General features: G+C 70.3%; 32 protein-coding genes and 1 pseudogene. 5 read left to right on the top strand and 28 right to left on the bottom strand.

Annotated elements, in window-relative coordinates; translation table 11 throughout:
- Positions 1–178, top strand: a pseudogene (locus AB0I53_RS38365) (transposase); the annotation flags it as partial.
- A gap of 108 nt (positions 179–286) precedes the next feature.
- On the opposite strand, the gene AB0I53_RS38360 reads toward AB0I53_RS38365, so the two are convergent.
- From AB0I53_RS38360 to AB0I53_RS38300, 13 genes are all read right to left on the bottom strand, one after another.
- Entirely contained in the window at positions 287–718 is a 432-nt protein-coding gene (locus AB0I53_RS38360; protein WP_358613953.1) for an AMP-binding protein, read from the bottom strand.
- Between the two features lie 305 nt (positions 719–1,023).
- Positions 1,024–2,424 carry an FAD-linked oxidase C-terminal domain-containing protein gene (locus AB0I53_RS38355; protein ID WP_358613952.1) on the bottom strand — a complete coding sequence of 467 codons (1,401 nt, stop codon included), beginning with the start codon at positions 2,422–2,424 and terminating at the stop codon, positions 1,024–1,026.
- 71 nt (positions 2,425–2,495) lie between these two features.
- Entirely contained in the window at positions 2,496–3,284 is a 789-nt protein-coding gene (locus AB0I53_RS38350) for an MBL fold metallo-hydrolase (protein WP_358613951.1), read from the bottom strand.
- 221 nt (positions 3,285–3,505) lie between these two features.
- Entirely contained in the window at positions 3,506–4,447 is a 942-nt protein-coding gene (locus AB0I53_RS38345) for a phosphatidylinositol-specific phospholipase C (RefSeq protein ID WP_358613950.1), read from the bottom strand.
- Positions 4,448–4,560: 113 nt separating this feature from the next.
- Positions 4,561–6,018, bottom strand: a complete 1,458-nt coding sequence (locus AB0I53_RS38340; protein ID WP_358613949.1) for a carboxylesterase family protein — start codon at positions 6,016–6,018, stop codon at positions 4,561–4,563.
- Between the two features lie 44 nt (positions 6,019–6,062).
- Complete coding sequence (locus tag AB0I53_RS38335) at positions 6,063–7,382, bottom strand: wax ester/triacylglycerol synthase family O-acyltransferase (RefSeq protein WP_358613954.1); 1,320 nt, start codon at positions 7,380–7,382, stop codon at positions 6,063–6,065.
- A gap of 692 nt (positions 7,383–8,074) precedes the next feature.
- On the bottom strand, positions 8,075–8,968 hold the full coding sequence (locus tag AB0I53_RS38330) for a methylenetetrahydrofolate reductase (protein ID WP_358613948.1): 894 nt from the start codon (positions 8,966–8,968) through the stop codon (positions 8,075–8,077).
- A 31-nt stretch (positions 8,969–8,999) separates the two neighbouring features.
- Positions 9,000–10,460 (bottom strand): adenosylhomocysteinase, encoded by a 1,461-nt coding sequence (gene ahcY, locus AB0I53_RS38325; protein ID WP_358613947.1) that lies wholly within the window; start codon positions 10,458–10,460, stop codon positions 9,000–9,002.
- Between the two features lie 49 nt (positions 10,461–10,509).
- Positions 10,510–14,076: a methionine synthase gene (gene metH / locus AB0I53_RS38320; RefSeq protein ID WP_358613946.1), complete on the bottom strand. Its 3,567-nt coding sequence runs from the start codon at positions 14,074–14,076 to the stop codon at positions 10,510–10,512.
- 20 nt (positions 14,077–14,096) lie between these two features.
- A complete protein-coding gene (locus AB0I53_RS38315) occupies positions 14,097–15,071 on the bottom strand; it encodes a carbohydrate kinase family protein (RefSeq protein WP_358613945.1) in 975 nt (324 codons plus the stop codon).
- 141 nt (positions 15,072–15,212) lie between these two features.
- Positions 15,213–16,415, bottom strand: a complete 1,203-nt coding sequence (gene metK, locus AB0I53_RS38310) for a methionine adenosyltransferase (RefSeq protein WP_358613944.1) — start codon at positions 16,413–16,415, stop codon at positions 15,213–15,215.
- 216 nt (positions 16,416–16,631) lie between these two features.
- Positions 16,632–18,335 carry a methyltransferase domain-containing protein gene (locus tag AB0I53_RS38305; RefSeq protein WP_358613943.1) on the bottom strand — a complete coding sequence of 568 codons (1,704 nt, stop codon included), beginning with the start codon at positions 18,333–18,335 and terminating at the stop codon, positions 16,632–16,634.
- A 753-nt stretch (positions 18,336–19,088) separates the two neighbouring features.
- Positions 19,089–20,837 (bottom strand): AMP-binding protein, encoded by a 1,749-nt coding sequence (locus AB0I53_RS38300; RefSeq protein ID WP_358613942.1) that lies wholly within the window; start codon positions 20,835–20,837, stop codon positions 19,089–19,091.
- A 201-nt stretch (positions 20,838–21,038) separates the two neighbouring features.
- Here AB0I53_RS38300 and AB0I53_RS38295 point away from each other — a divergent pair, with 201 nt between their 5' ends.
- The gene (locus AB0I53_RS38295) at positions 21,039–22,856 is read left to right on the top strand and encodes a sugar-binding domain-containing protein (protein ID WP_358613941.1); all 1,818 of its coding nucleotides are present in this window, start codon (positions 21,039–21,041) and stop codon (positions 22,854–22,856) included.
- Positions 22,857–22,995: 139 nt separating this feature from the next.
- Positions 22,996–24,015, top strand: a complete 1,020-nt coding sequence (locus AB0I53_RS38290; RefSeq protein WP_358613940.1) for an aldose 1-epimerase family protein — start codon at positions 22,996–22,998, stop codon at positions 24,013–24,015.
- A gap of 45 nt (positions 24,016–24,060) precedes the next feature.
- Here AB0I53_RS38290 and AB0I53_RS38285 read toward each other — a convergent pair whose 3' ends face one another.
- Entirely contained in the window at positions 24,061–25,041 is a 981-nt protein-coding gene (locus AB0I53_RS38285) for an iron-siderophore ABC transporter substrate-binding protein (protein ID WP_358613939.1), read from the bottom strand.
- A 167-nt stretch (positions 25,042–25,208) separates the two neighbouring features.
- On the opposite strand from AB0I53_RS38285, the gene AB0I53_RS38280 reads away from it, so the two are divergent.
- On the top strand, positions 25,209–26,048 hold the full coding sequence (locus AB0I53_RS38280) for an alpha/beta hydrolase (protein ID WP_358613938.1): 840 nt from the start codon (positions 25,209–25,211) through the stop codon (positions 26,046–26,048).
- A 14-nt stretch (positions 26,049–26,062) separates the two neighbouring features.
- Here AB0I53_RS38280 and AB0I53_RS38275 read toward each other — a convergent pair whose 3' ends face one another.
- Entirely contained in the window at positions 26,063–26,947 is an 885-nt protein-coding gene (locus AB0I53_RS38275) for an alpha/beta hydrolase-fold protein (RefSeq protein ID WP_358613937.1), read from the bottom strand.
- 135 nt (positions 26,948–27,082) lie between these two features.
- On the opposite strand from AB0I53_RS38275, the gene AB0I53_RS38270 reads away from it, so the two are divergent.
- Positions 27,083–28,627: an acetolactate synthase large subunit gene (locus AB0I53_RS38270; protein WP_358613936.1), complete on the top strand. Its 1,545-nt coding sequence runs from the start codon at positions 27,083–27,085 to the stop codon at positions 28,625–28,627.
- 92 nt (positions 28,628–28,719) lie between these two features.
- Here AB0I53_RS38270 and AB0I53_RS38265 read toward each other — a convergent pair whose 3' ends face one another.
- The 13 genes from AB0I53_RS38265 to AB0I53_RS38205 all read right to left on the bottom strand — a co-directional run.
- Positions 28,720–29,370: a response regulator transcription factor gene (locus AB0I53_RS38265; protein WP_358613935.1), complete on the bottom strand. Its 651-nt coding sequence runs from the start codon at positions 29,368–29,370 to the stop codon at positions 28,720–28,722.
- 16 nt (positions 29,371–29,386) lie between these two features.
- Positions 29,387–29,965, bottom strand: a complete 579-nt coding sequence (locus AB0I53_RS38260; protein WP_358613934.1) for an ATP-binding protein — start codon at positions 29,963–29,965, stop codon at positions 29,387–29,389.
- 236 nt (positions 29,966–30,201) lie between these two features.
- Positions 30,202–31,326 (bottom strand): glycosyltransferase, encoded by a 1,125-nt coding sequence (locus AB0I53_RS38255; protein WP_358613933.1) that lies wholly within the window; start codon positions 31,324–31,326, stop codon positions 30,202–30,204.
- Complete coding sequence (locus AB0I53_RS38250; protein WP_358613932.1) at positions 31,323–31,991, bottom strand: response regulator transcription factor; 669 nt, start codon at positions 31,989–31,991, stop codon at positions 31,323–31,325. The genes AB0I53_RS38255 and AB0I53_RS38250 overlap by 4 nt, the downstream gene beginning before the upstream one ends.
- Positions 31,992–32,126: 135 nt before the next feature.
- Positions 32,127–33,482, bottom strand: coding sequence for a glycosyltransferase family 2 protein (locus AB0I53_RS38245; protein WP_358613931.1), 1,356 nt, complete (start codon positions 33,480–33,482; stop codon positions 32,127–32,129).
- Between the two features lie 27 nt (positions 33,483–33,509).
- The gene (locus AB0I53_RS38240) at positions 33,510–34,718 is read right to left on the bottom strand and encodes a glycosyl hydrolase family 18 protein (protein ID WP_358613930.1); all 1,209 of its coding nucleotides are present in this window, start codon (positions 34,716–34,718) and stop codon (positions 33,510–33,512) included.
- A gap of 12 nt (positions 34,719–34,730) precedes the next feature.
- Positions 34,731–35,705, bottom strand: a complete 975-nt coding sequence (locus tag AB0I53_RS38235) for an NAD-dependent epimerase/dehydratase family protein (RefSeq protein ID WP_358613929.1) — start codon at positions 35,703–35,705, stop codon at positions 34,731–34,733.
- On the bottom strand, positions 35,705–36,817 hold the full coding sequence (locus AB0I53_RS38230; RefSeq protein ID WP_358613928.1) for a glycosyltransferase: 1,113 nt from the start codon (positions 36,815–36,817) through the stop codon (positions 35,705–35,707). Before AB0I53_RS38230 ends, AB0I53_RS38235 begins: the two co-directional genes overlap by 1 nt.
- A gap of 26 nt (positions 36,818–36,843) precedes the next feature.
- Positions 36,844–38,181: a sugar transferase gene (locus tag AB0I53_RS38225; RefSeq protein ID WP_358613927.1), complete on the bottom strand. Its 1,338-nt coding sequence runs from the start codon at positions 38,179–38,181 to the stop codon at positions 36,844–36,846.
- Positions 38,178–39,401: an NAD(P)-binding domain-containing protein gene (locus tag AB0I53_RS38220; RefSeq protein WP_358613926.1), complete on the bottom strand. Its 1,224-nt coding sequence runs from the start codon at positions 39,399–39,401 to the stop codon at positions 38,178–38,180. The genes AB0I53_RS38225 and AB0I53_RS38220 overlap by 4 nt, the downstream gene beginning before the upstream one ends.
- Positions 39,398–40,708 (bottom strand): carboxylate--amine ligase, encoded by a 1,311-nt coding sequence (locus AB0I53_RS38215; protein WP_358613925.1) that lies wholly within the window; start codon positions 40,706–40,708, stop codon positions 39,398–39,400. The genes AB0I53_RS38220 and AB0I53_RS38215 overlap by 4 nt, the downstream gene beginning before the upstream one ends.
- A gap of 14 nt (positions 40,709–40,722) precedes the next feature.
- On the bottom strand, positions 40,723–42,069 hold the full coding sequence (locus tag AB0I53_RS38210) for a nucleotide sugar dehydrogenase (protein ID WP_358613924.1): 1,347 nt from the start codon (positions 42,067–42,069) through the stop codon (positions 40,723–40,725).
- Positions 42,066–42,352, bottom strand: a 287-nt coding sequence (locus tag AB0I53_RS38205; protein ID WP_358613955.1) for a hypothetical protein, incomplete at its 5' end; no start/stop codon positions are given. The genes AB0I53_RS38205 and AB0I53_RS38210, both read right to left, overlap by 4 nt.

Here is a 42,352-nt window from a genome sequence, read left to right as displayed (position 1 = left end):
TCCTGCCCCGACGCTGGGTCATCGAACGCACCCTCGCCTGGATCAGCCGACGCCGACGCTGCGCCCGCGACTACGAACGCCTCCCCGAACACCACGCCACCATGGTCCGCTGGGCCGCCATCATCCACATGACCCGCCGCCTCGCACGCCTACCACAACACCAACCACAAGATCCAAAACAGCCTCTATAGCAGCCCAAAAGACTCACGGCCCCGTGCCTGCCGGAACGCCGCTGCTCGTGGCTTGGCGAGCTATGGCTTTTCGAAGTCGGCGGGGAGGACGTGCTTCAGGGCCTTTCCGGTGGGGTTGCGGGGAATGCTCCGACGGGGCCCAGCGCGATCGGCCCGCCGATCAGCGAGGGTTGTTCGCCCAGCTTCCCGACGACCTCCTCCGCGCCCGCGCCGAACACCAGCAGCGAGGCCTCGGAGTCGGCCAGCACGTACCGCACCTCCGGCGCCACCGAGGCCGGGTCGACCGGCACGACCAGCGCCCCGAGCCGCAGCGCGGCGTAGCAGGCGATGCCGAATCCGTCGCTGTTGCCGGACATCAGCGCGATGCGGTCGCCCTTGCCGAGCCCCGCGGCGGCGAGCGCGTGCGCGGCCCGGTTCACGGCGCGGTCGAGCTCACCGTAGGTGTAGCGGCGCTCGCCGAAGATCAACGCGACGCGGTCCGGGCAGCGCCGTGCGCTCGTCGCGAGCATCCCAGCGATGGTTGCCATCGACCCTCCCGCAGGCTGACTGCCGACTCGCCGAGAAGGCTGACCAGCTCGCGCCGCTGTCCTCGGGAACGAGCACACGCGAACCCGTTCGGAGTAGCAGTCCTCGGATTGGGGCGGGGGTGGCGTTTTCGCGAAACCGTCGCCCGGCAGGCGTGGAGAACGCCGTTTTCGCGTGAAGACGGCGCTTCCCGAAGCCGAGGCGAGGTACCAATCCACGCAGCTCCAAGCGCGAAGCCACTTTCCCGCAGCAATTGGGAAATGGGCCCTCTCGCGGGTGTTCCTCGACGTGGTCGCGCGCGGGGCTCTCAGCTGTCCGGGTCGCCGAAGACCTTGCCGGGGTTGAAGATCCCGGCGGGGTCGAGGGCGTTCTTGACCGCGTGGTGCATGCCGATCACCGCCGGGCTGAGCTCGGCGTGCAGGCCCTTGCGCTTGAGCAGGCCCACGCCGTGCTCGCCGGTCACCGTGCCGCCCATGGCGATGGCATCGGCGACGATGTCGTCGAAGGCCCGCTGCGCGCGCAGCCGCGCCGCCTCGTCGCCGGGCTGCGTGATGATCAGCGGGTGCAGGTTGCCGTCGCCGGCGTGCGCGATGTTGGCGATCTGCGTGTCGTGCCGCTGCGCCGCCGCCTCGATGCGGCCCAGCATCTCCGGCACCTTCGCCCGCGGCACGCAGACGTCCTCGGTCAGCACCGGGCCGAGGCGCTCCAGCGCCGGATACGCCAGCCGGCGCGCGGCGAACAACGCGTCCGCTTCGTGCTGGTCGGTGGAACGGGCGCTCCAGGTCGCACCGGCCTCGTCGAAGCAGCGCAGCAGCGCGTCGACCTCCTGCTCCCCCGCCGCGCCTGGCGTGTCGGAACGGCCGAGCAGCAGCACGTTCGCCTCGGCGCTGAGGCCCATGTTCTTCCACTCGTCAACGGCCTTCAGGCAGTGCTGGTCGAGCAGTTCCAGCGCCGACGGCACGATCCCGGCCGCGGCGACCGCGGCCACCGCTTCGCCCGCCGCCACCAGCGAATCGAAGTACCCGACCACGGTGCGCTCCGGGGCGCGCAGGCCGGGCAGCAGCTTGACGGTGATCTCGGTGATCACGCCGAGCGTGCCTTCCGAGCCCACGAACAGCCCGCACAGGTCGTAGCCGGCGACGCCCTTGGCGGTGCGCCGCCCCAGCCGCACCACCTCGCCGTCGCCGACGACGGCTTCCAGGCCGAGCACGTAGTCGCGGGTCACGCCGTACTTCACGCAGCACACGCCGCCGGCGTTGGTGGCGACGTTGCCGCCGATGGTCGACCACGGCGAGCTGGCCGGGTCCGGCGGATACCAGGCGCCCTGCTCGCGGCAGGCGGCGCGCAGATCGTCGTTGACCACGCCGGGTTGCACCACGGCGAGCTGCTCGCGCGGGTTGATCTCCAGGATCTCGTTCATGCCCTCGAAGGAGATCAGCACGCAGCCGTCGATCGCGTTCGCGCCGCCCGACAGGCCGGTCCCGGCGCCTCGCGGCACCACCGGAACGCCCAGCTCGGCGCAGATCCGCACCGCGGCGACGACGTCATCGGTGCTGGTCGCGCGCACCACCGCCAGCGGCTCGCCGTGCGGGGCCCACTCGGCCTCGTCGTGCGCGAAGCGGGCGACGGAGTCGGGGTCGGTCAGCAGCACCGGCTCGGGCAGTTCCGCGCGCAGCGCCGCGAGCGCCTTCTCCGCCGTGCCTGACATGCCGTCCTCCGTTTCGCCGCGATCCTTACTCACGTTAACCAACGCGGACGCCGCCCCCTGCGGTGAGGTCGTCAGCGCGACAGGGCGTCCAGCGTGAACTTCTCGGGGAAGGGCGAGCGCGTCACCGCCTGCTCCGCGGTGAGCTCTCCTTCCGCCACCGCCCGGCACAGCTCGGCCACGGCCGCCAGCTCGGCGCGCTGGCGCCGCACGAACTCACGGTCTACCGGCTCACCGTGCCCGGGCAGCACCACCGGCGCGTCCAGCGCGAGGATGCCGTCCAGCGCGGCGGGCCACCCCTGCGGGTACGCGTCACCGAACTGCGGCGGCGCGCCTTGCTCGACCAGATCGCCCGCGAACACGACGCCCGCATCCGGCACGTGCACGACCAGGTCGTGGTCGGAGTGCGCCGGTCCGAAGTGGAGCAGCGCCACGTCGCGCCCGCCGAGGTCGAGCACCGCCCGGTCGCCGACGAGGTTGTCGGGCAGCGCGATCCGCACCGCGGTGATGCGATCGGCGACCTCGTGCTCGCCCCGCTCGCGGTAGTTCCGAGCCCACTTCTCGCGCTGAACCGCACCCGTGGCCACGAGTTGGGTGCGGCACCGGTCGTGCGCCCAGACCTGGCACGGCAGGAACGCCTCGGTGCCGAAGCTGTGGTCGAAGTGCGCGTGGGTCAGGACCACCGACCAGGGCAGCGGCGTGACCTCGCGGACCGCCGCGGCGAGCTCGGCACCCTGTCCGGCGTCGCCACCGGTGTCGATGACGAGGCAGCGTTCACCGCCCACGACGAGGCCGACCGAGAGGTCCAGCTCCTCGTACCGACGGACCAGCACGCCGTCGGCCACGTCGATCCAGCGTCCCACTGCCCACCCACCTTGAAGTCACCACAGATCCCGACGACCAGCGCCACCCTGCCCCAGGACCAAGAGCGCCGTCGCTGCCTCGAAGACAGGTCATCCGCCGCGATTCTCCCCCAAGCCAGCCGATGCGCCCCAACGCCGTCCCCCACGCCCGGGCGCCAGTGCCCAGGTGAGTCCCCCAGGAAGCGCCCGATTTTGCCTGAAATCGGGAACTTCCGGCTCGGTCAGTGGTTCGCCGTGATGATGGCGTTCACCAGGTCCGCGCCCGGGAAGTCCATCATGATCACTCCGGTTCGCGGCAGGTCGTTGCCGGTCAGGTGTTCCAGGGCGTAGTCGTTGACGCCGCGGAAGCCGGAGGCGCCGCAGGCGACCGCGTTCGGGAACGCCGCCGGGCTGGAACCGCTGGAGAAGTTCAGGAACATCCGGCCGGAGTCGGCGGCCACGGTCTTGTCCAGGTGGTCGCGGACCTTGAACCACTTGTCGTCGATGTCGAACAGGGTCGGCACGTCGTAGGCGTCCTGGACGTACTCGCCCCACGTGTCGTTGTTGAACTGCCCGAGCCCGCGGCCCTCGTACAGTCCGCCGCCCGCGCCCTGCAGCGTCGCCAGCACGATCTTGCCGCGCGCCTGCCCCAGCGTCGGCATCTCGCCGCCCGCCGGGTCGAGCAGGTAGCCGCCGTTGGGATCGTTGTCGCGGTACCAGTCGAGGATCTGCGCCGTGTCGAGCTGGCTGTTCTCGTCTGTGCACGAGGTCATCTCGCCGGTGCACTCGGCTTTCAGCCGCATGAGTACCGTTTCGCCGGGATGCGCGGCCAGGAACTCGCCCGCCTCGCGCAGCACGTCGGAGAAGTTGGCGTTCTGGTAGAACGGCCCGTGGTGCAGGGTGAACCGGTCGTCATAGCGCCGCACGCGGATGTCGATGGCCCGGATGCCCGACTGCAGTTGCACGGACAGCGTTTCCGCGCTGTCGCCATGGTTCTCCTGCGTCTGGGTCAGCGAACCGCCGTGCAGCGACAGGGTTTGGTGGGTGCCTGGGATCGACAGCTTCGCGAGGCTGGCGTCGTCCGGCAGGCCCGCCATCCAGTCCGGGTTCGACGTCTCCGTGATGCTCTGGCAGTACGGCGCTGCGGCCGCGGTTCCCGGCAGGACCGCGACGGCCAGCGCCATCGTGAGAACCGCTGCCGCACGAGCCGATCTTCCTGGCATGCGCAAGAGAATCGCGTGCCAGCCGCGGCAACGGCCGGAATGGCGGGAAGTCGCCACCCGGCCGCGTGCCGGTCTCACGCCGCGAAGCGGTGCTGCCAGATCTCCCTGGACGGCTTGATCGGGTCGGCCACCACCGTCGGCGGCGCGTTCCAGATCCGGGCCGAGCGGTCGGCGGCGGTGTAGGCGGGCCAGCCCGGGTCTCCGATGGTGGCGAAGGAAACCCACGCCTTGCGCAGCTCGCCCGACAGTTCCTCGAAGTCCGGCGGAACCACGTCGCCGAACATCGACGCGGTGATCTCGCTTTCCGCTACGCCGAAGGTGAACGGCACGTCCAGCCCGTGGCATGCGCCGAGCACACCGCCGAGGCTCGGGGCGGGCCAGGAGAACTCGTACAGGTAGCTCCGGCCACCGGCGGCGGCCTGGCCCTCGGCCAGCCACGTCGACGGCATGCGGAACAGCTGGTCGCTGAGCATCGCGGTGAACAGCTCCGCGTCCTCGATGCCTGGGTACCCGACGCGGTACTCGTCCACCACCGATGGCGCCAGCCGCAGGCCCTGCGCCATCGCGGCCGGGTCCTTCGCCTCCGCGGGGAGCCCGATCGTGAACATCTTGGCCTCGTCGGTGTTGTACCCGCTGATCAGGTCCACGTCGCGAGCCGCGCCGGAACGCAGCGCCACCCACGGCAGCTCCGACAGGACCTCCCCGTCCAGGACCACCGCGTAGGCCGTGGAGTTCGTCCAGGCCGCACGGTCGGCGTCCATCTCCCGCATCACCGGGGTCTGCGCCGCGTGGATCGCCTCGGACGGCACCGCGCCCAGCGCCTCGGCGGTGGCCGGCACGCCCAGCCCGCCGGTGATCAGCTCGCCGATCTTGCGGGCCTCGTCCTCGCCGCAGAACAGCGAGCCCAGGCTCTGCGCGATGCCGCGGCGGAAGAGCCCCTGCCCGGCCGAACCGGCCACCAGCGCCGCCACCGAGGTCGCCCCGGCCGATTCGCCGAAGATCGTCACGTTACCCGGGTCGCCGCCGAACGCCGCGATGTTCTCCCGCACCCAGCGCAACGCCGCGAGCTGGTCCAGGATGCCGCGGTTGGCCGGGGCATCCGCGACCCAGCCGAAGCCCTCGTAGCCGACGCGGTAGTTCACCGTCACCACGACCACGCCGCCGCTCGCCAGCCGCGTCCCGTCGTAAGCCGGGCTGTCGGTCGCCCCGCCCAGGTACGCCCCGCCGTGGATCCAGACCATGACCGGCAGGCCCCCGCCGAGATCCGGGGTCCAGATGTTCAGGCTGAGGCAATCCGTGCCGTCGCCGGGATTCCACAGCGGCGGCACGCCCGGCATGATCGCGGGCTGCGGCACCGAGGCACTGAACGCCGAGGCATCGCGCACGCCGACCCAGCGCTCGGGCGCGACCGGAGCCTGGAACCGGCGCGGGCCGTCCAACGGCGCCGCGTACGGGATTCCCTTGAACGCGCTGATTTCACCATCGACGGTGCCGCGCACGGCGCCGTGCTCGGTCCGCACCACAAGATCCATACCACCATATAACCAGGAAAACCGTGGCGGTGCGGGCGGATTGCTCATGACCGGTCGCCGAGTTCGGCCACCGCGAGCGGCAGCGCGCCGCTGAACTTCTCCAGGTCCGGCAGCGCGGCGCGGTTGGCCTGCACGCCGACGTGCACGGTGTCGCGGTACTGCGAGACCGCGATGGTCAGCGCCTGCCCGGCCGCCAGCGGGGCCACCGGATACAGCTCCGCCAACGCCGCCCCGCCCAAGGTCGCCGGGAAGTCCGGCAGCGGCACGTTGGTGATCACGGTGTCGAACAGCAGCGCGGCGCCCTGCCCGGCCAACGGGGCGGCCACCTGGTGCACGATCTGCGGCACCCGCCCGGCCAGCACCGGGAACGCGCCCGGCCCGCGCAGCGGACCCGCGCTCTTGTTGCGCCTCATCGCGTCCCGGATCGCCTGCAGCCGCGCCACCGGATCCGGCTCTCCCACCGGCAGATCGCACAGGTAGCCGGACAGCCGGTTGTTCCCGCGCGCGTCGTCGCCGCGCCGGCGGCAGACCGGGATCAGCGCCCGCACCGGCAGTTCGCCGACCGGATGCCCGCGCGTGGCCAGCCACCGGCGAAACGCCCCGGCGAGCACCGCGAGCACCACGTCGTTGGTGGTGCCGCCGTGCCGCGCGCGGATGCGCCGCAGGTCGGCGAGGTCGATCGGGATCAGCGCCACCCGCCGAGCCGTCGAAGGCGAAGCGCGCAACGGGGAATCCGGGACCGGCACCCGCATGTTGCGCACCACCGACGAGGCGATGCCCAGCGTTTCGCCGGATTTCGACAGGGTTCCGCGCACCGCCCCGATCAGTTGCCGCGGCCGCCGGAGCAGCTCCAACGGGCCGCCGCCGGGGCCGGGCGGTTCCTGCTCGGCGGGTGCGAAGCCGTCCAGCAGCGCCAGGCCCGTTTCGACGGCCTCGCGGCCATCGGCCAGGGCGTGGTGGAACTTCACCAGCACCGCGAACCGGTCCCCGTCCAGGCCGGTGATCAGGTGCAGCTCCCACAGCGGACGACGCCGGTCCAGCGGATCCGCGAGGAGCTCCGCGACCAGCCCGGCCAGCTCCGCCCGCCCGCCGGGCGAGGGCAGCTGGTGGCTGTGCACGTGCTCGGACGCGTCGAATTCCGGGGCTTCCGCCCAGTGGGCCTGGCCGGGCAGCCAGGACTGCCCGATCCGCAGCCGCAGCCGCGCGATCCGCTGCGCCCGCTCTGCCAGCAGCGCCACCAGCCGCAACCGGTCCGCCGGCTCCGGCGGCCGGAACACCGCGACCGCGCCGAGGTGCATAGGTGCGCTTTCCTGCTCCAGGCAGAGGAACGCCCAGTCGAGCGCGCTGACCTCGCTCGTCGTCATCATCGCCGCACCTCACCGCGCAATCCGAAAAGGGGTTTCGCAAACAATTCGAACTCGGCAATTCAGTCGGGCGGGTTACGGAACCGTTTCCGTTCCCGAAACACCGAGCGAGCGGCAGATCCGCGCGGCGAGCTGATCCGCGAGAGCGCCCGATGATCTTTCGAAAGGCGCGGGAAAAGATTCGTTCTCGAACGGTTCGGCGGCCTCGGAGCCGAGCGCACCACCGGGGCGGGCAGGGCCGGAAGACACTGGCGACAACGGCACTGACCTGCTCCTTCCTGTCTTGCGGACAGCGCTCGACGATGCCGAATGCCGACGCTTTCCGGTGCGTCGTTGCACTTCGGTCCGAATTGGACTGATCAATTACCCGGTTTCGGCCGAATTCGGCCGACCGGACCGCGAATGCGTCAACTCTAGCGAAAAACCGGATCGGATCAAAAAGATCGCAGCCTGGGCCGGTGAGTTCGGGACCCTTGATCGCTCCGTTGCGTGCCGAGCGCCCGCCACCGGTCACCCACATGCGGGTACGGCGACCGTGCGCGACGGCCCTGCCGACCGGCTTCGATGACACCGCGCACCGGGTCGGCCCGGATGCGCGTCCCGGGCCCGTGACCGACCTCACCCGGATTCCTGGCCACGACGAGGAGAAGCCCGCCGTCCCGATGGGACGGCGGGCTTCGACGGCGCAGGCGTCAGGCGGCTTTCAGGACGCCGTCGACCAGTCCGAGGTTGGCCACGACCTCACGGGTGGCCTTGGCCCGGTTGAGGCTGTAGAAGTGCAGCGCCGGCACGCCTTCGGCGATCAGCTTCTCGCACAGCCGGGTGGTGATCTCCAGCCCGGCCGCCCGGAAACCGGCCGCGTCGTCGCGCAGCGGATCCAGCACCGCCGACACCTCGTCCGGGATCGTCATGTTGCTCAGCTGCGTGGTCATGCCCAGCACCCGCGGGGTGGTGATCGGCATGACGCCCGGCAGCAGCGGCTGGTCGCAGCCGCGCTGCGCCAGCCGGTCCCGCAGCCGCAGGAAGTACTCCGGCTCCAGGAACATCTGCGCCACCGAGAAGTCCGCCCCGGCACGCAGCTTGTTGACCATGTGCAGGGTGTCGGACTCCAGGTCCGCCGAGCGCGGGTGCAGGTGCGGGAACGCCGCGACGCCCACGCTGAAGTCACCGCACTCGCGCACCAGCCGCACGAGCTCGTCGGCGTAGGTGATGCCCTCCGGATGCGGGATCCACTCGCCCATCGGGTCGCCCGGCGGGTCGCCGCGGATCGCCAGCACGTTGGTGATGCCCTCGGCCGCGTACGAACCGATGGCGTGCCGGAGTTCGGCGATCGAGTGGTTCACGCCGGTCAGGTGCGCCACCGGCAACAGGGTGGTGTCGCTGGCGATCCGGCCGGTGGTGCGCACGGTGCGGTCCCGACTGGACCCGCCCGCGCCGTAGGTCACCGACACGTACGCGGGGTCCAGCGGCTCCAGTTCCCGGATGGCCCGCCACAGCTGGCGTTCCTCCTCGTCGGTCTTCGCGGGGAAGAACTCCACCGAGAACACCGTCTTGCCGGGGCGCAGCCGGTCTATGACCCGAGTCATGGCCTGGTCTCCTTCTCAGCCGAGAAATCGATCAGTAGCGGTAGTGGTCGGGCTTGTAAGGGCCGTTGACGTCGACACCGATGTAAGCGGCCTGCTCCTTGGTCAGCTCGGTCAGCTTCACACCCAGAGCGTCCAGGTGCAGCCGCGCGACCTTCTCGTCCAGGTGCTTGGGCAGCACGTACACCTGCTTGTCGTACTCACCCGGCTTGGTGAACAGCTCGATCTGCGCGATCGTCTGGTTGGTGAACGAGTTCGACATGACGAAGCTCGGGTGCCCGGTGGCGTTGCCCAGGTTCAGCAGGCGGCCTTCGGAAAGCACGATGATCGAGTGCCCGTCTTCGAAGACGTACTCGTGGACCTGCGGCTTGATCTCCTGCTTGCGGATGCCGGGCACCTTCTCCAGGCCGGCCATGTCGATCTCGTTGTCGAAGTGACCGATGTTGCCCACGATCGCCTGGTGCTTCATCGCCGCCATGTGCTCCGCGGTGATGATGTTGAAGTTCCCCGTCGTGGTCACGAAGATGTCCGCGATCCCCACGACGTCTTCCAGGGTGGTGACCTGGTAGCCGTCCATCGCCGCCTGCAGAGCGCAGATCGGGTCGATCTCGGTGACGATCACCCGGGCGCCCTGAGCGCGCAGCGACTCCGCCGAACCCTTGCCGACGTCGCCGTAGCCGCAGACGACCGCGACCTTGCCGCCGATGAGCACGTCCGTGGCCCGGTTGATGCCGTCGACCAGCGAGTGGCGGCAGCCGTACTTGTTGTCGAACTTCGACTTCGTCACCGAGTCGTTGACGTTGATCGCCGGGAACAGCAGCTCGCCGGCCTTCGCCAGCTCGTACAGCCGGTGCACGCCGGTGGTGGTCTCCTCGGTGACACCCTTGATCTCGCCAGCGATCTTCGTGAACCGCTGCCCGTCCTGGGCGAGGCTGGCGCGCAGGGTCTCCAGGATGACCTTGTACTCGTCCGGGTCGTCCGCGCTCGGCTGCGGCACCACGCCCGCGGCCTCGAACTCCACACCCTTGTGCACCAACAACGTGGCGTCGCCACCGTCGTCGAGGATCATGTTCGGGCCCTGGCCGTCACCGAACTGGAACAGCTGGTCGGTGCACCACCAGTACTTCTCCAGCGTCTCGCCCTTCCACGCGAACACCGGCACACCCTCAGGCTTCTCCGGCGTCCCGTTCGGGCCCACCACGATCGCGGCAGCAGCCTCGTCCTGAGTGGAGAAGATGTTGCACGACACCCACCGGACCTCGGCACCCAGCGCGACCAGCGTCTCGATCAGGACCGCGGTCTGCACCGTCATGTGCAACGAACCCGCGACCCGCGCACCCTTCAACGGCTGAGAGGCCGCGTACTCCTCACGAGTCGACATCAGGCCCGGCATCTCGTGCTCGGCCAGCCGAATCTGGTGCCGCCCGGCCTCGGCCAACGCCAGATCCCGGACAGCGAACTCAAGGCCGTTGACCTTCTGCAACTTGACGCTCATGGTTTCCTTTCTCGATTTCCCATGCGGTTGCGGGTGTCTTGCGGGTGGATCAGGTGTTGAAGTACTTCGCCTCGGGGTGGTGGGCGATGATCGCGTCGGTGGACTGCTCCGGGTGCAGCTGGAACTCCTCGGAGAGCACCACGCCGATGCGCTCGGCCTCCAGCAGGTCGACGAGCTTGGCCCGGTCCTCGATGTCCGGACAGGCGCCGTAGCCGAAGGAGTACCGCGCGCCGCGGTAGCCGAGCTTGAAGAACTCCTGCACGTCGGCCGGGTCCTCCTCGGCCACCGAACCGCCGGAGGCCCACAGCAGCTCCCGCCGGACGCGGCGGTGCCAGTACTCGGCCAGCGCCTCGGTGAGCTGCACGCCCATGCCGTGCACCTCCAGGTAGTCCCGGTAGGCGTTCTTGGCGAACAGCTCGTTGGCGTAGTCGGCGATCGGCTGGCCCATGGTGACCAGCTGCACCGGCAGCACGTCCACCTGGCCGGTCCGCTCGGCCTGCTCGCGCGTCCGGAAGAAGTCCGCCAGGCACAGCCGCCGGTCCCGCTTCTGCCGCGGGAAGAAGAACCGGTGCCGCTCCTGGGCGTCCGGCTCGTCCTTGTCCAGCACCACGAGGTGGTTTCCCTCGGTCACGCAAGGGAAGTAGCCGTAGACGACGGCCGCGTGCTGCAGGATGCCCGCGGTGGACAGCTCGTCGATCCAGTGCCGCAGCCGCGGCCGGCCCTCGGACTCGACGAGTTCCTCGTAGGACGGTCCCTCGCCCTTCTTCGCGCCGCGCAGCCCCCACTGGCCGAAGAACGTGGCCCGCTCGTCCAGCAGCGCCAGGTAGTCGGCGATCGCGACGCCCTTGACCACCTTCGAGCCCCAGAACGGCGGCGTCGGCACCGGCGAGTCGGCGTCCACATCGGACCGCGTGGTGTCGGTGTACTCCGGCTCGGGCCCCTGCTCCGCCTTGCGCTTCTCGGCGATCCGCAGCGACCGCTCGCGGCGGGCCTTGCGCTCGGCCTTCTTCTCCTGCTCGGCCGCATCGTCAGCAGGCGCGTCACCGCGCTTGACGGACATGATGCGGTCCATCAGGTGCAGGCCTTCGAAGGCGTCCTTCGCATAGCGCACGTCGCCCTGGTAGACCTCGTCCAGGTCGTTCTCCACGTAGGACCTGGTGAGCGCCGCCCCACCCAGCATCACCGGGTACTTCTCGGACATCCCCCGGGAGTTGAGCTCCTCCAGGTTCTCCTTCATGATCACCGTGGACTTCACCAGCAGCCCGGACATGCCGATGGCGTCGACCTTGTGCTCCTCGGCGGCGTCCAGGATGGCGTTTATCGGCTGCTTGATGCCGATGTTGACCACGTCGTAGCCGTTGTTGGACACGATGATGTCGACGAGGTTCTTGCCGATGTCGTGCACATCGCCCTTGACGGTGGCCAGCAGCAGCTTGCCCTTGCCGCCGGAGTCGTCCTTCTCCATGTGCGGTTCGAGGCAGGCGACCGCGGCCTTCATGACCTCGGCGGACTGCAGCACGAACGGCAGCTGCATCTGCCCGGAACCGAACAGCTCGCCGACGACCTTCATGCCGGCCAGCAGGTTCTCGTTGACGATGTCGAGCGGCTTCTTCTCCTTCATCGCCTCGTCGAGGTCGGCCTCCAGGCCGTTGCGCTCGCCATCGACGATCCGCCGCTCCAGCCGCTCGAACAGCGGCAGCTTGGCCAGTTCCTCGGCCCGCGAGGCGCTGCTGGACTTCGCGGTCTTGCCTTCGAAGAGCTCCATCAGCTTCTGCAGCGGGTCGTATCCCTCGCTGCGCCGGTCGTAGACCAGGTCGAGCGCGACCTCCCGCTGCTCGTCCTGGATCTTGTTCATCGGCAGGATCTTCGAAGCGTTCAGGATCGCGGTGTCCAGGCCGGCTTCCCGGCATTCGTTGAGGAACACCGAGTTCAGCACCTGACGTGCCGCCGGGTTGAGCCCGAACGAGACGTTGGACAGGCCGAGCGTGGTCTGGACGTCCGGATGGCGCTTCTTGAGCTCCCGGATCGCGTTGATCGTCTCGATGGCGTCCTTGCGGACCTCTTCCTGGCCGGTGGTGATCGGGAAGACCAGGCAGTCGATGATGATCGCGGACTCGTCCAGACCCCAGTTGGTGGTCATGTCCTCGATCAGCCGCTCGGCGACCCGCAGCTTCCACTCGGCGGTGCGCGCCTGGCCTTCCTCGTCGATGCAGGTCACCACGACGGTGGCACCGTGCTCGACGACGAGCTTCATCACGCGCTCGTACCGCGAGCCGGGCTCGTGACCGTCCTCGTAGTTCACCGAGTTGACCGCGCACCGGCCGCCCAGGTGATCCAGACCGGCCTCGATCACGTCCGGCTCCGTGGAGTCCACCATGATCGGCAGGGTCGAGGAGGTGGCCAGGCGCGACGCCAGTTCCCGCATGTCGACCGTGCCGTCGCGACCGACGTAGTCCACGCACAGGTCCAGCATGTGCGCGCCTTCGCGCGTCTGGGACTTGGCGATCTCGACGCAGTCGTCGTAACGGCCTTCCAGCATCGCCTCGCGGAACGCCTTGGAACCGTTGGTGTTCGTGCGCTCACCGATGTTGAGGATCGACGCGTCCTGTTCGAACGGCACCGCCTGGTACATCGACGAGATCGACGGGATGTGCTCCGGCTCGCGCACCTGCGGCGTCAGCGAGCCGACCGCCTCGGCCACGGCGCGCACGTGCTCGGTCGTGGTGCCGCAGCAGCCGCCGACCAGCCGGGCGCCGAAGTCGTTGACGAACCCGACCAGCGCCTCGGCCAGCTCGTCGGGCTGCAGCGGGTACACCGCGCCGTTGGGGCCGAGCTGGGGCAGACCGGCGTTGGGCATCACCGAGATCGGGATCCGGGAGTTCTGCGCCAGCACCCGCAGGTGCTCGCTCATCTCCGCCGGGCCGGTCGCGCAGTTCATCCCGATCAGGTCGATGCCCAGCGGCTCCAGCGCGGTCAGCGCCGCGCCGATCTCCGAGCCGACCAGCATCGTGCCGGTGGTCTCCACCGTGACCTGCGCGATGATCGGCAGCCGCCGGCCGGCCTGCTCCATCGCCCGCTTCGCCGCCACGATCGCGGCCTTGGTCTGCAGCAGGTCCTGCGAGGTCTCCACCAGCACCACGTCGATGCCGCCGTCGAGCATGCCCAGCACCTGCTCGACGTAGGCGTCGCGCAGCACCGGGTAGGGCGCGTGGCCCAGCGTCGGCAGCTTCGTGCCCGGCCCGACCGAGCCGAGCACGTACCGCGGCCGCTCCGGCGTCGAGTACTCGTCGGCGGCCTCGCGGGCCAGCACCGTGCCCGTTTCCGCCAGCTCCCGGATCCGCTCCGGGATGTCGTACTCGCCGAGGTTGGCCAGGTTCGCGCCGAAGGTGTTGGTCTCGATCGCGTCCGAGCCCGCCTCCAGGTAGCTGCGGTAGATCGACGACACCACGTCGGGCCGGGTGACGTTCAGGATCTCGTTGCAGCCCTCCAGGTTGGCGAAGTCGTCCAACGTCAGGTCGAACGCCTGCAACGCGGTGCCCATGCCGCCATCGGCGACGAGAACGCGCTCGCCGATGGCGGTCAGGAACCCGCTCGGATCGTTCTGCCGGTCTGCCATGCCCCTGCTACTCCCCGTTCTCAGCCGAGCTTCGGCTGGACCTCGGCCGCGGCGGCGTCACCGTACGCCTCGGCGATGCGTGCGACGAACGAGTCGCGCTCCACCTGGTACTCCTGCGGCCCGTCGGTCTCCAGCGAGACGGTCGCCAGCGTGCAGCCCAGCTGCAGCGAACGCTCCAGGCCGAGATCGTGGTTCAGCCCCGCCAGGAACCCGCTGCGCAGCGCGTCGCCGACGCCCGTCGGGTCGCCCTTGCGCAACTCCTTGGGCGGCGCGACCTCGATGGTCGGCTCCGACTTGGACTCCACCTGCACGCCCTTCGGGCCCAGCGAGGTCACCCAGAGGCCGACGCGCTCCAGCACGTCGCCGTGCGTCCAGCCGGTGCTCTGCAGCAGCAGGCCGTGCTCGTACTCGTTGGTGAACAGGTACTCCGCGCCCTCGACGAGCTGGCGGATCTCGTCGCCCTCCATCCGGGCCAGCTGCTGGCCGGGGTCGGCGACGAACCGGTAACCGCGGTCCCGGCACTCCTGGGTGTGCCGCACCATCGCCGCCGGATCGTTGGGCGAGATCACCACCACGTCGAGGCCGCCCAGCCGGTCGGCGACCGGCTTGAGCTCGATCTCGCGGGCCTCGGCCATCGCCCCGGCGTAGAACGAGGCGAACTGGTTGTGGTCGAGGTCGGTGGTGCAGATGAACCGCGCGGTGTGCTTGGTGCCCGAGACGTACACCGACGCGGTGTCCACCCCGTGCCGCTCCAGCCACCCGCGGTACTCGTCGAAGTCCTGGCCGACGGCGCCGACGAGGGCCGAGCTGACGCCCAACTGGCCGAGACCGAAGGTGATGTTGGCCGCGATGCCGCCGCGCCGCACCTCCAGGTCGTCGACCAGGAACGACAGCGACACCTGGTGGAGCCGATCGGCGACGAGCTGATCGGTGAACCTACCGGGATAGGACATCAGGTGGTCGGTGGCGATCGAACCGGTCACCGCAATCCGCACTGCTTTACTCCTTCACCAGGGCCGGCTGCCGCTGCGGCACCGGCCTTTGAAGCTCCATTGGACCCCGTCGCCGCCACGACGGACTGCGGGGCGCGGTCAGCACGCCCCGCAGTCTGCCGCCACGGCTACCGCAGGTCGACGTCAGATACCGGCGACGCTCTTCAGCGCCTCGGCCCGGTCGGTGCGCTCCCAGGGCAGGTCGACGTCACTGCGCCCGAAGTGACCGTACGCTGCCGTCTGGGCGTAGATCGGCCGCAAGAGGTCCAGGTCACGCACGATGGCGGCGGGCCGCAGGTCGAAGACCTCGTTGACCGCGGCCTGGATCTTGACCGGGTCGACGTTCTCGGTGCCGAAGGTCTCGACGAACAGGCCCACCGGCGCGGCCTTGCCGATCGCGTAGGCGACCTGCACCTCGATGCGGCTGGCCAGGCCCGCCGCAACCGCGTTCTTGGCGACCCAGCGCATCGCGTAGGCGGCCGAGCGGTCCACCTTCGACGGGTCCTTGCCGGAGAACGCGCCGCCGCCGTGACGGGCCATGCCGCCGTAGGTGTCGACGATGATCTTCCGGCCGGTCAGGCCCGCGTCGCCCATCGGGCCGCCCACCACGAACCGGCCGGTCGGGTTGACCAGCAGCCGGGTGTCGGCGGAGTCCAGGCCGACCCGCTCGATCTCCGGGTCGATGACCTTCTCCTTGATGTCGCCGGCCAGCATGCCCTCGAGGTCGATGTCGGCGGCGTGCTGCGTGGACAGCACCACGGTGTCCAGGCGAACCGGCTGGTCACCGGCGTACTCGATGGTCACCTGCGTCTTGCCGTCCGGCCGCAGGTACGGCAGCACGCCGTCCTTGCGGACCCGGGTCAGCCGGCGCGACAACCGGTGCGCCAGAGCGATCGGCAGCGGCATCAGCTCGTCGGTGTCGGTGCAGGCGTAGCCGAACATGAGGCCCTGGTCACCGGCGCCCTGCTTGGCGATCTCGTCGATCACGCCCTCGACGCGGGATTCGTGCGCGACGTCCACGCCCTGGGCGATGTCCGGCGACTGGGAGCCGATCGCCACGTTCACACCACAGGAGGCACCGTCGAAGCCCTTGGCAGAGGAGTCGTAACCGATCTCCAGGATCTTCTCCCGCACGATCGTCGGGATGTCCGCGTAAGCGTCGGTGGTCACCTCGCCGGCCACGTGCACCTGACCGGTGGTCACCAGCGTCTCCACCGCGACCCGCGACCGCGGGTCCTGGGACAACAACGCGTCCAACACGGCGTCGCTGATCGCATCGCAGATCTTGTCCGGGTGCCCCTCGGTCACCGATTCACTGGTGAACAACCTGCGGTTGATCTCACTCACGACTGCTCCTCACCTCACAGCTGATGCAGCACTGATCCTTGCGTACGGTAGTGACGATTTCCGGAAGGGGGTCTGAGACTGTTTCAGACTCGTCTTGGGCACGGTGCCGGTAGCGGCCCCCTGCGGGAGTTACGACCGCCGCCTGCGGCTGCGTACGTGGGCTAAGCGGCTGCGCCGCTTCGAAGACAACCACCGAACCCATCCCCCACATCGTTCTCAGGCGCGGGCGTGGATGATGCCCCAGGCGAGGCTGCCCGCCTTGCCACCGGCGACCCAGTTCTTCAGACCGGTCTTCATCTTGGTGCGGTATTCGTCGCTGATCCGGTCCGCCAGCTCCGCTTCCCGGCCCTCCAGTACTTGTAGAACGCGCCCATAGTGCACGGCTAGGAACTCGGTCAGGTCTTCGAAGTCGAAGTTCTGCAGACCGAGGCGGGCGAGTTCGCGGCGGTAGAAACCGGGCGAGCCCATCGTGTCCAGGTTCAGCCGGTCCAGGATCGGCCCGAGATCCTTCGGCTTGGCGCCGTCGGCGGCCATCGGGTCGGTGAAGATGAAGGAGCCCCCGCCCATGAGCACGCGGGACACCTCCTCCAGGACCCGCTCCCGGTCGCCGCTGTGCAGGATCGCGTCCTGCGACCAGACGATGTCGAAGGCGTTGTCCTGGAACGGGATGTCCTCGAAGGAACCGTCCTTGACCTCGATCAGCTCGTCCAGCCCGGCGGCCCGGTTGAACTCGAGGTTCCGGGCGTTCTCGACCTCGCTGAGGTTCAGGCAGGACACCTTGCAGCCGTAGGTCGCGGCCAGGTAGCGGGCCGCGCCGCCGTAGCCGGAGCCGATGTCCAGGATGCGGGTGTCCGGAGTGATCTCGACCTTGGCGGCCATCCGCTCCACGGTGCGCCGCGAGGCGCTGTCGATGTCCTCGTCCGGCGTCTCGTAGAGGCCGATGTGAATGTCGTTGCCGCCCCAGACGTGGTAGTAGAAGTTGTCCGCGTCCTCGGAATTGTAGTAATCCCGCGCGGTGTGCACCGCGGTGGAGTACACATCGGAGAGTTCTTCGTCCGGCCGGTACTTCTTCTCGGCGACGTGGATGAAGAAGTCCGGTTCGGCGTCGTGGTAGGTCTCCTGGAAATCACCGTAGGTGTCGATCCGCTGGAAACCGACCTCGCGCATGAGCCGCCGCATGTAGTTCTTCCGCAGCGGGTACATGTTCAGGAAGAATTCAGATTTGTCCGGGAACGTGTACTTGAACCGCGCCAGGCCCTCGTCGACGTAATCGGGCTCCGCGGAGACGTCCTCGCCGGCGTAGTAGTAGGTGTGCTTCGACGAGAATCCGTTGTCCAGAATCGAGTCGTAATTGCGCTGGTCGATGATCAGCACGCCGTCGTGCTTGAGCATCGCGTAGAACTCGGCGAGCGCTTTGCGCCGATCGCGTTCGGAGAACAGGTGGGTGAAGGAGTTGCCGAGGCAGATGATTGCGTCGTATTCGCCGTGGACGTCACGATTCAGCCAGCGCCAGTCGGCGTGCACCACTCTCAGGATGTGTCCGCCGTAGGTCAGGCCGTTGCTGAACGCCTTGGCGAGCATCTGCGGGCTGCCGTCCGCGCTGACCGCCTCGAAGCCCTCCTCCAGCAACCGCACGGAGTGGAACCCGGTGCCGGTGGCCACGTCGAGCACCGAGCGGACGCCGCGGGCTTTGAGCTGGTCGACGAAGAACGAGCCCTCGCTCTGGTAGCGCTTCTTCCAGTCGATCAGCTCATCCCACTTCTCGACGAAACCGCCGACGTATTCGTACGTGTAGTGGTCCGATTCACGGACTTCCAGCGGGTTCTCGCCGAACACCTGCTCCTCGCGCGCCACCAGATCAGCGGTGTCCTGAGATCCGGGATGCTCGCTCGAGGCAAGGTCGTCCACGCTCTTCGCCATTCTTCACTCCCACCACTCACGTTGGTCATGCGCCACCACGGAACTCGGGTACGCGCAAATCCGTGCCCCGAGCTCGTCTCGTGGCCGTGTCGGGTCGCCACTGCGAAAAAAGGCAACGCCCTGTACCGGCGTGGGCGGCCGAGAAAAGCTCAAGGCCGCGACACCTACGCCGATCACCTTCCAGTCGGCATCTTTGCCAACTGGCGCTGACGCGATATTTGTGCGTCGGTTAACTAACCTAGGCGAAGTAGATCGCAAAGCAAGCGTACAAACGTGTGACGCTAATCACCGGAATGCGATGATTGCGTGATTTCCACTGTCACCCTGGGTGAATAAATGCACCGCTACCTGCGCCGATTCGGCGCATTTTCAGGGGGTGCAACGATCACGCAAGTGCAGAACGTCAGCAAACTGTGTATACTGACGCGCACTTTGCCGTACCACAACAACTGCAAATTACACAACCGCGGTTCCCGCCAAATTTCTGAAGACTGGGCAACGCGGCGGTTGACTTTTTCTCTTTTCATCGAGTTCATCGCGGCGCGGAGCACAGATGTTACGGTGCCCGCCTCACGCATGCGAGCCATTTTTCCGCGCCGGATCCGGCCCACCGGCCGCCGGCCACCGCCCTCCCCCATCAGGCCTGCTTCACGCTCCCCCGTCGGGACGATCGGCGGAAAACTTCCTCGCCGCATCGGCCCTGGGGAAGTGTGGCACGCGCCCCCGGCGCGTGCCACCGCAGCAACGCCCTGCTCAGCCCTTCAGCTCGGGGAAGTCCTCTTCGCGGTATTCGCGATTTTCACCGCCGGATCCGTCACCGGGTGCTCCCCCGGACCGGTGCAGTTCATCCTCCCGGCCGCGCAGTTCGACGCGGCGGATCTTGCCGGAGATCGTCTTCGGCAGCTCGTAGAACTCCAGCCGCCGCACCCGCTTGTACGGGGCCAGGTGCTCGCGCGCGAAGTGCAGGATGGACAGCGCCGTCTCCCGCGTCGGCTGGTGCTGCCCGGCCAGCACCACGTACGCCTTGGGCACCGCGAGCCGGATCGGGTCCGGCGACGGAACCACCGCCGCCTCTGCCACCGCCTCGTGCTCCAGCAGGACGCTCTCCAGCTCGAACGGCGAGATCCGGTAGTCGGAGGCCTTGAACACGTCGTCGGTGCGGCCGACGTAGGTGATGTAGCCGTCGGCGTCCCGCGATCCGACGTCGCCGGTGTGGTAGTGACCGCCGCGGGTCACCTCGGCGGTGCGCTCGGTGTCGTCGGCGTAGCCGGTCATCAGGCCCACCGGCCGCGGTTGCAGCGCCAGGCAGATCTCGCCCTCCTCGGCGGGCTCCCCGGTGACCGGGTCGAGCAGGGTCACCTCGAAGCCGGGCAGCGGGCGGCCCATCGAGCCGGGCCGGACCGGTTGGCCGGGTGTGTTGGCGACCTGCACGCTGGTCTCGGTCTGGCCGAAGCCGTCCCTGATGGTCACCGACCACGCGCGCCGCACCTGCTCGATGATCTCCGGGTTCAGCGGCTCACCCGCACCGACCACTTTGGACGGTGGCGTGGCCAGGGTGCCGAGGTCGGCCTGGATGAGCATCCGCCAGACCGTCGGCGGAGCGCAGAAGCTGGTGATGCCGCAGCGCTGCATCTGCGCCATCAGCCCGGCCGCGTCGAACCGGGTGTAGTTGTAGATGAACACCGTCGCCTCGGCGTTCCACGGCGCGAAGACGTTGCTCCACGCGTGCTTCGCCCACCCCGGCGAGGAGATGTTCAGGTGCACGTCGCCCGGCTCCAGCCCGATCCAGTACATGGTCGAGAGGTGGCCGATCGGGTAGGACACGTGGGTGTGCTCAACGAGTTTCGGCTTCGCCGTGGTGCCGGAGGTGAAGTAGAGCAGCATCGGTTCGTCGGCGCGGGTGGGGCCGTCCGGGGTGAACTCCGCACCGGCCGCCGAACTGTCCGCATAGGACTCCCAGTCCGGCACCGGGTCGCCGACCGCGATGCGGGTGTAGTCGCCGGGCACGTCGTCGAACTTCGCCGCGTCGGCGGCGGTGGTGACCACGTGCCGGGCCCGGCCGCGGTCGATCCGGTCGCGCAGGTCGGCCGGCCCGAGCAGCGGGGTCGCCGGGATGATCACCGCGCCCAGCTTCATCGCGGCCAGGATCGTCTCCCACAGCTCGACCTGGTTGCCGAGCATCAGCACCAGCCGGTCGCCGCGGGACACGCCGAGCCCGCGCAGCCAGTTGGCGACCTGGTTGGAGCGGCGCGTCATGGCGCGGAAAGTCACCTGGTGTTCGCTGCCGTCGGCGTCGACGATCCACAGCGCGATTCCGTCCCGCCGCTCGCCGATCGTGTCGAACCAGTCCAGCGCCCAGTTGAACTCGGCCGGTTTCGGCCATTCGAAATCGCGGCGCGCGGTTTCGTAGTCCTCGCGGTGCCGCAGCAGGAAGTCCCGGGCGGTGCGGAACACCTCCGTCGCGGTGCCTTGCTGGGCTGAGGAATAACCGGTCACGTGCACACCCTCCTGGACTCGGCAGCTTCGCCCGATCGCTTGAGCGGGCCAATAACGTAACCTCATGGGCCCTACCGATCCACGCCGCTTGCTCCGATTTGCGGGCGCTCTTTCGGCCGCGTTGACTGTGCGTGCGTTCATGGTCATTGTTGTCGGTTGATGGTGATTGCTTTTCGCCTTCTTCGGCAAGTCGGTCTGGAGGCAATCGTGCTGCTGCGCGCCCTGCTGCTCACCACGCTGTTGGCCACCGTCTCCGGGATTCCCGCGACCGCCGCCGTGGCCGCCGACCCGTGGCGCCCGAAACCACCACCGCTGGCCACGCCGTGGACCGACGAGGCCGGCCCGGACAACGCCCTCCCCGAATACCCGCGCCCGCAGCTGACCCGCGAGCGCTGGCTGAACCTCAACGGATTGTGGTCCTACGGCGGCGGATCGACCCCGCCGGCGGCGGCGACCGAGCAGATCCTGGTGCCCTTCCCGCCGGAATCCGGGCTTTCCGGCATCCAGCGCCACGACGACCACATGCTGTACCGGCGGACCTTCGCGGTGCCGCCGGACTGGTCGGGGCAGCGGCTGCTGCTGCACTTCGGCGCGGTGGACCAGAAGGCCGAGGTGTCGGTCAACGGCCGGACCGTGGCGGTGCACGAGGGCGGCTACACCGGGTTCAGCGCCGACATCACCGACGCGCTGCGCCCCGGCGCCGACCAGGAGCTCGCGGTGGCCGTCGAGGACCGCAACGACGCCAACCCGTACCCGGTGGGCAAGCAGCGCAACGAGGCGGGCGGCATCCTCTACACCGGCGCGTCCGGGATCTGGCAGACGGTCTGGCTCGAACCGGTGCCCGATGCGCACATCGCCAAGCTCGACATCACCCCGGATCTGCGCGGTTTCGACCTGACCGCCCGCACTTCGGCGCGCGCCGGGGAACGGGTCGAGGCGGTCGTCTTCGACGCCGATGGCCGTGAGGTCGGGCGCGCCGACGGCCCGGCCGACACGGCGCTGCGGCTGCCGGTGGCCGATCCGCACCTGTGGACGCCCGACGATCCCTACCTCTACGACATCGCGGTCCGGCTGGTCGGCGGCGACGGGCGCACCGTGGACGCGGTCGGCAGCTACGGCGGGTTGCGCACCGTCGAGCTGATCGACGACTCGCAGGGGCGGCCGCGGATGGCGCTCAACGGCCGGATCCTGTTCCAGCACGGGCCGCTGGACCAGGGCTACTGGCCGGACGGGATCTACACTGCGCCCACCGACGAGGCGCTGCGGTTCGACCTCGCCGAGACGAAGCGGCTCGGGTTCAACATGGTGCGCAAGCACGTGAAGGTCGAGCCGGCCCGCTGGTACTACTGGACGGACCGGTTGGGTTTGCTGGTGTGGCAGGACATGCCGTCGCTGCCGATCGACCTCGCCGACCCGCCCGGCAGCAACCCGCCGCCGGGCGAGGAGGCCCGCGCGCACTACCGCGACGAGCTCACCGCCATGATCGACCAGCTGCGCAGCGTCCCGTCCATCGTGGCCTGGGTGCCGTTCAACGAGGGCTGGGGCGAGTTCGAGACCGCCGAGATCTCTGACCTGGTCCGGCGCGCCGACCCGACCCGGCTGGTCAACGCCAACAGCGGGGTGAACTGCTGCTACTCGCTGCCGGACAGCGGCGCGGGCGACATCTACGACGACCACACCTACGTCGGCCCGGGCAGCCCGGAGGTGCGCGGCGAGCGCGCGTCGGTGGACGGCGAGTACGGCGGGCTGGGGCTCATCGAGGAGGGCCACCTGTGGCCCGGCGAGCCGGGTGCGTACGAGATGACCAACAGCCGCGCCGCGCTGACCGACCGCTACGCCGAGGTCAGCCGCGATCTGGCCCGCATCGTCGAGACCAACGGGCTGTCCGCGGCGATCTACACCCAGACCACGGACGTGGAGAACGAGGTCAACGGCTTCTTCACCTACGACCGCCGGATCCTCAAGCCCTACCTGGACGTCGTCCGCGCCCACAACCAGGCGGTGATCGACGCGGGCACGCCCTGACGACTGGCGACCCGGTCACCCACCGGCCACAGTGGATGGCGATCACGACCGGTCAACGCTCGGCCGGCGCGATTTCGCGAGAAGTCGCGCCGGGTGAACGTCGATTCTCGCGAAATTGCCACTCCCCAGGAGGTCCAGGATGCGACGTTTCAGCCGGCGGGCCGCGCTCGCCACCGCTGCCGGTGCGACCACCACCGCCGCTCTCGTCGGCGGCGCCGCCGCGCAGCCCGCCGATCCGGGCGGTCGGCGGACGGCGAACGGGCGGCTGTACGAGATCCGCTCCGGGCGGCAGCGGGCCGTGATCGCCGGGGTGTCGGCGACGCTGCTGTCCTGGCAGGTCGACGGCGTGGAAATGCTGCTGACGCATCCGGCCGACGACGTCGGCGAGGGCTACCAGGGCAAGACGATCCTGCCGTGGCCCAACCGGATCGACCACGGCCGCTACTCCTTCGGCGGCGAGGAGTTGCAGGTCGCGATCAACGAGCCGGAGCGGGACGCGGCGCTGCACGGGCTGATGAGCTTCGTGGAGTGGCAGCCCGCGCGGCACCGCGCCGACGGCGTCGTCCTGGAGTACGTGCTGCCGCCGGACTACGGCTACCCGTTCCGGCTGGCGTTCCGGATCGAGTACTCAGTGGACGCCGCCGGGGTGCGCAGCACGTTGAGCGCCAAGAACATCGGCGACACCGCCGCCCCGTTCGGCACCGCCAACCACACCTATCTCGGCGCCGGCGGGGACCGCATCGACGACATCGTCTTCGAGCTGCCTGCCGACACCTACTTCGTCGTCAACGATCGGTTGATCCCCACCGGCACGGCCCCGGTCGAGGGCACCGACTACGACTTCCGGTCGCCGCGCCCGATCGGACCGACCGAAATGGACACCGCGTTCACCGGGCTGAGCCGCGGCGCCGACGGCAGCGCGGTGGTGCGGTTCGCCCGCCCGGACGGCGTGACCGCCGAGCTCTGGGTCGACCGCACGCACCGCTACCTGCAGGTCTACACCGACGACAGCCCGGCGACCGACCGCCCGGCGCGGGCCGGGATCACCGTGGAGCCGATGACGTGCGCGCCCAACGCGTTCGTCACCGGCGACGGCCTGATCACCCTGCGGCCGGGCGAAACCCACCGCGGCACCTGGGGTTACCGCGTCGCGGACTGAAATCCGCTCGTGACCGTTCGTTCCGGTAAGAACCGGCGTGAACGCTCACGAGCCGTCCACGTCGTAGGCCTTGGCCAGGTCGTCGAGCACCAGGTTGGCGGCCTGCACGCCGATGCCCGACATCCAGGTCTCGTCGGGAACCGTGAACACCCGGTTGTTGCGGACCGAGTTCATCCGGGTCCACAGCGCGCTGGACTCCACAGCCTTCTGCTGGGTCTTCTCCGGGGACACCGCGGTGGTGACGAAAACGGTGTCCGCGTCGGCCATGTCGATGAGTTCGGGGCTGATCTCGTTGTCGAACTCGTCGGCGTTCTGCGACGGCGGCCGGGACATCCCGGCGTCGGCGAGGACCACGCCCGAGAAGTTCGACTTCTGGTAGAGCCGGATCTTGCCCGCCATGAAGCGGGTCACCGACACGGTCGGCGTCGTGCCGCCGTTCTTCGCGATGATCGCGTCGCCGATCCGCTTCGCCCGCGCCTCGTAGGCCTGCAGCGCGGCCTGCGCCTCGGTCTCCTTGCCGAGCGCCGCGGCGTGCACGGCGAGGTTCTGCTTCCACGGGAAGCCGGTCGTCTCGGTCATCACCGTCGGCGCGATCAGGGACAGCTGGTCGTAGAGGGCGTCGTGGCGCACCTTGTTGGTGAGGATCAGGTCCGGCTTGAGCGAGGCGATCAGCTCCAGCTTCGGCGCGTCGGACGGGCCGACCAGAGCGGTGTCGCCCAGCTTGTCCCGCAGGTAGGCCGGGAACGCCTCGCCGCCGGAGAGGTGCGGCGGGATCGCCCCGACCGGCGCGACGCCGAGCAGCGTCACCGAGTCCAGTTCGGCGGTGTCGAGGACGACCACCCGCTCCGGCTTCTTCGGGATGGTCACGTCGCCCTTGGCGGTGGCGATGGTCCGCGGGAAACCCGCTCCCGGCTCGGCTGCCGGCTCGGCACCGTTCGGCACGGCACCGCCGCAGGCCGCGGTCAGCGCCACCAGCCCGGCGGCGACCAGTGCGCCCATGGTGCGCGCGATCCGTCGTTGGATCATCGGGTTTCCTCTCGATCGGGGGTTGAACGTCGACGCCGCCGACGCACCCCCCGCGACCGGCGAAACCGCACGAACCCTAATTAGGCAAGCCTTCCCTGTTCAAGAGGCTGTGTTCTGGGTCCCACCGCTCGATGATCGTCCGGTTGGCGGGCCAGTAGAGTGACCGAGTGGCCGAGTACATCCAGATTCCGACTCCTGCCGGGAAGTTCGACGCCCTCACCGCCGGCCCCGAGGACGGCCGCCCGGTGCTCCTGCTGCACGGCTTCCCGGAAGCCGCGGTGCAGTGGAGCGAGCAGCTGTCGGTGCTCGGCGGCGCGGAATGCTTCGCGGTCGCGCCGGATCAGCGCGGCTACTCCCCCGACGTGCGCCCGGAGAAGGTCTCCGACTACCGGCTGGAGGAGCTCGTCGACGACGTGCTGGCCATCGCCGAGCACTTCGGCTGGCAGCGCTTCGACCTGGTCGGCCACGACTGGGGCGCGATCGTCGCCTGGGCGACCGCGGCGGAGCACCTGGACCGCATCCGCACCCTGACGGCGGTGTCGGTGCCGCACCTGGACCCGTTCGGCGAGGCGATGCGCACCGACGAGGACCAGCACCAGCGCTCGGCGTACATGCAGCTGTACCGGTCCTCCACCGCGGAGAAGACCATGCTCGCCGACAGCGCCAAGAAGCTGCGGCAGATCTACTACCCGGGCGTGCCCCAGCACCACGTCGACGACTACGTGCAGCGATTCACCGAACCGGGCGCGTTGACGGCGGCGCTGAACTGGTACCGCGCGCACCGCTTCGAGAACCACAAGATCGGCCCGGTCACCGTGCCGACGCTGTACGTGTGGAGCACCGAAGACGTCGCGATCGGTTCGACGGCGGCGCTCGCCACGGGCGACCACGTCACCGGCCCCTACCGGTTCGAGATGCTGGAGGACGTCTCGCACTGGATCCCGGAGGAAGCCCCGGACACCCTCACCCGCCTCCTGCTGCAGCACCTGGTGGCCCACCCGGAGTGACGGGCCTCGGGCGCTCAGTCCGCGCCGGGCAGGGCGTCGGCGAGGAACTGGACGAACTCGGCGCCGACCGCCTCGAACACCGCGCCCTCGTGGCCGCCGGGCAGGGAGGTGACCACCGGGGTGTTCGGGTACCGCTCGATCAGCTCGTTGATGCCGTCCAGGAACGGGTCCGAGTCGCCGGTCCACACGCCGACCGGCACGTCGCCGAGGTCGTCGAGGCGGCTCAGCGGGTCCACGGCCAGCCAGTCCTCCTCGGTGGCGAAGGCCTCCTTCTCCCGCATGCCTTCCCAGCTCACCTGCAGCGCGGGCGCGACCTCGCCGACCGCCGCGACCGGGTGACCGGCCAGGTTGCGGTCCGCCGCGTAGTTCAGCGCGCCGAAGCCGCCGGTGGAGATGCCCGCCACCGCGAACGGCCGGCCGTGGGCGTCGCCCATGCCGCGCTCGCGCAGCCAGCGCGGCAGCTCGTCCTGGAGCATGGCGGCGAGGTCGCCGTTGGCCGATCCGTCGTTCCAGTACGGGTTGTAGCCCCCGTCGAGGACGGCGAAGCCGAACGCCGGGATCGAGCCTTCGCGGTGCAGCCGTTCCAGCGAGGCCAGCGTGTCGTACGGGATCGGCGTGGGCCGGATACCGTCGCGGCCGTGCAGGTAGAGCACGATCGGCAGGTCCTCGGTGGATTCGAGCCCGTCCGGGTAGGCGAGGTAGAGCTCCACCGGGACGCCGCGGTGCTCGGAGTGCACGTACTCGGTTCGGATGACCGGCATGTCCTGTTCGGACAGCGCGGGCTCGACGACCGGCGCCGGTGACGGCGCGTCCGGGGCCGGTGGTGCTGCGCAACCGGCCAGGCCCGCGACCAGCAGCACTGACATCAGCAAGCGCCGGGAGATCCGTTCGCGCGCCACGTCACCTCCACCCGTCCGATTGGTCCGGTTCACCAGCCTAGCCACGCTCGTCGCTTGCTCGGACCGCGGGTGACGGAGAGCATGGCAGCCAAGATCCGTCCACGCGGACGGCAGCGAGATGCTTAGGAGTGGCACGTGAAGGGTTCCGAGAGCCTGCTGGCCACGGCGACCGCGGCCGGTGTCCAGGTCTGCTTCGCCAACCCCGGCACCACCGAGATCCCACTCGTCGAGGCGTTCGACCAAGTTCCCGGCGTGCGCGCGGTGCTCGCGCTTTCCGAAGGCGTGGTGACGGGCGCCGCCGACGGCTACGCGCGCATGACGGGCATCCCGGCGATGACCCTGCTGCACCTCGGGCCGGGATTCGCCAACGGGATCGCGAACCTGCACAACGCGCGCCGCGCCCGCACGCCCATGATCAACATCATCGGCGAGCACGCCACCTGGCACCAGCCCGCCGACGCTCCGCTGAACAGCGACATCGAGTCGCTGGCCGGGCCGGTGTCGGGCTGGGTCGGCCGCACCACCTCGCCGGCCGTGGCCGCCGCCGAGTTCGCCGAGGCCTACCGGGCGACGCTCGGGCAGCGCCTGCCCGCCACCCTCATCGCCGCCGCCGACCACATGTGGAGCCAGGGCGGCACGCCCGCCGCCGTCCCGGCCGCGCCGGCGAGGCCCGCGGTCGACGACCAGCAGATCGCCGCGATCGCGAAGCTGCTCACCGGCGGGCGCGGCCGAACCGCGCTGCTGCTGGGCGGGCATGCGCTGGGCGCCGAAGGCATCCGCACCGCGGCGCGAATCGTGGCGACCACGGGCGGTGAGGTCCTGGTCGAGCGCTCCCCGGCGCGCATCGAGCGCGGCCCGGACATCCCGTCCGTGCGGTCGCTGCCGTACTTCCCGGAGGACGTTCTCCGTTCCCTAGAAGGGTTTTCGCACCTGGTGCTGGTCGGCGCGCGGACGCCGGTGGCGTTCTTCGGCTACCGGGGCATGCCGAGCTTCCCGCTGCCCAACGACCTCAAGGTGCGCACCCTGGCCGACACCGACCAGGACGCCGTCGAAGCGCTGCGCGCGCTGGCGGACGCGACCGGCAGCGCGGCGGCCGAGCTGCCGAACGCGGAGCGTCCGCAGGTGCAGGCGCCGGAGGGGCCGTTGACGGCGGCGAGCATCGCGGCGGCGATCGTGCTCACCCAGCCCGAGCAGGCGATCGTGGTGAACGAAGGCATTTCCTCGGGGGCTGCATACCCGGCGATTGCCGCCTCCGCGCCGCCGCACACCGAGCTCACCAACACCGGCGGCGCGATCGGCATGGGCATGCCGGTGGCCACCGGAGCCGCGGTGGCCTGCCCGGACCGACCGGTGATCAACTTCCAGGCGGACGGCAGCGCCGCCTACACCGTCCAGGCACTGTGGACGCAGGCCCGCGAGGGTCTCAACGTCACCACGGTGATCTGCGCGAACTCCCGCTACGGGATCCTGGAGGCCGAGCTGCGGCGCGCGGGCGTCGCCGAGCCCGGTGCGGCGGCGGCGAGCATGACCAGCCTGGCGGAGCCCACAGTGGACTGGACGGCGGTGGCGCGCGGTTTCGGCGTGCCCAGCACCCGAGCGGCCACCGGCGAGGAACTGCTCGCCGCGCTCCGCAAGGCGCACGCCGAGCCGGGCCCCCACCTGATCGAAGCCGTGCTGTAGGGCCGAACCCCGGCCGTTCCAAACGCACCAGCCAGAACTGACCGTGAGTCCCTTTGGCCCCCAACCCAAAGGGACTCACGGACCCCCAGTGATCAGCCCGCGACGGGCATCCGCTCGTCGTCGAGCAAGCCGTGGCGCATCGCGAACGATGCCGCCTCCAGCCGGGAATGCACTCCCAGCTTCGTCAGCACCGACTGCACGTGCGTGCGCACCGTCGTCGGCGCCACCCCCAGCTGCTTCGCCATCGCCGTCGTGTGCGCGCCGCCGACGAGCATTCGCAGGCATTGCCGTTCCCGCTCGGTCAGGTGCGATGCGAGCCGCCGGGCGTCCGTGGTGCCCGCCAGGCGCGGTGCCCGCGAGGCCGCCAGTTCGACGACGACCTCGCCGTCCATGACCCCGCGGATCGCCCCGGCCAGCACCGACAGCCCGCACATCTTGTTCACGTATCCCGCCGCGCCCTTGGCCAGGGCGTCGCGCATGCCCTGCACGTCGCCGTCCGCGGTGAGCACCAGGATCTTGGTGCGCTCGCTCGCGTTGCGGATCTCGCCGATGGCTTCCAACGCGTCGCCGTCGCCGAAGTACCGGTCCAGCAGGCAGATGTCCGGCCGGTGCTCCCGGACCACCCCGGCGACGCCGGTCACGTTGTCGGCGGTTCCGACGATGCGGCAGCCGTGCCGCGGCAGCGTCGCTGCCAGCGCGTCGACGAAGATCGTGTGATCGTCGCCGAGTACCAGATCGACCATGTTCCCGTTCCCCCGCTCAGGCCGTGCAGCCGGTCGGGAACACCAGCAGCGCGCGAGTGCCGCCGCCCGGTGCCGGCTCGATCCGCAGGTCGGCCCCGCAGCGCTGCGCCAGCGCCAGCACGATGCCGAGCCCGAGCGATGACGATCCGCGCGGCCCGCGGCCGAACCCCGGCCCGTCGTCGGTGATCTCGATCCGCACCTCGCCGGGCTCGGCGCGGCGCACCGCCACCGCGACCCGGCCGCCGCTCCCGGCGGCGCGCACCGCGTTGTCCAGCAGGTTCGACGCCATCCGCCACAGCAGCGTCTGATCGGTGCGCAGCCGGACGCCCTCGTCGGCGTGCAGCGTGATCTCGGCCTTCCCGGACAGCGATTTCACCGCGACGAGCTGGGTCAGCAGTTCGCGCGGGGCGAAGGTCTCCTCGCTGGGCTGCGCGGCTCGCAGGTCCACCAGTTCCAGCAGCCGGTCCAGCTCCAGTTCCATCAGCTGCAGCCGGTGCGCCGCGTCGCCGGGCAGCGCCGGGTCGCCGCGCAACCCGTCCGCGAGATAGGACAGCGTCGCAAGACCGTGCCCGAGATCGTGCAGCAGGCTGTGCAACTCCGCGCCACCTCGCGAACTCCGCGTCCGTCCAGGCGATATCGCCGAATCGGTAATCGTGTGCACCTCGACTCCTCTCCCCCATCGGCAGTCTCGTGCTATCCGGCAAATCGGATGCCGTGCGCGCGGTGTTGCAGCTGCTGCGAAAAGAGGAGGACGACTACTCCACGTGCAGCAGGTGTCTGGGAGTCAGGCACGCGGAAGTGCTGTTCCCGCGGTAACCCGGCTACCGTCGGTCACCGGGCTCCGTACGCCTCGACGAGCGCCTCGGCCAGCGCCTCGGTGCGGTGGCGGCCGTCCACCCGGGTGCGCGCCGTCGCGGCGAGCCGGTCGGCGACGCCGGGCGAGTCCAGCAGGTGCGCGATCGCCGTGGCCAGCAGCTCGGGCCGCCGGGGCGGCACCAGCAGCCCGGTCTCGCCGGGCGCCACCACGTCGCCGACGGCGTTGACGGCGGTGGCCACCACCGGGACGCCGCACACCATCGCCTCGACGATCGCCAAGGGCAGGCCCTCGTACCGGCTGGGCAGCGCGAACACGTCGAACGCGGGCAGCAGCTCCGCGACGTCGTCGCGCTCGCCCGCCAGCACCACGCGGGCTCCGCTCGCGGCGATGCACGCGCGCATCCGCTCGGCCAGCTCGCCGTCGCCGATCCACACGCCGACCACACCGGGCCGGTTCAGCGCGCGCAGCGCCGTGACGAAGTCCTCCGGCGCCTTCTGGTAGGTCAGTCGGCCCACCGCGCCGACCACGACGTCGGTCGGCGCCAGCCCGAGCCGCTGCCGGGCACGCCGCCGGGCCTGTGCGGTGCGCGTCGGCGCGTCGTGGTCGACGGCCACTCCGATGGTGCGGATGCGGTCCGGCGCGAGCAGCCCGCGCCGCAGCGCCTCGACCGCCACGCCGCTGCCCACGCACAACGCGAGGTCGGTGATCCGGCCTAGGCCGCGTTCGATCTCGACGTAGCCGCGCCGCCGGAATCCGCTCTGGAACTCGTGGAACCCGAACCCGTGGTAGGTGTGCACGATCCGGCCGACAGCTGCGCGGTGCGCAGCGACGCGGCCCAGCGCACCGGCCTTCGAACAGTGGGTGTGCACGACGTCGAAGCGGCGCTGCCTCAGCAGCGTCGTCAGGCGGTGCAGGGCGAGCAGGTCGTGGCCCGGTGAGATCGGCGCGCGCAGCGCGGGCTCGACGATCACCTCCAGTCCGGCGGCCTCCGCGTCGGGCAGCAGCCCGCCGGACCCGGTGATCACTGCGATCCGGTGGGTGGCCGGGTCCAGCGCCTTCGCCCCGCGCAGGGCCAGCACTCCGGCGCCGCCCGCCAAGCGGGTGATCACCGTGGCCACCCGCAGCGGGCCGGCGCTCACGGCTCGCCGTCCGGCTCGCCGCGCAGGCCCGCGGCGCGGGCGACGCTGACCGCCTCCAGCTGGCTGTGCACCCGGAGTTTGGCCAGGATGCTGCGGGTGTGGGTGCGGACGGTTTCGGTGGAGATCAGCAGTTCTCCGGCGATCTGGGTGCCCCGCTTGCCGGCGACCATGCCGGCGAGCACGTCCCGCTCGCGGTCGCTGAGCGCGTCCAGCGGGCCGTTGCGCTGCCCCGCCCGCACGACGTCCTCGCGCAGTTCGCGCAGCACCACGCCGAGCAGCTCCGGTGGGTACCAGCTGTGCCCGCGGGGCACGCCGCGCAGCACCTCGGTCAAGCGTTCGATCCCGCGTTCCTTCGGCACCCACGCGGCCGCTCCGGCCCGCGCGGCGTCGACGGCCTGCCGGACGTCGCGAATCCCGGTCAGCACGACCACTTCCGCTGCGGGCCGGATCTCCTGCAGGCGTCGCACCAGGCGCCCGGCGCCGGCCGGCTCCACGTCGAGCGTGATCACGTCCGGCCGGGACTGCCGCACCAGATCGGGCAGCCTCGGGTCACCGGCCGGGCAGTGCCCCACGACCCACAGGTCGGGCACCTCGGCCAGCCGGGCGCTGAGCGCCTCGGCCAGCATGAGGTGGTCATCCACCATGAGCACCCGTACCACGTCCACGCCCCCCAGCCTGAACTCCCCGGACCGGCCGGGCCTCCTCCAACCGCATGAAAGCACCCTCCCGCGCCCGCATGGCGGTCTGATGGGTGATGGCCACCTTTTGCCGACATAGCCGGAGAAAATGCCCTTCACGTCTCACCTGGTCGGGGCCGTGCTCGGCTCGGCCGGGCTGACGGCGCGGCGGTCCGGGCTGCGCCACCGGCCGGACGAGCTGGACAGCCAGGCCGCCGGAATCGCGTACAGCGCGATGCCCGCGTCCAGCACCCGCAGCGCCAGGAAGAAGCAGGCGAACAGCAGGAACCTCGGCTGCCGCTGCAGCACGGCGACGATGCAGGTGAGCGCCAGATCCGGGATCACCACGCCGAAAAGCAGCGTCGGCAGCGACGCGAATCCGGCGACGAACTCGTGCACGTCGTGCACCACCGGTATCGCGAGCACGCCATCGAAGACGGCAGGCACGACGAGCACCAGCGCCACGAACGGCAGCAGCACCAGCATGATGCTGCTCGCCAGCATCTCCAACAGCAGCAACGCCAGCATCAAGGTGAACAGGTTGGCCCTCGGCGGGTGCCGCCGGACCGTCTGCCACAGGCCCAGCGCCCAGCGCTTGCACTGCTTCACGTAGTCCCCGAAGGCTCCCGGGTCCTGCGTGGTCGCCACCGCCAACGGCGTGAAACCGACCTTGCCGAGCCGCTTCTGGTACACCTCGAAGGTCATGTTGAAGTCCTCGATGACCAGACCCGGCGGGTTGACCTCGATGCGCGGCAGCACGTCCGCGCGGTACATGCTGGCGAAGCCGGGCACGATGTGGGTCGCGTTGGCCCGCCGCCAGGTCTGGCCGAACTTCAGCAGGTACTGCGTCATGGTGTAGATCCGCTGCCGGTGGAAGGCCACCAGCTTGCCGACCGGCCCGAGCGCGCGATCCCGCCACGACGTCCGGACGCAGCCCGCCACCGCGACCACCGCGGGATCGTCGAACAGCGGCAGCGCCGCCCGGAAGTACCCGGGCTCGACGTGCGTGTCGGCGTCCAGCAGCATCACGACCTCGAAGCGGTCGACCAGCTCGAACCGGCGGATCGCCTCCTGCAGCGCGCCGGCCTTGCCGACGTTGTGGGCCGTGCTGATCACGTTCACCCCGCCCGCTTCCGCGAGTTCCACCGTGCGGTCCGTCGAGCCGTCGGAGACCACGTGCACGTTCTCCGGCGGCACGAGGGCGGTGATCGCCCGGATGCTGTCGACGATGACGCGCTCCTCGTTGTGCGCGGCCATCAGCACGGCCACTTCCGCCACGCCCAGCCGCGTCGGGCGGCTGCGCCGGCGGTGGTAGCGGTGGCGGCCCACCAGGAAGTCCTGCTCCGGCGAAGCCACCCCGCCCCGGTGCCGCCACCAGCGCCGCGTCGAAGTCTCGAACAGGCGCATCAACCCGATCAGGCCCCACAGCGTGAAGTTGGTCCCGAACACCGCGATGGCCAGCACCCACCAGGGAATCATCCGAATCCTCCAAAGTGGATCGACCGCTCAGCTGTCCAGCGGGAGGCTCTGCTGCAGCTCCCGCCACGTCTCGGTGTCCTCGTAGCCGAACATCCACAGGTAGACCCCGCGGATGCCGGAGCCGCGCGCCGCCTCGAACTTCGCCTTGGAGCTGGCGGCGTTCTCGAACCACACCTCGTGCTCCCGGCCCTGCCCGTCGGTGTAGCGGAACCACGGCGACTGCGTCGGTGCGTCGTAGTTGACCTGCGCCCGGTGCTCGGTGGCCAGCTGGAACGCCTTCAGCCAGGTCACCGCCGTGCCGTGGCCGTCCACCCAGTCGTAGCCGTAGAGCGGCACGCCGAGCACGACGCGCTCCGGTGGGATCTGGCTCTTGGCGTAGTCCAGCGTTTCCCGGACCCAGGCGATAGGCGCCACCGGCCCCGGCGGCGAGGTCGCCCAGTGGAAGTCGTAGCCCATCAGCCTGACCTCGTGCGCGGACCGGCCGATCGCGGCGTAGTCCTGGGCGACGTTGCGCTCGTCGTAGCCGGCGTCGGTGGCCTTCGCGAAGACCGCCACCGACAGCGTCTTGCCCTCGTCGTCCATGGCCTTGCCCAGCTCGGCGACGAAGTCGCTGAACACCTGCCGGTCGCCGGGGCGCAGGTTCTCGTAGTCGATGTCGATGCCCGCGTAGTCCTCGCGCTTGACCAGCTCGACGATCTCGGCGATGTGGTCGTGCCGCTTCGCCGGGTCGTGCAGCATCCGGGCGACCGGTTCGTAGGCCCAGATGCCGTCGGTGATGTTGGCGACCGACGGCACGATCGGGACGCCCGCCTCGCGCAGCTGCTCGATCCGCTTGGCGACCTCGGCGGTCTGCTCCGGCGGGTACTGGTTGGTCAGCCCGCCGTCCTGGCCCACCCCGTACATCCAGGGCGAGACCTCGTTGACCGACTTCTGGTTCTGCACCACCATCGACGTGCCGTTCTCGAAGTTCCAGAACGGCAGCGACGCGACGACCAGCGAGCCGGCCGGTGGCGGCGCACCGCGCGGCGTCACGGTCACCACGACCACCAGCACCGCCACCGCGATCAGTGCCAGGAACCAGATGGATCCGCCGAGGCTGCCGAAAGTCCGGGTGCGGCGCACCGCGGTCGGATGGTCCGAAGTGGACGATTGGCGCTCGTCGCCGCGCTGCCGCGCGTTCGCCGCGGGCCGGGCCCACTCGACGAGCCAGTGCTTCTTCTCAGCGCTCTGTTTCATCTCGTTCTCGCCTCAAGCCGTCACGGCCTGGCCGGCGCGCATCTGCTCGTCGATCACGTCGCGGACGATGTCGTCCAGCGTGCGCTCGGGCCGGAAGCCGATCAGTTCTCGCGCGTGGGAGCAGTCCGGCACGCGTCGCTGCATGTCCTCGTAGTCCGGCCCGTACGCCACTTCGTAGGGAACCTGGACGGTGCCGCTGGACGAACCGGTCATCGCGATGATCCGGCTCGCGAGCTCCTCGATGGTCACCTGCTCGGTGCTGCCGAGGTTGATCGCCATGCCTTCCGCCCCGTCCAACAGCGCCAACTTCACCAGTGCGGGCACCACGTCGGCGACGTGGCAGAAGCAGCGGATCTGCTTGCCGGTGCCGAAGATCGTCACCGGCCGCCCCTGCAGCGCCTGCCCGACCAGCCGCGGGATGACCATGCCGTAGCGGCCGCTCTGCCGCGGCCCGACGGTGTTGAACAGCCGCACGATCACCGCCCGCAGCCCGAGCTCCCGCACGTAGTTGTAGGTGATGCTCTCGTCGATGGCCTTGGCCTCGGAGTAGGTCCAGCGGGACTTCAGCGGCGAGCCGATGATCCGGTCGTCGCCCTCGGTCAGCCCGATCTTGCTGTTCTTGCCGTAGATCTCGCTGGTGGAGGCGACCAGCACCCGCGCGCCGTGCCGCAGGGCGGCGTCCAGCACGTTCTCGGTGCCGTGGATGTTGGTCAGCAGTCCCTGCAGGGTGCGTTCCTGGATGACGAACGCGCCGACCGCGGCGGCCAGGTGGAACACCACGTCCGCGCCGGCCATGGCCTCGTCGACCAGGGAGGCGTCCAGGATGGTGCCTGGGATCATCCGCAGGTTCGGGTCGCCGACCGGCAGGTTCGCGGTCTGGCCGGTGCTCAGGTCGTCGAGCCCGACCACCTCGTGACCGTCCGCGAGCAGCCGCTCGACCAGGTGCGATCCGATGAAACCGGCGGCGCCGGTGACCAGTGCGCGCATCACAGCCTCCCCGCGGGTACGGCGTTGCCGCGCCGCTGCCACAGCCGGGTGTACAGGTCGTCGATGCGGTCGGTGACGGCCTCGATGCCGTAGGCCCGGCGGATCGCCGGTTCGTCGGCGCGCGGCCGGGCGGCCAGGATCTCGGAGGCGATCTCCGCACGCATCCGCTCCGCGTTGCCGGGCACCTGGCGGGCACGGTCGGTCTCGATGCCGATCAGCGCCGGGCAGGTGGTGTAGAGCACCGGGATGCCGTTGGCCATCGCTTCCAGCACCGACAGGCCGAAGGTCTCCTGCTCGGAGGAGGCGATGAACAGGTCCAGCGAGGACAGCATCGCGGCGACGTCGTGCCGCTGCCCGGCGAAGATCACGTGCTCGGCGACGCCGTGCTCGCGGGCCAGCGCCTCCAGCCGCGGCCGGTCCGGGCCGTCGCCGACGATCAGCAGCTTGGTCTCCTGGCCCAGCATCGGGGCCATCGCGTCGATCACCAGGTTGAAGCGCTTGTTCGGGTCCAGGCGGCCGAGCACGCCGACCACGTAGGCGCCGTCGCCGATCCCGTGCTCGCGGCGCACCCGGGCGCGCGCGGCCCCGTCGAACTCGACCCGGCCGAAGTCGACGCCGTTGGGAATGACGGTGATCTTGCGCGCCTGCATGCCCCAGTTCCGCAGCCGCTCGGCGACGGTCTCGGACACCGCGATGGTGGCGTCCGAGCACAGGTCGGTGCCCAGGTAGAGCGCCCGCACTCCGAGGGACATGCGGCGGCGTTCCAGGTGGGTCTCGCCGATGGAGTGCTCGGTGGAGACCACCACCTTGGTGCCGGCCAGCCTGGCCGCGAGCCGCCCGTACACGCACGCCCGGTACAGGTGGGTGTGCACCACGTCGTAGCCGCCGTCGCGGATCACCTCGCGCAGCCGCAGCACGGCTCCGATCTGCGTGTTGCGGGTCATGCCCAGATCGCGCACCCGAACCCCGTCGCCGGTGATCATCCGGGCCACGTCGCCCGGGTTGTACAGCGAGACCACGTCGGCGTCGTGCTTGGTGTGCTGCAGGATCGACCGCAGCTGCAGCTCGGCTCCGCCGACGCCCAGCCCGGTGATCACGTGCAATACCTTCATCACGTTCCCCTCTTCGGATTTCCAGGTCATTTCCCGCACCGGCGGTGTCGCCGGAGGCCGGTCGACGCGGCGGCTCGGAGGACGATCCCGACCGTCCGGGCCACGATCACCGCGTCCCACCACGGCGACCAGTACTCGACGTACTGGTTGTCGAACCTCGCCCGGTCCGGGATGGAGGTGTCCCCGTGCAGGCCCTGCACCTGCGCCCAGCCGGTCATGCCGCCGCGCATCCGGTGCCGGTCCGCGTAGCGCGGGATCTCGCGGCCGAAGCGCACCGCGTAGTACGGCCGCTCCGGGCGCGGCCCGACCAGCGACATGTCGCCGCGCAGGACGTTGATCAGCTGCGGCAGCTCGTCGAGGTGCGTGCCGCGCAGCCAGCGGCCGAGCGAGGTGCACTGGTCGGCGGCCACCGCCCAGGTCTGCTCCAAATCGCCGTTCACGGTGCGGAGCTTGATGACTTCGCTGATCTGACCGGCCCGCGTCACCCGGAACTGGCGGAAGAACGTCCCGCCCTGTCCGCTGAGCGCGACCACCGCGGACAGCACCAGCAGCAGCGGCCCGAGCGCCAGCAACATCAGTCCACTGAGGACGACGTCGGTGCCGCGCTTGACCAGCTCGCCCGTCCGGCCATGGCCGAAGCGGCGCAACGGGATCAGCGGCACGCCCCAGATCTCGTCCAGGCCGGCGCGCGGCAGCGCCATGCCCAGTTCGTGCAGCCGCGGCACGACGCACACGTCCGCCGGCAGCGGACGGCTGGCCCGGATCGCGGTGACCAGATCCGCACCGTCGCCGCACACGAGCACCCGCGTGATGCGGTGCGCGGCAACGGCTTCCGCCAGTTCTCCGGGCCGCTCCAGCAGCCGCGGCCGCAGCCCCAACTCGGGATGCTCGGCGGCCATCTCGGCGAGTTCCCCGGCCACCGCGTCCGATCCGACGATCAGCGTCGGCTCGTTCAGGACTCCGCGCCGATACCCGCCGCGCAGCACCGCGTACAAGCCGCCGCGTGCCACGGCCAAGCCCACGAACACCGAGGCGCCGGTCAAGAGCAGGGCGCCACCGGAGAACCACGGCAGCAGCGCCACCAACGGCGCACCAGCCGCGACCGCGAGCTGCGGCAGCTGGTCCGACACCCGCAGGCAGATCCGCAGCCGGTGCTGGCCCTGCGCGGCCAGAACCGCGAACGCCACCAGCGCGTATCCCGCGTCGAGCGGCAAGTTCACCCCGGCGACCGGGATCAGCAGCACCAGCGCGACGAGATCGACCGCGGGCAACAACCAGCCCCCGACCTGCCACCGCACCCGCAGCCCGGGATTGCCGGCCGCGAGCGGCCACGGCTGCGCCACGGCGGGGTCGGTCACGCTCATCCAGCACCTCCGACGGCGATCGGGCGAGCCGTCGTCGCGACGATCCGGTCGGTGATCATCCGCACCGCGTAGTCCGCGCCGTAGACGAACCGCATGACCGGCCCGTGGCTCGGCGCCACCAGCGGCCCGGCGAAGTACAGGCCCGGCACCGACGACTCGAAGTCGCGGCCGACGCGCGGCGTGGCGTCGATGGTGCGGATCGCCGCGCGCAGCCCGGGCGACAGCATCGGCAGCCTGCTGAGGTCCGGCGGGTAGCCGGTGGCGCTGATGACGTGGTCCGCGGTGAACTCGCGGACCCCGCCGCCGACCCGCACCCCGATCCGCACCTGGTCCCCGGTGGCCTTGGCCCAGTCCAGCCGGTGCCCGACGTGCACCGGGAAGCGGCCTTCGACCCGCTCCCGCAGCCACCAGCCGCCGGCCGGCCCGAGCGCGGTGCGCGCCCGGTAGATCCGGGTCGAGCGCGGCAGGTGCCGGAACATCTTCGGGTGCTCGGAGTAGAACCAGGTCGACAGGCCCGAGCCCAGCCCGGCCTCCGGCTCGCGCATCCGGTTCCACAGTGGACGATCGGGCAGCAGCGGCTTGCCGTTCCACGCGATGCCCGGCGCACGCGCCACCAGCCGCGTGTTGGCGCCGCTTTCGTGCAGCAGCGCCGCGGTCTCCAGCGCCGACTGCCCGGCGCCCAGGACGATCACGTCCTGCCCGTCGAAACCGCTCAGGTCGTCGTGCACCGAGCTGTGCGTGGAGAGCTCGGCGGGCAGGTCCGCGAGCACTCCCGGAACCCGCGCGAAGTACTCCACGCCGACCGCGACGACCACCTGGCTCGCCTCGACGCGCTGCCCGTCGTCCAGCGTCAGCTCGAACCGCCCCGGTCGCTGCTCGATGCCGGCGACCAGCTGCTCCTCCACGTCCAGGCCCCGGCCCTGCTGGAACCACTCGCCGTAGTCGACGAAGTTCTCCAGCGACACCGGAAGGCCGTAATCCGCGTAGCGGCGCCCGGTTTCCAGGCAGAAGTTGCGCAGCGTGTGCGTGCCGTCCGGGTCGGACAGGTTCGACGCGAAGCCTTGCGACTTCAGGTACATGCCGCGCGGCATGTGCGCGCGCCACAGGTTCATCGGCAAGCCGAACTGCCGGTAGGACAGGCCGGTCCGGCGCAGGTGCGCGGCCAGCGACAGGCCGTACGGCCCGGCGCCGACGATGGCCACATCGACGAGATCGCTCATCTGTACTCCTCGAACAGCCGCTTCTGGCGGCGTCTGGTCGCTTTGCCCGGTTCGTAGTTACGCCCCGGGACGTATTGGGGCCGGTTCAACTCGGGATGGCGGGTGCGGCGGCGCAACGGCCGGGCCACCACCCGGCAGACCATCCAGAGGCACATCAGGAAGAACGGCAGCAGGTCGTCGCGGGCGAACCAGGCGGCCTCGTCCACGCCGCGCACCGATGACGCCCAGGACCGCAGCCCGAGTTCGCCGCGCCGCCAGTACCGCAACGCGGCGATCGGGTCGTAGTTCTCCACCAGGAACCGGCGGCCGAGCGGCTGCCGGCCGACCGGGATCTGCTGCCCGGTGAGGTCCAGGTAGGACGCGAGCGCGACATCCATTCCCGCGCTGTCGCGGAACAACCGGAACTGCGCGCCCAGCCGCGGGTTGAAGTCCAGCAGCTTGTAGCGCCGGTCGCGGGCGTCCCACCGGAAGTCCAGGTCCACGATGCCGTTGAACGCCAACCGCTCCAGCAGCTTCGTGGCCTCCCGCTCCAGGACGTCGTTCTCGGCGCAGGTGCCGAGGCTGGTCAGGCCGGCGTGCGCCGGGTAGGAGCGCTCCTTGACGCCGGTGAAGGCCGGCCGGCACACGGCGGCTGCGTCGCAGTAGCCGTGGAAGAACCAGTCATCGCCGGGCCCGCCCGGGATGAACTCCTGCAGCATCAGCCCGCCGGCCGCGGCGTCCCCGCAACGCTCGTAGAGCGCGGCCAGCTCGTCGGCGTCGCCGACGATCGTGGTGCTGCGCACCTTGCCCTTCGTCGTGACCCACGGCTCGGCTAGCTTCGCCACCAGCGGATATCCCACCTCAGCCGCGAAGTCCAGCGCCTCTTCCCAGGTGCCGGCAAGGGTCGCCGCCGCGCACGGCACGCCCAGCCGCCGGCACAGCTCGTACATCGAGTACTTCCCCGCCAGCCGGCGCGGAAGATCGCGGGGCGGCTGGGCGAACCGGAAGTACGGCCGCAGCGGATCGCCGTGCTCGGCCAGGAAGATCGCGCCCGCGTCGTCGGTGGGAATCAGCACCGACGGCCGGCCGATCCGGTCGGCAAGCTCCAAGAGCCCGGCGAGGATCTGATCGGTCTCCGCCGGATCCGGGCTCCACAGCCAGCGCCCGCGCAGGTAGCGGGAATGCGCCGCCGGGGCGAGGGAATCCTCCTGCACCGCGTACACCGGGACCCCGACCCGGCCGAGGCTGCGGATCACCCCGAGCCCGCCGTGGTGCATGACGTTCGGGTCGAGCTTGAACACCACGGCGGGCGTGGACGTGTCGAACATCGGCGCCCACCCCCTCACAGCACGCGCCGGTGCGGCACGGCGTCGAACTGGTAGGTCGCGTCGAGCACCTGCGGGCAGTCCCGCGCCCAGCCGTAGTCGACGCCTGGGTGCAGGGTGTGCAGCACCGTGACGTCCCAGTCGCGGCCGCGCGGCGTCGGCTCGCCGGTCATGCGGGTGCCGTCCGCAAGCGTGATCTCCGGCAGCAGCGGGTCGAAGTAGTGCACGTCGATCCCGATCCGCCGCAACCCGGCGAGGATCGGCAGCGCCGGCGACTCGCGCAGGTCCCGCACGCCCGCCTTGTAACTGACCCCGGCGACCAGCACCCGGGCGCCCGAGTGGTCGATGCCCGCCTCGGCGAGCAGCTCCACCACCCGCTGCACCACCCGGCCGGGCCGCTGATCGATCGACCGCATCGCCTGCTCGATGACCGGCGCCGAGAGGCCCTCCCGCCCCAGCTGCCACAGCAGGTAGTACGGGTCGCACGGGATGCAGTGCCCGCCGACGCCCGGCCCCGGGAAGCTGCCCAGGAACCCGTACGGCTTGGTCCCGGCGGCGATGGTCACCTCGATCGGGTCCAGGCCGAGCACCGCGCACGCGTCGGCCATCTCGTTGGCCAGCGCCAGGTTCACGGCGCGGAAGATGTTCTCGTAGAGCTTGGTCAGCTCGGCGGCCTCCGGCGAACTCACGAGGTACACCGAATCGGTCATCCGCCGGATGACCTCGGCGGCCCGCTCGGCGCACTCCGGCGTGGCGCCGCCGACGACGCGCGGAGTTTCCCGCTGCACGTGGTCGAAGTTGCCGGGATCGATGCGCTCCGGGCTGAACGCCACGTGCACGTCGATGCCCACCCGCAGGCCCCGCTGCGCCAGCGGCTCGACCAGCAGCTGCCGGGTGGTGCCGGCGAACGTCGTGGACGTCAGGATGATCACCTGGCCGCGGCGCGCGAACGACACCACGGTTTCGCACGCCGCCCGCAAGGCGGCCAGGTCCGGCTTGTGCGCGGTGTCGACCGGCGTCGGCACGCACACGATCACGGCGTCCGCGTCAGCGAGCACCGACGGATCGCAGGACAGCTCCAGGCCGCCCGCGGCCAGCGACGCCGACAACGCGAGCCGCTCCGGCTCGGGCAGGTCCACCTCGCCGGTCTTGATGGCCCGCAACCGGTCCTCGCTGATGTCGAAGCCGGTGATCTGCGCGGTCGGCGACTGCAGCGCGCACGCGGTGGGCAGTCCGACGTAGCCCAGCCCGACGACGACCACCGATTCGGCGCGTTCGGGACGCCGCGGTTCGAACGCGATCAGCCGGTCGGCCAGCAGGCGCTCCCGACCGTTGACCGCCAAAGCAAGCGGATGTTCAGTCACGGTTCCTCCCCCAGTTCGCCGTGCTGGAAGAACCCTCGCATCCGATTACCGGCCGGTTCTCCCACATCGGGGGGAGCGCGCTTACCGAATCCGGAGGAGACCGCGCGATCTTTCCCGGCGAAACCGGGCTGTTCCAACAAAAACCAGCACGCCGGGGTCGTGCCATCCTTACGCCGGATACGGGGCCGTGAGTCTTTTGGGTCGTCGATGCCGATCCGCCGCAGTCCCGCGAACCGATCGGAGGCGGCCTCGGTGTCGGCCCAGGCCCGGGCCACGATCGCCC

It is taken from the genome of Saccharopolyspora sp. NPDC050389, from assembly GCF_040655595.1.
In the GTDB taxonomy this organism is placed as follows: Bacteria; Actinomycetota; Actinomycetes; order Mycobacteriales; family Pseudonocardiaceae; genus Saccharopolyspora.
This window is presented reverse-complemented; position numbering and strand designations above follow the sequence as displayed.

Bases quoted from the DNA above. Each gene is read 5' to 3' on its own strand.
- AB0I53_RS38360 (WP_358613953.1), bottom strand. From the start codon at position 718: ATGGCAACCATCGCTGGGATGCTCGCGACGAGCGCACGGCGCTGCCCG.
- AB0I53_RS38355 (WP_358613952.1), bottom strand. From the start codon at position 2,424: ATGTCAGGCACGGCGGAGAAGGCGCTCGCGGCGCTGCGCGCGGAACTG.
- AB0I53_RS38345 (WP_358613950.1), bottom strand. From the start codon at position 4,447: ATGGCGCTGGCCGTCGCGGTCCTGCCGGGAACCGCGGCCGCAGCGCCG.
- AB0I53_RS38340 (WP_358613949.1), bottom strand. From the start codon at position 6,018: ATGGATCTTGTGGTGCGGACCGAGCACGGCGCCGTGCGCGGCACCGTC.
- AB0I53_RS38335 (WP_358613954.1), bottom strand. From the start codon at position 7,382: ATGACGACGAGCGAGGTCAGCGCGCTCGACTGGGCGTTCCTCTGCCTG.
- AB0I53_RS38330 (WP_358613948.1), bottom strand. From the start codon at position 8,968: ATGACTCGGGTCATAGACCGGCTGCGCCCCGGCAAGACGGTGTTCTCG.
- ahcY (WP_358613947.1), bottom strand. From the start codon at position 10,460: ATGAGCGTCAAGTTGCAGAAGGTCAACGGCCTTGAGTTCGCTGTCCGG.
- metH (WP_358613946.1), bottom strand. From the start codon at position 14,076: ATGGCAGACCGGCAGAACGATCCGAGCGGGTTCCTGACCGCCATCGGC.
- AB0I53_RS38305 (WP_358613943.1), bottom strand. From the start codon at position 18,335: ATGGCGAAGAGCGTGGACGACCTTGCCTCGAGCGAGCATCCCGGATCT.
- AB0I53_RS38290 (WP_358613940.1), top strand. From the start codon at position 22,996: ATGCGACGTTTCAGCCGGCGGGCCGCGCTCGCCACCGCTGCCGGTGCG.
- AB0I53_RS38285 (WP_358613939.1), bottom strand. From the start codon at position 25,041: ATGATCCAACGACGGATCGCGCGCACCATGGGCGCACTGGTCGCCGCC.
- AB0I53_RS38265 (WP_358613935.1), bottom strand. From the start codon at position 29,370: ATGGTCGATCTGGTACTCGGCGACGATCACACGATCTTCGTCGACGCG.
- AB0I53_RS38245 (WP_358613931.1), bottom strand. From the start codon at position 33,482: ATGATTCCCTGGTGGGTGCTGGCCATCGCGGTGTTCGGGACCAACTTC.
- AB0I53_RS38240 (WP_358613930.1), bottom strand. From the start codon at position 34,718: ATGAAACAGAGCGCTGAGAAGAAGCACTGGCTCGTCGAGTGGGCCCGG.
- AB0I53_RS38235 (WP_358613929.1), bottom strand. From the start codon at position 35,705: ATGCGCGCACTGGTCACCGGCGCCGCCGGTTTCATCGGATCGCACCTG.
- AB0I53_RS38230 (WP_358613928.1), bottom strand. From the start codon at position 36,817: ATGAAGGTATTGCACGTGATCACCGGGCTGGGCGTCGGCGGAGCCGAG.
- AB0I53_RS38225 (WP_358613927.1), bottom strand. From the start codon at position 38,181: ATGAGCGTGACCGACCCCGCCGTGGCGCAGCCGTGGCCGCTCGCGGCC.
- AB0I53_RS38220 (WP_358613926.1), bottom strand. From the start codon at position 39,401: ATGAGCGATCTCGTCGATGTGGCCATCGTCGGCGCCGGGCCGTACGGC.
- AB0I53_RS38215 (WP_358613925.1), bottom strand. From the start codon at position 40,708: ATGTTCGACACGTCCACGCCCGCCGTGGTGTTCAAGCTCGACCCGAAC.